Here is a 56,872-nt window from a genome sequence, read left to right on the forward strand (position 1 = left end):
GGCGTTCAGTGTTTTGCGCACGTCCAGCTTGCCGTTTTTGACGATGAGCCACGCCCAGCCGGAACCGAACTGACCCGCCCCGGCGTCCGAAAACGCTTTCTTGAAGTCGTCAAATGAGCCGAAATCGCGGTCGATCCGTTCGGCGATGTCGCCGGACGGCGTGCCGCCACCATCCGGCTTCATCGAATTCCAGTAGAAAGTGTGGTTCCATGTCTGGGCTGCATTGTTGAACAGACCCTGATCGCCGTCGCTGTCGGCCTTGCGGATCAATTCTTCAAGCGAGAGCCCCTCCTTGTCGGTCCCCTCAATCGCCTTGTTTGTTTTTTCGACATAGGACGCATGGTGTTTGCCGTGGTGGAAGCTGAGCGTTTCCGCAGAGATGTGCGGTGCCAGTGCGTCTTGGGCGTAGGGAAGTTCGGGGAGGGTGTGGGCCATTTTTGTGTGCTCCATCTGTCAGCGATTGAGGACACCGCCCGGCGGGCGGCCTATCTCTCGATCCTAATATGGTTGGCTTTTGCCCCTTTTCCACCGCAGGACTTTAGGACCGGAATGACAGGTACAGCTAAGTCCGACAGTGAATTCAGCGACCGGGAGCTCGCCGCGCGATTCGCCGCGCCCGATGCGCGCCGCCGGCTAACCGCTTTTTTGCGCTGGGTCGAAGAGATCGAGCAAATCCCGTTCAAAGCCACCGAGCCGGCGATCATTGCCATGCGCTTTGCATGGCATCGCGAAGCCGTCGCGGATCTCTTTGCGACGCCCATCAGAGTCCGTCGTCAGCTGGCTTATGAAGGCCTCGCGGAGATCATCGCTCTTCAGCAGGGCCCGGGCGAAAAAGAGCTAATCGCCATCATCGATGCCATCGAGGACGGCCTTGAGCCTGCGAGGATTTCCAGCATTCACGCGCTGGTGGATCAAGTAGATGCGCATCAGGGCAGCGTTATTCGAATTGGCGAACGGCTGGTTGGCGGACAAGCGAATGGGGCGCTGCGGACCGCCGCAGCCCGGGCAGCGGGCCTCGCCTTATGGACCCGGCAGTTTGCATTTCGCGCCGGCCGCAAATTCGCGATTGTTCCGACGGACCTGATGGAAGCCGCCAGCCTGAACTTGCACCGCCTGGCGACCGGAAGGGAATCGGATCTTGCGGCTAGGGCGTTCGCCGCCGTTCTGGAGGCGCTTGAAAACGAGTTGACGCGATTGCGGAAAACCACTCTGTGTCCACCGGAGAGTTTCCCGATGCTCGGTGTTGCCCGCCTGGCGGGCGCAACATTGAAGACTGCCCGACGTTCGCGTGATCTCTATCGCACGGACTTCCGCCGGCCGCTCCTCGCGCGCCAGTTCGATTTACTTAAGGGATCGCTGTCTGGCCGGCTCGCCTAAGCCGCTTTTGACGTTGCATAAAGCCAGGCATCGACATCGCTCAGGGCGCGGGCACTCATCGCGCGTTTACGGGCGGCGGACTTATCTCTGCCACGCAGGCGTTTGCCGTCTTCGTCTTTCGTCGGCGCCGATATATCCGGGAACAAGCCAAAATTGACGTTCATCGGCTGGAAGCTGGCCTTCGGTCCAGAGAGATGTCCGCCCGTAACATGGGTCACAAGCGCGCCGAAGGCGGTGGTAGCCGGAGGAATTTCAACGGGCCTGCCGAGCCGTTCGGCGGCCGCAAACCGGCCCGCCAGGAGGCCCATGGCGGCGCTCTCGACATAGCCTTCCACGCCGATCACCTGGCCGGCAAAACGCAGCGCCGGGCGTGCCTTTAGGCGCAGGGTTTCATCAAGCAGTCGCGGTGAATTCAAAAACGTATTTCGGTGAATGCCGCCGAGCCGCGCGAACTTCGCATTTTCCAGTCCCGGGATTGTCCGGAATATGTCGGCCTGGGCACCGTATTTCAGCTTGGTCTGGAAGGCGACCATGTTGAACAAGGTGCCAAGCTGGTTGTCCTGACGCAGTTGGACGACCGCCCAGGGCTTTTCGTCCGGCTTGTGCTTGTTGGTGAGGCCGCGCGGCTTCATCGGGCCGTGACGAAGGGTTTCCGGCCCGCGCTCGGCCATCACCTCGATCGGCAAACAGGCCTCGAAATAGGGCGTGTCCTTTTCCCACTCCTTGAATTCCGTGTGCGGGGCTGAAAGCAGAGCTTCGATAAAGGCGTCATATTGAGCCCTATCCATCGGGCAGTTGATGTAGGCGGCGCGGTCGGCTTCGGTTTCGCCCTTGTCATAACGCGACTGCATCCAGGCAATGTCCATGTCGATGCTATCGCGTTCGACTATGGGTGCGATGGCATCGAAAAAGGCCAGCGAATCCTCGCCTGTTAGATCGAGCACAGCCTCCGCCAAGGCTGGTGAGGTGAGAGGGCCGGTGGCGATGATGACGCTGTCCCAGTCTTCAGGCGGCAATCCCGCGACCTCGCCGCGTTCGATTGTGACGAGCGGATGTTCGTTCAGAGCCTTGGTAACCGCGTCGGAAAACGCGACGCGATCCACGGCCAGCGCGCCGCCAGCAGGCACTTGTGTCTTGTCGCCGGTGGCCATGATGATCGAATTGGCGCGCCGCATTTCCTCATGCAGCAAACCGACGGCATTGGTCTGCGCATCGTCGGAGCGGAATGAATTGGAACAAACGAGTTCCGCCAGCCCGTCCGTGAGGTGGGCTTCGGTCTGTCTGACCGGGCGCATTTCATGCAAAATGACGGGCACACCGGCTTGCGCCAACTGCCAGGAAGCCTCGGAGCCGGCCATACCGCCGCCGATCACGTGCACAGGTTTGATCATGGCGCGGGGGTATAGACTTTCGTGCGGTCCGACCCAAGCCCTCTTCGCAATTTCGCGTGGAGCGTGTAGTTGTGTCGCGGGATTCAAGCTTGGGAATTCAATGCGCCTTTTACTCGCAGGTTTATTGACGGTGTTTGCTGCCGTGTCCGCGATCGCGCAAGAGCTGCCGCAAAGTGTGGCTGATGCGTATCGGGGGTATGAGGCAGCTGTGGATGAAGAGAACTTCGACGCGGCGGCCGCGTTCGCCCGCGAAGCCTGGCGAGCAGCAGAGGCCAACGATGTCGCGACCGAGACAACGGTCATCCTAGCCGCGAACTACGGAGAAGTTGCCCTAATGACGGGCAGCGCGGTCGGAGCCGCAGAAGCCTACGGCCGAGCCATCGAGTTATCCTCGACAATGTCGCGGCGACCGAGCGAATACGCGTTTTACCTTTTGCAGTCTGCGATTGCTCAGCGGTCGCTGCAGGACCACCGGCAAGCCATAGAGTTCGCCGAGCAGGCCATTAATGCCTATGCTGCGATGCCCGATGAGGAGACACGCTACGCTGGATTGTACCAAGCGAATCTTGTCGGCGCTTATGCAGCGGATGCGCTTGAACGGTACCGGCAAAGCGGCCGGTTTGCCGAAGCCGGTATGGCGGCGCTGGGCTATTTCGGGCCAGTCTCAAATCCGAATGTGGCGCAATTATCGTTTCTCGCCGGCATGCAGGCTTATCGTCGCGGTGATCGGGTAAATGCGCTCTATTACTTGATCGTCGCGCGCCTGGCCGCGGGTCAGTTTCAAATGGATCAGGAATTCCGCGAAACGGCCCTGCATCTTCAGCAGGTCGTCATGGTACGAACCAACCCCATATATTTCGACGAGGTGTTCGATCGAATTCGTGCCAGCGGTTATGAGCCGCAGCGATGCTACTTCGTGAACTCCTGCCCGGACGAGCCTGGCCCGGAGTATGTCGATGGTCACGTGCCGCTTCTGCGAACACCGCCGGATTATCCTGATCGGGCCGCGCGCAGCTGCGTCGAAGGCTATGTCGATGTGGTGTTCAGAGTGAATGTCGAAGGCCGTACAGAAAATATTACGGTTGCTGAAGCCACGGACGACGACTTTGTCCCTCCAGCGATCAGGGCCGTTGAGCAGTGGCGGTTCTGGCCGCGCGAGATCGACAGGCAATTGAGGGCGCAGGACGGCGTGATGACCCGGCTTGAATTCGTCATGGCCGAAGGCGAGTGCGACTAGGCGGGTGCGACCCAACAACATTGCCGCATTGCCGAATCCGCATTCGGGCGTAGGTTCGCGCGCATGACACGTCTGTCCTCTTTCTCTGCCTTGCCCGGTGCCATAGTCCGAAGCATCGCTTTCCTTCGCCAGAATTGGATGGCCGCGGCGATAGCCGCCGTATTGCCGGGTCTGGCCGCGGTTTGGCTGACCTTTCAAACCGGCCAGGTAAGCGCAGACGCGATGGCAGCCCAATGGGCGCCTTATTTGGCCGCTTTGCTGATCTGGTGCCTGGCGACGGTCATGTCGCAAGCTGCCATGTTCCGATTGTGTCTGCGCGGCAAGCGGTCTGGTATTCTGGGATACGCACTCGGCGCGGATGAAGGCCGGCTCGCAGCTTCCTGGGCGTTGATCCTCTTCCTTATCTTTGTGGCCGGGGGAATCGGCCTGGTTGTCTATGCGTCACTGATGGGTGCCGTCTCTATGGTGTCACGCGACGCGGCGGGTCTCACCCCCGAAGATCCCGTGGCTACTGGCAATATTCCGGAACTCGCCGCGTATTATGGTCCGGTGGAGTGGTCCATTGCCCTGGTGCTGGGAAGCCTTGCTCTGCTTATGCTTGCCGGTTTTGCGGGCCGGCTTCTGCTGGCGCCGGCGGCCAGTATGGCGCGACGGCAAATCCAAGCCCTGTCCGTGATGGCGCTGACGAAGAAGCGGGGCTTCGCCGTTGTGCTGGGCTGTGTCCTCGTGTTTGTGCCCGCCGGCCTGTTGGTGCACGGTTTCGGCGTGGCCAGCGAACGGATTTTCGGCCTGCCCGTTCACCAACCGGCGCGGCTTTTCGGTGAGGATGGATTCTTGCCGGGCTGGCCGATGTTCGCTCTTGTGGCCTTCGTGCATGGCTGGATTGCGGCCTTTCTGACTTCGCCACTGTTCGCGAGCCTGACCAGCGCGCTTTACCGTGCCTGGGGCGGGGACGAGTAGCGCCATATTCCCCCTGCCGCCAGACCGATATTCTGGCAAAATGTGTTTGGGATATCAGGGGAGGTTCGCATGAGCGTCCAGACTTTCGATTTCGGCAAAGCCGTGTTCCATTTCTTCCAGGTCGCCGGGCGAAGACCGGCAGCCGTATTGTGGATCGCGCTTTGGCAAGCCCTTCTGACGGCCGGATTGGTCTATCTGACATTTGTCACTTTAGGGGATTTCTACTTCTGGGCCATTTCCGAAGCCATGGCCGGCACAGAACCGGCCGATGCGGAAGTGCTGGCCCGTCTGGCCGGGATCATGTCGGTCATGCCGCTCATCTCCATCGGCGGCATATTGATCGCCCTGATGGCGCAAGCAGCCTGGTTAAGGCTGCTAACGCGCGACGAAATGTCGGCGGTCATTCCGTTCCGGATTGGCGGTGATGAGTTGCGCCTCTTTGTGACCAATCTCGGACTGATCGCCCTGGCGGTCGCCTTCTATCTCGCCGCGATGGCGGTGACGCTGGTGTTTGTCGGTGGCTTGGCGGCGGCGGTTGGCAATGAGGGATCTGCCGGGGCCGGACTTGCGGGCGGCTTCATCGTCGCCTTGCTGTTTCTCGTTCTGGCCGTTGCGGCGATTTTCATCGGTGTCCGCGTGTCGGCCGCACCGGCCATGACGGTTTACGAGAAGCGGATCGCCTTTCCGGCCTGGCAAGCGACACGCGGCATTTTCTGGCCGGTATTGGGTGCCTATGTTCTAGTGGCCATCATCATCGCCGTGTTGTCGGCGATTGTCGGCGCCGTTTTGAACCTCACCATGCTCGGTGCATTCCTGCCAATTGCCGGCGAAATTGTGGAATTGGCGCAAAGCAACTCGCAGCCATCCGATGAAGAGGTCATGGCTGTGCTGCGTGATGCCTTCACGCATCCCGGCGTAATGACCTCCGTCGTGGCGCTCGGCCTGCTCTCTGTCATTCTTCGTTCGTTTTCCGATGCGATCTGGCACAGCGTGGGGGCTTCGGTAGCAATCCAGCGTGGCACCGCTCCAGACACCAACTGAAAGACCGCTTGAAACTGGATGCGGGCAGTTTGACACTCGGACCTCAGCGATAGTCGGGCCGCAACATGAAACCTGAATTTAACGTTGGCCGAGCGCTTGGCTTTGCGTTCGAAGTGATCTCCGCCCGGCCGTCGGATTTTATCCTGATGTCGGTGTGGACCGTGCTTTACGGCGCGGTTTTCACCGTGATCCAGGTCCAGGCGATTGGGCCCGAACTGTCGGCGATCATGAGCGGCGAGGCGTCCGCGACACCGTCGAGCGGAAGCGAAATGGTTGACATGTTGGGCCGCTATTTCGCGCAGCTTCTACCGTTCTTGGCTGTCGGTTTAATAATCAGCGTGGTCTTCGAGGCCGCATGGCTGCGCCTTTTTGTGCGAGGCGAATCGCTGGGCATCTTTCCGTTCCGCCTGGGGCGCGACGAATTAATGTACGCCCTTTCCGGATTACTGGTCATTCTGACCCTGGTGGTCGCCATGGTCACCGGCTGGATGGCGACCATGATCCTGGCGGTTTTGTTTGCACTGGGAGGAACGATCGGCGCCGGTATTGGGGTCTTTCTCGGCTTTATAATCATGGTGGCGCTGATTGCCGTGGCGGCGACCGTGATCCTGCCGGTTCCGGCCTTGAGCGTCCTGACCGGACGCGTTGCGCTGCTGGAAGGCGTACGCAGCGCGCGGACGATCTTCTGGCCGTTATTGGCGAGTGCTCTGGTGGCCGTCATCGTCACGTTCATCGCCAACGGCCTTTTCTCCGGGCTGATTGCTTTCACGCCCTTCGATCAGTTCGGCCAGATGCCGGATGGATCTACGGCCAGCGCGGTCAGCCTGTTCGGCTATTTCGCCATTGTGCATCTGATCAGCCTGTTGCCTGCGTCCATACTGCGTGGCGTTGCCAGCTATGCGGCGCTGCGGATCGATGAGGCCCAGACACCGCGTACCGGTGCGCCCAGCTGATCAAGCGGTCTTTTTTCGCTTTGCTTTCTTGCGAGCCACATCGCGTTCCAGCATCGGTTTGAGATAGCGTCCGGTCCAACTGGTTTCGATTTCGGCCACGTCTTCCGGTGTGCCGGCGGCCACAATGCTGCCTCCGCCATCGCCGCCTTCCGGACCGAGATCGATCAGCCAGTCGGCGGTTTTGATAACGTCGAGATTATGCTCGATGACGACGACAGAATTGCCGGTCTCGACCAACTCATGAAGGACTTCGAGCAGCTTGCGCACATCCTCGAAATGCAGGCCGGTCGTTGGCTCGTCGAGGATGTAAAGCGTCTTGCCGGTGGCCCGCTTGGACAATTCCTTCGAAAGTTTCACGCGCTGCGCCTCGCCGCCGGAGAGCTGGGTCGCCGGCTGGCCAATTTTCACGTAACCGAGCCCGACGCGTTTCAGCGTCTCCATCTTGTCGCGCACGGCTGGGACTGCCTTGAAGAAGTCGGCGCCCTCCTCGACCGTCATGTCGAGCACGTCGGCGATTGATTTACCCTTGAAGGTGACTTCCAACGTCTCGCGGTTAAAGCGCTTGCCATGGCACACATCGCACGGAACGAACACGTCCGGCAGGAAGTGCATTTCGATCTTCACCACGCCATCGCCCTGACAGGCTTCGCAGCGGCCGCCCTTCACATTGAAGGAGAAGCGGCCCGGCTTGTAGCCGCGCGCTTTGGATTCCGGCAGCCCGGCAAACCATTCGCGGATCGGCGTGAATGCGCCGGTATAGGTCGCTGGATTGGACCTTGGCGTACGGCCGATCGGCGACTGGTCGATGTCGATAATCTTATCGAGATGCTCCAATCCCTTGATGCGGTCGTAGGCGGCTGGGACGTTCTGTGCCTTGTTGAGTTTACGCGCTGCGGCCTTGTAGAGCGTCTCGATGGTTAACGTCGATTTTCCGCCGCCGGAGACCCCCGTCACGCACAGGAATATGCCGAGCGGAAACTCCGCCGTGACATTCTTGAGATTGTTGCCAGTCGCGCCCTCGATCACCAGCTTGCGGCCTTTCTTGGCCGCGCGGCGGGTGTCGGGAATACCGATCTCGCGCGCGCCGGACAAATATTGCCCGGTCAGGCTTTTCGGATTGGCCTTGACCTCTTCGGGCTTGCCGGCGGCGACAATCTCGCCGCCATGGACGCCGGCAGCCGGGCCGAGATCGACGACATGGTCGGCGGTCAGGATGGCCTCCTCATCATGTTCCACGACGATCACGGTGTTGCCGAGATCACGTAGCCCGCGGAGCGATTCGAGCAGACGTGAATTGTCACGCTGATGCAGACCGATAGACGGTTCATCGAGCACGTAGAGGACGCCGGTCAGGCCCGAACCGATTTGCGAAGCGAGGCGGATGCGCTGGCTTTCGCCGCCCGATAAAGTGCCCGAAGACCGATCCAGCGTCAGATAGTCGAGGCCGACATCGACAAGAAATTTCAATCGTTCGCGGATTTCCTTAAGAATGCGTTCGGCAATCGCCTTGTCCTTGGCCGATAGTTGACCCTCGACCTCGGCGAACCAGTCGGCCGCGTCGCGGATAGCGAGATGTGTCGACTCCGAGATGTCGCGTCCCGCGACCTTGACCGCCAGCGCTTCCGGTTTGAGCCGCTTGCCGCCGCAAGTCTCGCACGGCTGGGCTGACTGGAAGCGGGCGAGATCGTCACGCACCCAGCTGGAATCGGTTTCCCGCCAGCGGCGCTCAAGATTGGGAATGACGCCTTCGAACGTCTTGGTCGTCTCAAAAGTGCGCAGGCCGTCCTCATATTTGAATTTGATCTTCTCCTCGGTGCCGAAAAGCACGACCTTCTTGAAATCTTCAAGCAGGTCGCGCCAGGGCTCGAACATGGACGCGCCAAAATGGTCGGCGAGGGCGGTCAGCGTCTGCTGGTAGAGCTTGGACGTGGTCCGGCTCCAGGGCGCGATGGCCCCGTCATAGAGGCTCTTGCCGCGATCCGGGACGACGAGGCTCTCGTCGAATTTCAGCGATTGTCCCAATCCGTCGCAGGCCGGGCAGGCGCCGAACGGGTTGTTAAAGGAAAACAGGCGCGGCTCAATCTCCTCAATGGTGAAGCCGGAAACCGGGCAAGCAAATTTCTCGGAGAAGATGATACGCTGCGGCGTATCTTCGCCCTTGGCGATGTCGGCAAATTCGGCGACAGCAATCCCGTCGGCAATCTTGAGCGCGGTCTCCAGCGACTCTGCGAAGCGTTGTTCCATGCCCTCGCGGACGATAACGCGGTCCACAACGACATCGATATCGTGCTTGAACTTCTTGTCGAGGGTCGGCGGCTCTTCGAGCGAGTGAAATTCGCCATCGACCTTCACGCGCTGGAAACCGGCCTTCAGCCAGTTCGCGAACTCCTTGCGGTACTCGCCCTTGCGGCCGCGTACGGCAGGGGCCAGCAAATAGAGGCGTGTGCCCTCGTCGAGCTCCATCAGCCGGTCGACCATCTGGCTGACGGTCTGACTCTCGATCGGCAGGCCGGTGGCCGGCGAATAGGGCACGCCGACGCGCGCCCACAACAAACGCATGTAGTCGTAGATCTCGGTCACAGTGGCGACCGTGGATCGCGGGTTTTTCGACGTTGTTTTCTGTTCGATGGAAATCGCCGGAGACAGACCTTCGATCGAATCCACATCCGGCTTCGACATCAATTCGAGAAATTGCCGGGCATAGGCCGACAGGCTCTCGACATAGCGGCGCTGGCCTTCGGCATAGATGGTATCGAAGGCGAGCGATGATTTGCCGGATCCGGACAGACCCGTGAACACGATCAGCCGGTCGCGCGGTAACTCGAGCGAGACGTTCTTCAGATTGTGCTCGCGCGCGCCCTGTATGCGGATCGACTTCATGGGATCGGTCATGGACTTGTGCCTCTGGGTGCGTTCAACTGCGCAGAATCGCGCAATTGACCGCGAGAACATTATGTGAACATCATGGGCGGGTCCAGCGCAAGCCGGGCACGCATCAAAGAGAGGAAGATGGGGATATGGCGGGCAGCGTCAATAAGGTCATACTTGTCGGCAATCTTGGAGCCGATCCAGAGATCCGGCGTCTGAATTCCGGGGATCCGGTCTGTAATCTGCGGATCGCCACGTCGGAGAACTGGCGCGACAAGTCTTCCGGCGAGCGCCGCGAGAAGACCGAGTGGCACAATGTGGTGATTTTCAACGAGAACCTCACCAAGGTCGCCGAGAATTATCTGCGCAAGGGCTCGAAGGTTTACATCGAAGGCCAGTTGCAAACTCGGAAATGGCAGGATCGCGACGGCAATGACCGCTATACGACGGAGGTCGTGCTTCAGCGATTCCGCGGTGAATTGCAAATGCTGGACAGCCGGGGCGACAATACTGGCGGCGGTAGCTATGATCGTGCCAGCGATCGTTCCGGTGGCGGTGGACAGGTGTCCGACAACCGCGACAGTTTCCGGAATGACGATATGGACGACGAGATACCGTTTTGATCGAGTTTTCACGTTTTGTCGGCGGTCTTCTGGCCGCCCTTTTGCTTGCAGGGGCGGCCACCGCCCAGGAATATGGCGGCACGCGAAATCCCGAGCTGATGGAAATCACCCTGTCGGATGGATCACGGACGCATTTCGTGATCGGGCAATATGCATGGGGTGAATTGCTGGCCGAGATGGGCACGTTACGCGGCGAAGCCGAAATCCGCGACCGTGAAATTGCCGAACAATTATTCTCTGCACGCAACAGCATCCCGCCGGGCATGCTTTTCGAGTCGGCCCGCCGGTACGCCTCATTCGATGCCGAGCAAGCGGTCTATGTCTTCCTGCTGGCGCGGGCGCGCACGCTGTATGACGCGCTGCGCTGTGTCGACTCGACGGCCACGGAAGGCATTCCGGTGATCACCGATATGGCCGGCAGAGAAGTCGCGGAATTGATGAACATCAATGAAGAGGGCGGCGGCGCGGCGCGCACCGAGCGCATGCAGCGCGCCCTGCAGCGGCTCATGGATTCGAACGAGATCTTTGCCAGCAGCTTCTCGCCCTGGTGGATTTGTTCGGCGTCGGATTCGGCCTTCTTCGCGGCCGTCAATGGCGCGTCCATGCCGCAGGATGAGTGGCTGAAACGGGAGGCGGTCTGGCCGAATGTTCAGGAACAGGTCCGGCGGAATATTCGCGAGAACCAAGCCCTTTTGGCTATCACGATGGGCACACGCGACCTCGCCACATCCGACGAATAGGGTTTCTCCGGACAGGATTTTTCTTGTGGCCGCCCGACAGTAACGATTCCGGCAGATTCTGAGACCCGGTTCGAAGTCGCATAGTTGGCCCCATTCGTGCCGCATTGCCTCGCAAGGTTTTGCGCCGCGAGGTGAAGCATGAAGACTTTGCTCTTGGGTATCCTGTTCCTGACGGGCGCTGGGATGGCGCCGGCTGATGACCTGAATGTGTTGTTTGACGATGCAGGCTTAGCTGGCACGCTGGTGATCGAACGCTTGTCCGACGGCCGCGAATGGACGGCTTATCCGGATCGCGCCGACATACGGTTTGCGCCAGCCTCCACGTTCAAAATTCCTAATGCCTTGATCCAGCTGCAGCTCGGCACCGTCACCGATCCCGATGATGACCAGATTGACTGGGACGGGGTGCCGCGCGGCGGCAGATGGGACGAGGCGCAGAGCCTGAGAACGGCGTTCCAACGTTCGGCCGTATGGGCCTTCCAGGCCTGGACCGCGGAAGCCGGTCATGCGGCGATGCAGGCGCAAATCGCCGGGCTGGACTATGGCAATGGCGAAATCGGCAATCCGGAAAATGTCACGGCCTTTTGGCTCGACGGCACGCTGCGGATATCGGCGCGTGAACAGGTCGGTTTCCTGCGCCGCCTAGAGGCGCGGGAATTGCCCTTCCACACTGATGTCATGGACAGCGTCATCGACATCATGGAAGCGGATCGCGGGGGCGGATGGGTTTTGCGGGCCAAAACCGGCTGGGGCATTCGCGAGATGACGAATATTGGTTGGTATGTCGGCTGGCTGGAAGCGGGGAATGACGTCTATTTCTTCGCACTCAATGTCGATCTTGATTTCCACACGGGTGATGGACGTATTCGCGAGCGGCTTGTTCGCCAGGGATTGGAATCGGTGACCGGATTTGAGCTCACAGAAACGCGATAAGACGCTGCAATAGCGACCAATAAGACCGAATGCATGGCCCTGACCAATGCGGAAGCTATGAGGATCAGGGCGTCATCGTCATAAACGAATGAAATCATATATTTCCGACTGTTCCGAAGCAGCGCCACAAGTTTGCCCCGGCACCACTAAAAGGCTAGGCTGGATGCCAGTTTTTCCGGCGATTCTACAGCCGGTTTCCGGGCGCGCCATTGGCGACTTTTTCTGCGCCCCTGACAGACGCAAGAGGTATCCTTGAGCGACGACAACGAACCGCCGATCTCCGACGAGGGCGCTCCGCCGCTCGGCGACGGCATTGCGCCGATAACCATCGAAGACGAGATGCGCCGCTCCTATCTCGATTACGCCATGAGCGTGATCGTCAGCCGCGCCATCCCGGATGCGCGCGATGGGCTGAAGCCGGTTCACCGGCGCATTCTCTGGTCGATGCACGAGCAGGGCTATACGCACGACAAGCAATACCGGAAATCGGCGCGTGTGGTCGGTGACGTGATCGGTAAGTACCACCCGCACGGCGATCAGGCGGTCTATGACGCGCTGGCGCGGATGGCTCAGGACTTCTCGATGGGACTGCCGCTGCTCGATGGGCAGGGCAATTTCGGCTCGGTGGACGGCGACCCGCCGGCCGCTATGCGTTACACTGAAGTGCGCATGGACAAGCCGGCCGAGGCGCTGCTGGCCGATATCGACAAGTCGACCGTCGATTTTGCGGACAATTACGATGGATCCGAGAGCGAGCCGGTGGTGCTGCCGGCGCGCTATCCGAACCTGCTGGTGAATGGCGGCGGCGGTATCGCGGTCGGCATGGCGACCAATATCCCGCCGCACAATCTCGGCGAAATTATCGATGCCACGGTGGCGCTCCTGGAAAACCCTGAGATCACCGATCTCGACCTGCTCGACATCGTGCCGGGACCGGACTTCCCGACCGCCGGGCAAATTGTTGGCCGGGCCGGCGCGCGCTCCGGGCTCGCCACGGGCCGTGGCTCGGTCATCATGCGGGCGACGACCTCGATCGAGGAGGTTCGCAAGGATCGCCAGGCGATCATCGTCACGGCCATTCCCTATCAGGTGAACAAGGCGTCGATGATCGAAAAGATTGCCGATCTGGTGCGCGAGAAACGCATCGAGGGCATTGCCGATTTGCGGGATGAGAGCAATCGCACCGGCATGCGGGTGGTGATCGAGCTGAAGAAGGACGCTAATGCCGAGGTGATCCTCAATCAGCTCTATCGCTGGTCGCCCATGCAGCAGAATTTCGGCGTCAACATGCTATCGCTCGTGGGTGGCCGCCCGCAGCTGATGGGTATGCGCGGTTATTTGCAAACCTTCCTCGCCTTCCGCGAGGAGGTTGTGGCACGCCGGGCGCGCCACGATCTGCGCAAGGCGCGCGAGCGGGCGCATGTCATTGTCGGCCTGGCGCTGGCGGTGGCCAATATCGACGAGGTCATCAGCCTGATCCGCAAGGCGCCGAACCCGGCGACGGCACGCGAACAGCTGATGGAGCGAGATTGGCCAGCCACCGATGTGGCGTCGCTAGTGGCACTGGTTGCGGACCCGCGCTCCGTCATCAGCGAGGGGCACACATTGCGCCTGACGCAGGAACAGGCGCAGGCGATCATGGATCTGAGGCTCGCCCGCCTGACCGCGCTGGGCCGCGAGGAGCTCGGCGACGAGGCCAAGGGACTGGCCGACAAGATCCAGGACCTCTTGGATATTCTTAAATCGCGCGCCCGAATCCAGGACATCATCAGGACCGAGCTTCAGGAAGTGAAAGAGCAGTTCGCGGTGCCGCGGCGGACTGAGATCCTTGATGTCGAATTGGAAGTCGAGGACGAGGATCTCATTGCCCGCGAAGACATGGTCGTGACGGTGACGCATGGTGGCTACGTCAAGCGCACGCCGCTGTCGGACTACCGTGCGCAGCGGCGGGGCGGCAAAGGCCGCTCCGGCATGTCGATGAAGGATGAGGACTTCGTGGCGACACTGTTCGTCGCCAACACGCATGTGCCGCTCCTGTTCTTCTCGTCTGATGGGATGGTCTACAAGTCGAAGACGTGGCGGCTGCCGATCGGTGCGCCGAATACACGTGGCAAGGCCCTCGTAAATCTCTTCCCGCTGGACGAAGGCGTGACGATCACCTCGGTGATGGCGCTGCCGGAAGACGAGGACGAATGGGAAAAGCTGGACGTGATGTTCGCCACCACGGCGGGCACGGTGCGGCGCAACAAGCTCTCCGATTTCGTGCAGGTCAATCGCAATGGCAAGATCGCGATGAAGCTGGACGGCGAGGACCGGATCGTCGATGTACGCTTGTGCACCGAGCAGGACGATGTGCTGCTGCACACCCGCAAGGGCCGGGCAATCCGCTTCGCGACGACCGATGTGCGCGTGTTCCGCGGCCGCAACTCGGTCGGCGTGCGCGGCGTGAAGCTGGCCAAGGGCGATCACGTTATCTCGATGGCTGTGCTGCATCACGTGGATATCACCCCGGAGGAGGCGCGCGCCTATCTGAAACACGCAGCAGCCATGCGCCGGGCGATGTCCGATCTCGAAGAGGGAGAGGATATTGAGGACATTTCACTCGAGGCCGGCGAAGAAGCGGCGCTGTCACCAGAGCGGATCGCGGAGCTTGGCGGCGCGGAAGAATTTGTGCTGACCGTCGCGGCGGACGGAATTGGGAAGCGGAGTTCCGCATACGAATACCGGACCATGAATCGTGGCGGGCAGGGCGTGGCCGGCCATGATTTGTCACGCGGCATGCCGCTGGCGTCGAGTTTCCCGGTCGAGGATGCCGACCAGATCATGGCGGTCACAGACGGCGGTCAGCTGATCCGCTTCCCGGTCGACAGCGTCCGGATTGCCGGACGGGCGACGCGCGGGGTGACTCTGTTAAAGCCCCGCGAAGGTGAATCGGTTGTGTCGGTTGTGCGGATCGCGGAAAGCGGCGAGGATGACGCCGACGAAGAGACGGCGGGCGAAGGCGACAGCGAAGCATGACCCAGCGCATCGCGCTTTATCCGGGCACGTTCGACCCCATCACGAACGGCCATGTCGATATTATCGGCCGTGCGGTCAAGCTGGTCGACCGGCTGGTGATCGGCGTGGCGATTAATGAGGACAAAGGCCCGCTTTTCTCGCTCGATGAGCGGGTGGCGATGGCCCAGCAGGTCGCCGACGAACTCCATACCGAAACGGAGATCGAGGTGCGCCCGTTCGACGGTCTGTTGATGCATTTCGCGGAAGAAGTGAATGCCAACATCATCGTGCGCGGCCTGCGGGCGGTGTCAGACTTCGAGTATGAGTTCCAGATGGTGGGGATGAACCAGCGTCTGAACGCGGACATCGAAACGGTGTTCCTGATGGCCGATCCGCGTCACCAGGCCGTTGCGTCCCGTCTGGTCAAGGAGATCGCGCGTCTGGGCGGCGATGTAAATGCATTCGTTTCGCCCTCCGTAAAGGCAATGTTGATGGAGAAATTCGGATCATGAAACGCTTCTGGTTGTCTGGAGTTTTCGGACTGGCATTGGCCACCGCGGCTTGCGCCGACAATTCGGTCGATGAGTCTTCGGCAAGCGATGATGCCGCACAAGCGGATACCGCAATGACTTCGGCCGCAACTCAGGAAGCCGAGCTGGCAAGCCTTGTTCAGGACGAGCCGGTGGGCGTCGATGCGGCGGCTGAAGAATATGAGTTTCCTGACGATGCCTGGCGGGAAGTGCCGCAAGATCGCCTGCTCTATATCGAAACCGATCACGGCATGATCGTTATCGAGATGGCGCCGGAGTTTGCGCCGCAGCATGTCGAGCGGATGACCACGCTCGCCAATGAACGCTTCTACGATTTTTTGGTCTGGCACCGCGTTATTGACGGATTCGTTGCGCAAGGGGGCGGCAGCCGCAGCAATCCGGCGCACTCGACCGAGATGGATCGGGTTCCTGGTGAATTTACGGTGCGGCGTGATCCTTCGGAATTGAGGGTTTATGAGACTCAGGGCCGTGTCATCAATCCGCGCAGCAATCCGGCCATGGCCCGGGCGGGGTTTTGGAACGGTTTTCCTGTCGGAACCCAGGCCGAAGCGCTTTCCGGGATCACAGCCGACGGACGAGTTGAAAGTTGGCTCCTGCATTGCGAAGGGGCCGCTGCAATGGCGCGCACGAACGATCCGAATAGTGCTGGCAGCCAGTTCTATATCACGCGCGGCAATGCCGAGCATCTTAACGCGCAATATACCGTCTGGGGCCGCGTACGATCGGGTCAAGACGCTGTCAATGCGATTGCCGTCGGCACGATGGGGCAGGACGCCAACTTCTCGCCTGACACGATCCGCGCGATGCGGGTCGGCTCGGACGAGAGCTATGAGGCACAGGTCACGGTTGAAGTGATCGACACGAATTCGGAGGCCTTTGCCATTTGGCTGGGGCCGTATTGGGATCAGGGACTGGATATTTGCGACGTCGACGTGCCGTTCCGCATTACGGAGTAGAACATGGCCGATCAGAATCTGGTGTTTGAGCTCGAGGGTGGCGATGTTGTCATCAAGCTGCGTGACGACCTCGCGCCCAAACATGTCGAGCGGATATCCGAACTCGCGGCAGACGGCTTTTATGACGGGCTCACCTTCCACCGCGTAATTGACGGGTTTGTGGCCCAGGGCGGCTGCCCGGACGGAAATGGAATGGGTGGTACCGGCCAGAAGATTGACGCCGAGTTCAATGCCGCCGCGCATGTGCGCGGCGCGTGCTCGATGGCGCGGACATCCGATCCTAACTCCGCGGACTGCCAGTTTTTCATCTGCCTGGACGAGGTGCCGTATCTCGACAATCAGTACACCGTCTGGGGCGAAGTCATCTCCGGCATGGAGCATATCGACGCGCTGCCGAAAGGCGAACCGCCGGCAGACCCCGGCAAGATCGTTGCGGCGCGCCTGGAAGCCGCTTGACGATGTCTGACCCGGTTGTGCATTTCGAGATCTGACGCCGGAATCTCGAGGAAACCGTCTGTTTTATAAGACGGTTTTCGGGTAGGAAATTGCGCCGGGAAGCGACGCGTCGATAACTGCGGAACAGACTGGCGAGGAGGCTTATCGGGCCATTTCACCTCGCTTGGCCACGAGCCGCACAACTATGTGAACATCTGTGTCCGCGTTGACGATACCGCGGCGGCAATCGAGCTGGCGAACGCCGCGGGCGGTGAGGCATTGATCGGTCCTCTGCCGACGCCACAAGGCGAAACCTTCGCTTGCGTCGAAGATCCGGCCGGCAACGCGATCGGTCTTCTAGGGCCCTAGCAGTCCGGGTGCTTGCGCCGGACGCGGTCAGCGAATAGACCCCGCCGCCATGCGTTTGAGCGACTTTGACTTTGATTTGCCCGAAGAGCGGATCGCATTGCGGCCTGCGCGGCCACGCGATTCTGCGCGCCTGTTGCACATCCCGGCGAAGGGCCCGATCGGCGATCATGGCGTGCTTGACCTTCCCAACATCCTCCGGCCCGGCGACGTTTTGGTGGTCAATGATACGCGGGTCATGCATGCCGCGCTAACCGGCATCCGGCCGGCGCGCGATGCGGACGCCAGCGACGTGCATGTCACCTTCAATCTGCACAAGCGGGTCGATAACCGCCGCTGGCGCGCGTTTGCAAAGCCTGGCAAGCGGCTGCGGATCGGTGACGAAATTCTGTTCGGTGAACTTCGCGGACTTGTTGAAGCAAAGTCTGAAGGCGGCGATTTCCTGATTCAATTCAATCTGTCAGGCCGAGAGCTTGAGCGCGCGATTCAGGCGGTCGGCGCGCCGCCACTTCCGCCCTATATTGCGTCCAAGCGGGACATCGATGCCGCGGATAAAGACGATTATCAGACAACGTATGCCGCCGAAGACAAGGCAGAGTCTGTGGCCGCGCCGACTGCCGGGCTCCACTTTACAGACCGGCTCATGGCGGCGCTTGACGCGCGCGGCGTTGCGCGGGTTAGCGTGACGCTGCATGTGGGGGCTGGCACATTTCTGCCGGTCAAATCTGAGAATGTCGAGGAACATCAGATGCATGCGGAGTGGTGTGAAGTTGCTGAATCAGCAGCGGACCTCATCAATCGCGCGAAGAATGACGGTCACCGTATCATCCCGGTCGGCACGACTGCGCTACGTACCCTCGAGAGCATGGCCGATAGTGATGGCTTGCGGGCTGGTTCGATGGAGACCGACATTTTCATCACGCCGGGATACCGTTTTCGCATGAGCGATGCGCTGCTGACCAACTTCCATTTGCCCAAGTCGACCTTGTTCATGCTGGTGTCGGCCCTTGCCGGACTCGACCGGATGCAGTCGGCCTATGCGCACGCCATTTCTGAAAACTACCGGTTCTTTTCCTATGGTGATGCTTGCCTGATCGAGGCGGCGGCATGAGCGCGTTCGATTTCGATTTGCATGCCACCGATGGCGCCGCCCGGACCGGTGTTCTGAAAACGGCCCGCGGCGATATCCGGACTCCGGCTTTCATGCCGGTCGGAACGGCGGCGACCGTCAAGGCTCTGTATCCGGAACAGGTGAGGGCGGCCGGCGCCGATATCATCCTCGGCAACACCTATCACCTGATGTTGCGGCCGGGCGCGGAACGTATCAAGCGTCTCGGCGGGTTGCATGAATTCATGCGCTGGGACGGTCCGATCTTGACGGATTCCGGCGGGTTCCAAGTCTGGTCGCTGGCCAACCTACGGAAGCTGACAGAAGCCGGGGTCGAGTTCCAGTCCCACATTGATGGTTCGAAGCACCAACTCACACCCGAACGCGCCGTGGAGATTCAGGCTGACCTGTTAGGCGCCGACATTTCGATGCAGCTCGACGAATGCACCAACTTCCCGTGCACAGAAGACGAGGCGCGAACGTCGATGGAGCTTTCGCTGCGCTGGGGCGAGCGCTGCAAATCGGCATTCGGTGAGAGGAGGGGCCAGGCGCTGTTCGGGATCGTGCAGGGCGCGGTGTTTGAAGCGCTTCGGAAGGAATCAGCTCAACGCACGATCGAGACCGGATTCGATGGATATGCGATCGGCGGTCTGGCGGTTGGCGAGGGCCGCGAGATGATGTGCAACGTGCTCGATTTCACGGTTGCCGAATTGCCCGCCAGCCGCCCACGCTATCTGATGGGTGTCGGCAAGCCGATTGATCTCGTCGAAGCGGTGGCGCGCGGGATCGACATGTTCGATTGCGTCATGCCTACCCGGTCTGGCCGGCATGGGCAGGCGTGGTCGGATTATGGTCCGGTCAATCTCAAGCGTGCGGAATTCGCTGAAGATCCGGCGCCGCTTAATCCCGAGATCGATTGTCCGGCCAGCTGCGAATATTCAAAAGCCTATCTGCACCATCTCGTGCGCGCCGGAGAATATCTGGCCGCAATGCTAATCAGTTGGCACAATGTGGCTTACTATGAACACCTTATGGCGCGCATGCGTGCAGCCATTCGCGAGCAACGCTTTGGTGCTTTCGCTTCGGAATTTCGGACCCGATGGGCGGAGGGTGAGACGCGGCAGGCTTAGTCTGATGGAATCGACAAGTCGTATTCGTCGAACGCCCGTGTCAGATAGGATTCGCCGCAGCCGAAGCCGTCGAACAAGCCGCGCAGATAGGCACGTCGGTTAAGGGCTGTGGTTTGCTGTTCGCGAGCTTCGCGCTCGATTTCGCCGGCCCGGCCGACAAATCGCAGTACGGGACGCGCGGGGTTCAGTCCGACAATCGCCGAATGATAGAGGTCGCGTGCACCTTGGCTGACCGCGCTGCCGCTGCGGCCCGCCCACATCATGGAACGTTCGCGCCAACTCCGCTCTTCGCTGGTTTCGTCGCTGCGTTCATCCGGCACATAGATGACCTCAGGTCCGAGAACGGCGGTGAGCCGTGCGATGTCCCGTGCGGTTGTCGAGCAGACCCGGCGGGCGCCTTCGCCGCCATAGGGCGTCGGCACTGTGTTGTCGCCTTCATCGACCATGATCCGGCCTGGCCGGTCTTGCGGCCTGCCAAGCGCATCCGAAAAAGCGGTTTGCGTCGTTTCCACGCTCGCCGAACCCAGATCGCCGGCGCGGCCGGCCGTGCTGCAAGCAGTCAGGGCCACGACGCCGAAGACAGCGAGAAAGCAAGTGTTTTTCATGATTCGAATTTATCATTTGCGTTGGAAACTGCACCTGTGGAATTCAAATGCCGTGCAGTATTATTGACCTCGCCTCCTGCCTCCTATAGGTCGTGCCTTCCTTTCGGGAGCCCGTAGCTCAGCTGGTAGAGCAACTGACTTTTAATCAGTAGGTCCAGGGTTCGAATCCCTGCGGGCTCACCATTTCCCGGACACAACTTTTCACTGTCCGTCGCGCCCATATCCCGGCCGGCGCGGCGATCCAGAATCGGTCGCAGAGGTGCGTATTCGGCGTCCCGATTCTGCCGGCTAGACGGCTCCCCGGCGCCATTTTCTGGCGCAATGTCTGGATGATATTTGCTTAAATCGAAGGGAACCGGTGCGTTTATGCAACACCCTAAATAGACCTTGCGGGCGCTTGGAGCCATAATCCCGCTTCGGTAATGTCCAATAGATACTGGAAACAAGGCACAAAAATCGCGTTTCAGGCGAGCGGAATCGCAAAGGGCGCCGCGGCTAAATCGCGTCGCGGAAACACCGTAAAATCCGCGCTTTGGGCTGGCCTCTAAAAAAAAATTCCTGTAGTTATTCCAACAGCGCGTATCGTTATGGCGCTTCACCTGTGTCCGGATTTTGTCCGGGCTGATTAGTTAACGCGATGGAGGCATTTGCCTCCGGAGGGGGTAAAATGAAAAAGTGGCTTCTCACAGCGGCCGCGACCGGCGCCATCGCGATGGCGGCTGGCGCTGCGTCCGCTGACGAAGGCTGGTATGCCAGTGTCGGCGTCGGTAATGGCGGCTTCGGCGATGCTGAAGTTGAAGGTTACCAGCGCGGCGACGAAATCAACGGTGCTGGCGATTGGCGCCAGAATGCTGCCTTCGGTTATGACTGGGCCGACGGCTGGCGCGCCGAGCTTGAAGCGGCTCACCGCTACAACGACTTTGGCCTGATCGGTGCGCACGAGAACTCCTCGAGCTCTATGCACATCTGGTCGCTGATGCTCAACGTTTATCGCGATTTCGGCGGTGGCGGTTTCGCCACGCCGTACGTCGGTGCCGGTATTGGTGCAGCGCACACTGTTGCGAACCTGCAAGGCTTTACGAGCGGCGCCACGCCGATCGTCGATGGCAGCGGGAATATCGTCAGCCCGGCCGGAACGACCTTCACCGTTCTGGATGACACCGACATCACCTACATCGTGAACCTGATGGCGGGCGTTGGCTGGCATCTGTCAGATCAGCTGATCCTCGACACCCAGTATCGCTATGTCCTCGTTGGCGAGACCGACTACCAGGGTACGTCCTATCCGAACGTGAACTTCACGGGTGGAAGCCTGGCGCAAGGCAAGGTCGACCGCTTCGGTGGTCATGAAGGCTGGATCCAGCTGCGGTATCTGTTTGCGGCTCCGCCGCCACCGCCGCCGCCTCCGCCGCCGCCTCCGCCGCCGCCGCCGCCTCCGCCGCCTCCTCCGCCTCCGCCGCCGCCTCCGGTGGTGTGTGAAGACGTTGGCTTCGTGGTCTACTTCGAGTGGGATCGCTCGAACCTCACGGATCAGGCGCGTGCTGTGATCAATCAAGCGGTCAACCAAGCGCGTAATTGCGGCGTTTCCAGCGTCTCGATCGACGGCTTCACTGACCGTTCCGGTTCTGCAGCCTACAATGTGGGTCTGTCCGAGCGCCGTGCACGTGCGGTACGCGATGAACTGGTTCGCCTCGGCGTTCCGGCCAGCGCGATCTCGCTGCAAGCCTTCGGCGAGACCCGCCTGGCGGTGCAGACACCTGACGGTGTCCGCGAGCCGCTCAACCGTCGCGCAGAGGTCCTCATCGACCTTCGCTAACCTGACGGTTGGTATCTGAAAGAAGCGGTCCGGCCAGAAATGGCCGGGCCGTTTTCTTTTGCGCGATCAACAGTTTTCGACGCCACAGGCCTGTGCCTTGACCTGCTCAATAGGCCCAATACAACGGGGGGCTCCGCACAGGCCACCACGCCCAAGCTGCACAACACCAGGGTAGATATGACCGACGCGATAACGCTGTCACACGACGAGTCCGAAGCGCTGAACTGGATCGAAAACCAGTCGGATTCCATGGTCGAAACCCTGAAGCGCTGGGTGAATATCAATTCCGGCAGCCTCAATGCCGAAGGTCTGGAGATCATGCGCTCCGAGCTCGAAGGTGCTTTTGCGCCGCTCGGGGGCGAGATCCGGGCGCAGTCGCTGAAGCCGACAACGGTCGTTGAGAAAAATGGCGATGTGACAGAGCAGGCTTACACGCCGTCCTTCCGTTTGACGCAACGCCTCGAAGCGCCCATCCGCATTGTGCTGACGGGTCACCACGACACGGTGTTTCCGAAGGATAACAGCTTCCAATCTTGGACAATGCGTGACGCCGATGTGATGAACGGCCCTGGCGGGGCGGACATGAAGGGCGGACTATTGGTCATGCTGCACGGGCTGATGGCGCTAGAGCGTCATCCCGAACGGAGCCGGATCGGTTATGATATTCTTATCAGTCCGGACGAGGAGACCGGCTCGCTCGGTTCTGGGCCCGTCCTGCATGAGTTGGGATCGCGCGCGGATATTGGCATGACCTACGAACCAGCCTTGGCGGATGGCTCGCTCGCGGGAGCCCGCAAGGGCTCAGGAAACTGGTCGCTGAAAGTCTCCGGCCGTGCAGCCCATGCCGGCCGCGAACATCATCTGGGCCGGAATGCGATCGTCGCGGCGTCAGAATTTGCGCTGGCGCTCGATGCGCTCAATGGCGAGCGCGACGGTGTGACTTTCAATGTCGCGCGCATAGATGGCGGTGGTCCGCCGAATGTTGTGCCCGCTAACGCTGTGGTCCGTTTCAATGTCCGCATTAAGGACGAGGGTGATCAAGCTTGGGTCCTGGACCATCTAAACCGGCTGACCGCGGACACAGGCCGCCGTGATGGCATTGTGACCGAGTTGTTTGGCGGATTTACGCGCCCGGCCAAACCAATGAGTGCTGCGAACCGCCAAATGTTCGATTGGACACGCGCAGCAGGCAGTGCGCTGGGACTCGACATTCAGTGGAATGCGACCGGCGGGGTCTGCGAAGGGAACAATCTGTGGGCGGCCGGATGTCCGAATGTCGACACGCTCGGTGCCTGCGGAGCAGATATTCACTCGCATGATGAAATCGTGCTTCTGTCCAGTCTTCCCGAACGTGCAAAATTATCGGCCATCATGCTGATGAAATTCGCGAGCGGTGAGTTCGACGCAAAAGCAGCACGCGCATTGGCGGCGGAGGCTTAGTACATGCTGAGAGTTCGGGCGGCGCGCCGCGACGACATTGATGCGTTCGTGAAACTGGCGGATGCGGCGGGCACCGGCTTTACGAGTCTGGCGCTGAGCCGCGATGAGTTGGCGGCCAAGATTGAGGCGTCGCTGCAAGCCTTTGGCTCGACCACCGGCCGGCCGCAGGAATTGGCCTATCTCATGATGCTGGAGGATACTGAAACCGGTGAAGTGGCCGGGTGTTCGGCGGTCAAGGACGCGGTGGGGCTGTCGAAGCCCTATTATGATTTCAAGATCGTCACATTGGCGCAATCCTCCAAGGAAGCCGACCGGCGCTTCGATATGGATATCATGCTTCTGGTGAATGATTTCGCCGGCTGCGCAGAGGTTGGAACGCTGTTCGTCGGCGAGCAGGTTCGCGGACGCGGCGCCGGGCGGTTGGTAGCGCAAACACGGTATCTGCTCATAGCCGCGGATTACGACCGGTTCGGGCCTTTTGTGCTGGCAGAGTTGCGCGGTGTTGTGCGCGAAGACGGGTCTTCGCCATTCTTCGATAATGTGACACGGCCGTTTTTCCGGATGAGTTTCGACGAGGCCGACCGGATGAGTGCGGCTGCGATCGACAACCAGTTCATTCTCGATCTGATGCCGAAGCATCCGATTTATGTCGATGTGTTGCCAGAGGCGGCGCGCGACGTGATTGGCAAAATCCACGCGCAGGGCGGCGGCGCCAAGGCTTTGCTGGAATGGGAGGGCTTCACCTACAACCGCTATATCGACATTTTTGATGGCGGTCCTTTGATGTCGGTGCCCACGCGTCAGGCGCGCACCGGGCGTGAAAGCCGGGTCATGACGGTTGCCGGCGGCGATGGCGAGACTGACGCCATCGTGACGACCGACCGGTTCGACGATTTTCGGGCCATCAAGACGTCGGTTTCCATCGACGGCGAGAATGTCGGCCTGTCGGAATCCGCACAGCGGGCGCTCGGTCTCGCGACCGGCGATTCGGCCAGAGTTTGGAGCAGAACATGAAATTGACCGGACAGTGCTTCATCGACGGAGGCTGGCGCGACGGACAGGGCGAGGCGTTCGACTCGCACGATCCGGCGTCGTCGGAGACGGTTTGGGCGGGCCGGTCGGCCAATGTGAATGACGTTGATGCTGCGTTCCGGGCGGCACGCGAGGCGTTTCCGCGATGGGCGCGACAATCGCTGGCGTCGCGTCTTAAGATCGTTGAGCGATTCGGGAAGTTGCTGGCGGAGCACAAGGCCGAAATCGGTGAGCTGATTGCGCGCGAAACCGGAAAACCGCTCTGGGACAGCCTCGGAGAGGCCGGCGCGATGGCCGGCAAGATCGCGATATCGATCCGCGCTCACGCGGAGCGAACAGGCGAGCTCAAAAACGAAACCGACTTCGGATCCGCAGAATTACGGCACAAGCCGCTCGGCGTGATGTTTGTGTTGGGGCCGTATAATTTTCCCGGGCATTTGCCGAATGGTCATATCGTTCCGGCATTGATCGCGGGCAATACCTGCGTGTTCAAGCCGTCGGAGCTGACACCGGCTGTTGGCGAGATGATGATCCGCCTGTGGGAAGAGGCGGGCCTGCCGGCCGGTGTCGTCAATCTGATACCGGGTGCGCGCAACACCGGAGCTGCGGCGCTCGATCACGCCGAGCTGGACGGCGTTCTGTTCACCGGCTCCCACAACACCGGCCAGTTCATTCACAAGAAGTTCGCCGGGCGCACTGGCATTCAATTGGCGCTCGAGATGGGCGGCAATAATCCGCTGGTCATTTGGGACGCGACGGACACTGAGGCGGCTGCACGTATCGCAGCGTTTTCGGCTTTCGTCACATCCGGACAAAGATGTTCGTGCGCCCGCCGCATCATCGTCGAGAATGGCGTCGCAGGCGATGCCCTCGTAAAGTTGCTGGCAGACATCGCGCAGAAACTTCCCGTGGGCGCATGGAATGACAATCCGGAACCCTTCATGGGACCGCTGGTGTCGGCGCAAGCCGCCGAGCAAGTCATCAAGGCGCAAGTGGCGCTCGTGGAGGAGGGCGGTAAATCCATCCTGCCGGCCAAGCTCCTCGACCGGCGCGAGCCGTTTGTTTCGCCAGGGATTATCGATGTCACCGGAACGGATCATCCGGATGCCGAAGTTTTCGGGCCGCTGGTGAAAATCATCCGGGTGCCGGATTTCGACGCCGCCCTGCGCGAAGCAAATAACACAGCTTTTGGTCTGTCGGCCGGGCTGGTCAGCGACGACAGTGCACTGTGGGAACGGTTCCGCGTTGAAGCACGGGCCGGGATCGTGAATTGGAACAGGCCGACGCCGGGCGCCACATCGAACATGCCGTTTGGCGGTCCGGGCCAGTCCGGCAATTTGCGTCCTTCGGCCTATTATGCGGCGGATTATTGTGCCTATCCGGTGGCCAGCCAGATCGCGCCCAAGCCGGAGCGCATCTCGCTGATGGGGCTTTCATGAGCGCTGTCGAAGCCAATTTCGACGGGATTATCGGCCCTACGCACAATTATGGCGGGTTGAGCTTCGGCAATATTGCATCGGACAAAAACCGCGGCGCGGTTTCGTCGCCGAGGGATGCCGTTCTCGAAGGACTTGGAAAGGCGAAGGCATTGGCCGATGCCGGACTTGTGCAAGGCGTACTGCCGCCGCAGGAGCGTCCGGCGGTCGGCTATCTTCGACGGCTCGGATTTGTGGGAGACGATGCGGCCATTATCGAATCCTCATGGATGGCCAGCCCGGCTCTGGTCCGCAATGTCTATTCGGCGTCGCCAATGTGGGCGGCAAATGCCGCAACGGTATCGCCTTCCACCGACACATCCGACAAACGCCTGCACATGACACCGGCCAACCTCGTCACCACTCTGCACCGTTCTCTGGAAGGGGCGGCAACCGAGCGGGCCTTGCAGCGCGTCTTTCCCGGCAGGCAATTCGCGGTGCATAACCCGCTACCCATGCAATCGACTTTTGCGGATGAGGGCGCCGCCAACCATGTTCGCCTGTGTGCAGAACATGGTGCGGCGGGCGTCGAAATATTTGTCTATGGCCGGGAAGGTGGCGAGTTGCAGAGCGGGCATTTCCCGGCACGCCAGACACGCGAATCCTGCGAAGCGATCGCCCGTCGGCACGGCCTGGACCCAGCACGGTGCGTTTTCCTGAAGCAGTCGCGCAAGGCGATAGATGCCGGCGCGTTTCACAATGACGTTGTCTGTGTGGGAACGCTCAACACGCTTTTTTTCCACGAGATGGCTTTCGCGGATCCGGAAGGTGCTCGCCAGGCTATCCGCCGGGCAGCAGACGGATTGTTCGATCCGGTCTTCGTCGAGGTGCCGGAGGATGAGGTGCCGATCCGCGATGCCATTGCGAGCTATCTCTTCAATTCGCAACTGCTTTCCATGCCGGGCGAAGACCGTCTGATGCTGAATGCGCCGATCGAGTGCGAAGAAACGGATTCCACGCGTGAGTATTGTGCGCGAATGACAGCCGGCAACGGCCCCATCGGCAAGGTGGCTTTCGTCGATGTGCGCCAGTCCATGCGCAATGGCGGTGGTCCGGCCTGTCTGCGATTGCGGGTTGTTTTAACAGATGAAGAGTGTGCGGCCGTCAATCGTGACTGCCTGATGTCTGATGACCTGTATGCCAAGCTCACGGGCTGGGCGAAGCAGCATTACCGCGACCGGTTGCATCCGGACGATTTGCGTGATCCTTCGCTGATCGAGGACAGCCGGTCAGCACTGGATTCGCTGACCGGCCTGCTCGGTTTGGGAGCGGATTTCTATCCGTTCCAGCGCAATTAGCGCCAGACGCCGGATTTTGGCCCGTAATAGCCGCCGCCTTCGGGCCGGACAGACGAAATCCGATTGCCGAGCCCGTAGGCATTGAGGTTGCGAACGCGGCCGGAAATGGTGCGGCAGGGTGTACCGAAATTGGCGTCTTCGCAAACCGTCCACTCCCCATAGCCGTTGACGATGGCCGACATGGCCCGGTCGTTCCAGCCTTGGCGTGTCAGGTTGTAGGTTTCGCGATCGATGACGATCGATGGTCCGTTGAAATTCGGCCCCGCGAATAGCGTCAGCGTGCCATCCGGGCCGTATCCGCCGCCAGGCCCATAATAGCCGGGATCGTTGTATCCTTCGGGGCGCACCGAGGTCACACGGTTGCCAAGACCGAAGGCATCGAGATTGCGCACGCGGCCTGACACAGTGCGGCAGGGCGAACCGAATCCTTCGTCCTCGCAAATCGTCCAGCTGCCGCTGCCCTCGACGACCAATGACATGGCGCGGTCATTCCAGCCCTGACGGGTGAGATTGTAGGTTTCGCGGTCGATATTGATCGACTGACCGGTGAAATTGGGACCGGAGTATAGCGTCAGCGAGCCATCGCCATACCCGCCACCTGGATATCCGCCACCCGGGCGGCCGCTGTCGTAAACACGGCGCACGGAGGAGACGGTATCATTCATGTTGTAGGGGCCGAGATTGCGCGTGTCGTCGTCCAGCGTGATGCAGCGCCCGCGGTAGTTGGCGTGTTCGCAGAATTCCCAGGCTTCACCACGCGCAATCAGGACGGATCGGGCGAGATCATTGAAGTTCCGGCCCATGAGGTTGAGATTGTCGTGGCGGATATGAACAGAGGCGCCATTGTAGTGATGGCCCTCGAACAGAACAATTCCATTGCGTGGCCGATCGAGACTCCCTGGACCGCCGGGGCCTCCCGTACCTGCATCATATTCCATGCGCGCCGAACTGACATGACCAGCCAGTTGGAAGGGGTTCAGATTGCCGACATCATCGGAAAACTGGTGACAGACGCCGCGGAAATTGGCGTGATGGCAGAGTGTCCAGCTTCCAGCCCCTTCGACGCGAATGGACTGGGCGCGGTCATTGAAATTGATCGTCTGAAAGTTCACGACATCGCTCCGGATGGTGACGGACTCGCCCGTGAAATTCAGCCCGGAATAAAGCGTTAGCGACCGATTGCCTCCGCCGCGCTGGGCGTCGGCTGCTGCTGCCATCATCAATGTCGCGCAAAGCGCCAGGATCAAATTCGTCAGTTTCATTGCTTGCTCCCATGCGGGCGAGACTTATCCATTCGCGGACGATAAACAAAAGAAGGTGAACCTATGGCAACGGCATCAGCCTAGTTGCCGTTGCCGTTGCCCCCTTCGTCCTCTTCTTGTTGACCGCCGCGATTACCGAACAGGTCGCGCAGCAACCGTTCCGCCGGATCCTCAGGTTCATCGCTTTCGCCGTTAGCGTCGTCATTAGATGTATCATCGTCGTTTCCGCCGAGACCAAGCGCGCTGCCCAAAGCACTGCGCAAGGCATCTTCCGGATCCTGGCCGGTGATCACGTTCTGAACCGCGCCCTGCAGCAAGGCGCGACCGACAGCATCCCAGTCAATTCCAACATTTGGATTGTTGAACGATCCGCGGATCAGGATTGGCACGACTATGCCGCGCAGATCACGATCCCCACCTTGTCCTTCAATACTCGCTACAGCACGCGGGCGCAGCCGGTAGTCCAGTGTCTGCGCACCGAGGTTAACAGTTCCGGCGCCGTCAACCCGGATCAGCGGGCTAAGCATAACGAGATCGGAATTGCTGGCGATGCCATTGCTCACATTAAAACTACCGTCCAGCGACGAGAAATCTGTCTCCTCCTGCTCGCCGAACCCTTCTGGCAGGCGGCGATTTGTGAGTGCCGATTCGATGCCGCGAATCGCTTGAGCGAGGTTCACGCCGCGGATCGCGCCATCGGCAAATGCGAAGTCGCCACTGCCGTTTAGCGCGTTCATCACTTCAGCCTGGCTGGAGCCGGATGTCAGCAGATCAATGCGAATCCGCCCTGTTCCAGACAGCCGGTCAAATCCGGCGGCGGCTTCCAGAAGCGGCAGCGCCGCAACCGACCGGATGTCGGCGGAAACCCGGAATGACGGCGTGCCCGTCCGGCCGTTTGCGATGAAGCTGGCGGAGCCGCTTCCGTCGTAGAGCGATATCCGCGTCAGATTGGCTTCAAGGCGCGAATTGACGAGACTGACGTCGAGCGCGGCGTCGGAAATCTCGATCTCCTGAACCTGCAATCGGCCAACGGTCAAGGACAGGTCGGCATCGGCGGCTGCGAGTGCCGATAAATCGATCGGCTCGCTCGACCAAGGCGGAACACCTGATGCCACCTCGCCGGTGTCGGGCGCGACGGGTATATATCGGGTGACATCCAGCTCGGGTACATTGAGCGTGCCTGTTATCGCGGGGCGGAGCCCGGACAGATCGGCGGCGACACGACCCGTAGCAGCGATATCGTCCAATCGGATGCGTCCGCCCGAGCCCGAGGCATCCAGCGAAATATCCGAAAGGCCACCCCGCAGCTGGCCGGCAAAGGCGAAACTCTCAAGTCCGTCACCAGCCGGCAGCGGGCTGCCGGCAAAAGCTGCAAGGTTCCGGATGGACGGAATATTGGCGGTCAGCTGCCCAATATAGCGAAGGCTTTCACCGGCCGGAATCGTTCCGTCGAAGCCCAGATCGATCAGATTGCCGCCGAGCTCGAGCCGGGCGGTGACTTCGTCTCCGTCGAAGAAACCGCGCAGCGATCCGAGATGGGCCGACAGCGTCATTGCTTCTCCGTCGGCCGACAATTCACCTTCGATCTCAAAAGGCTGGTCGAGCCCCGGCATGCGGATTGTGAGATCGAGGCCTTCGATCTCCCGCGTCTGCCGACCGTCATCAAAGCTGATAAACCCGTCGACGATCCGGATATCGCCCAGAGAGGCCTCGAAGGGGAGAGCGCCGGGGCGGCGAACCCAGCCTTCAGCAGCGCTATCCGTGGCTGCCGGCGCGGCATTGCCGAGGGTCCAATTGTTGCGTCCACCGCGTTGCTCGAGCCGGATAGTGGGTTCGATCAGCACGAACTCCTCGATCACGACATTCCTGGATAACAATGGCCAGAGTTGTACCCTGACCCGCATTTCCGCCATTTCCGCGAAAGGCGTGGCACGGAAACCGTCCGCATTTGCGATCGTGACGTCGCGCGCCTCGATCTCCACGCGCGGCAGAATCCGCAGGCTGACATCGCCTGCCAGCGTGACCTCGCGCCCCAGATTGTCGCTGGCGGCCTGCTGAGCTTGTTCGCGGTAAACCGATTCCGGGATGATGAAGGGCAGGATGATGGCTGCCAAGACCGCAGCGACCAGTAAAATCAGGACAAATGAGAACAGGCGCCGCAGCATGAATTCCTCCGCAATTACGGACACGGCTGTTTTCCGCGCCGCGTTTCCGGCTAGTATAGCCCCAAGTGTGAGGGTCGTTCAGGGGGTAGCATGACAATCCGCAAGATTTCGATGAGCCGCCGCGACATCGTCCTTGGTCTTGCCGCTGGAACGATCATCCCGGTGTCGGGCTGTGCGCAGAACAGCGCGCTTGGCCGGTCGCAGCTTCAGCTGGTGTCGCAAGATCAGATCATGATGCTGTCACAGCAAGCCTGGCAGGAAGCGCTGCAGCGCGAACGGGTGCTTCGCGATCCGCGCTATAATCGCCGTCTGCAACGCGTCGGTGCCAACATGGTGGCGCGGACCGGCATGTCCGACCTCGATTGGGAATTCGTGGTTATCGATTCCGATCAGGTCAATGCGTGGGTCTTGCCGAATGGCAAGGTAGCCTTCTATCGCGGCATTCTCGACATTATGGAGGAGGACGGCCACATCGCGACCGTGATGGGTCACGAAATGGGCCATGTTGCGGGGCGCCATGCGGCTGAGCGTGCCAGTCAGCAACGGGCCAGCCAGCTTGGCTTGCAGCTCGCCGGTGCGGTCCTGCAGCAGCAGGGCGTCAATTTCAATGAAGACATGGCGGCTGCGCTCGGTGTCGGCGTAACTTACGGGGTCATTCTGCCTTATTCGCGTCAGCATGAGTTCGAGGCTGACCGGCTCGGCGTCGACTATATGGTGACAGCCGGATATGCGCCGCACGAAGCTCTGGATTTCTGGCTGGCCATGTCGACATTGCACCGCGATGCATCATTCGAATTCATGTCGACCCACCCTTCGGATGAAGCGCGGATCAGCGCCATGCGCGCTCACATTGCGGCGCGGGGTTATTCCTGACCGTTCAACGCTGAAAGGTATTCGAGCCGTTCGAGCAGGGTCGCTGCACGATCATTGTCCGGATCATCCTGGAGGATCACGTTGAGCCGGTGTTCAGCCGCTTCCCAATCTCCGGTTAGAAGATAGGTTTCGGCCATTAACGGCGGGAAGACGTCGCGATCCGGGTATCGCGATTGGGCAAATCGCGCGATGTCGAGCGCGTCGTCAAAGCGCGCCGTCTGATTGAAGTAGTTGATCAGGTTTACAAGCGAGCGCCAGCCGAACATGTCGTCGCTGGCCGGCGGATTTTCATCGCGAACGGTCTCAAACAACCGGATCGCAGCTTGCGCGGACTCAATGCGGGCAACCGTCGAAAACGCCCACGGCCCCGGGAAGGGAGATCCCGCAGGGCGATATTCGATCGAGCGGAGTTCGGAGTGTTCAAATGACGGCGGAACATTTGTCCCGGCGGATAAATAATGATCGAGGAAATGGCTGACATCCGACATGACAAGCTGGAAAGCGGTGCGTGCGTCTGAGGGGGACAGGGTTTCAGAGGCCGGATCGAACGGATCGAAATAGAGGCTCAGGAAAAGAGACGAGAACGCGGCGTGCTGAAGGGTTCTATAGGATGCCAGATAAGCGTCGGCGCGCCGGATATTCTCAAAGTAAGAAACCCGATCAATCGCCGTGGCGTTTTCCGGACGGCGCTCGCCGACGGCGAGGAAGATCGGATCGGCTAGGTTGCTCGCAGCGTCAAACTCGCCCAGCACGCGGTTTTCGTCCAGGGTCTGGGCATTGTAGGAGATGGTGCCGTCGAGGCTGACGATGGCGTCGACATTCGGATTGCGGGCCGCAAACAGAACGGCCGGAACACTCCCCCAGCTGCGTCCGATCACCGCCAGTCGCGAAATGTCGGCAAAGTCCAGACCTGCGGCATGGGCAGCCAGAAATTCGAGGTCACGGGCGCCGGTTTCTGCACCTTCCTGATCCCAGGACATCAGCGGGTCTGTGCGCGCTGCAGAGCGCGACGCCAGCACCACATAGCCGTCCGAGGCTAGCCTTTCGGCAAGACCGAAATTGTCGTGCCAGCCGGCACCCGATCCCGCAGCGATAACGATGACCGGGAATGTACCCGGGGCCGGATCGGCGTTCTCTATGGCGTCGGTTGCCTGCGACAGACGGTGCGCGAGCGATTCAGGCAGAATGTTCGGATCTAATGCGAGGACCATCTCCGCCACGTATTGCTGTGCATTTGCGGCCGCGCCGACGGCCAAAGTATCTGCAGTCGCGGCGGCACGGATGTAATTGCGCAGCGTCATGCGCGTGCCACTGCTTTCATTGCTCGGGTACCAGATGCCGATCTGCATAGGCCGGTAAACGATCTCGTCAGAGGATGCAGAACCGTATTCGCGTGTCAGATCGTAGGTGTCGATACGCTGAAATCCGACACCAAAACCCTGCGGGTAAGCGCTCACGCTAATCGCAACTGCCAGAAAAAATCCGCAGCCCATGCGCCGTCCGGCCATCGCCCCCTCCGTTGATATCCGGTGCCGGGACGATTGTGGCGATCGCAGCCAACCGGCGGATGGCCACGGTATTACCCATTCTTAACTAGTCAGAATTGTCAGCGGTTTCGCCTGCGGCAGCGGCCCGTGCCTCAATCAGCGCGCGTGCGCTCTCGACGTCTTCGACTTCTTCGATCGTATCGATTGCGCAACGGAAGCCGTCGTCGGGGATCAGATACTCCACGACCGGCGGGCAAACCGTTTCCGTTTCACCGAAAGTGGTGGCGATCCGGGCGCCGAAATTGAGCCCGGGGCAGCTGTGGCGAGTCGTCACCAGATAATGACGGCTGACGCCACCGCGCAGTACGACATGCTGGCGATCGATTACGGTGTAGCCGTTGATGTTCGTCAGACGCACGCATCGCGGTGCGTCATCAGATGCATCCTGGGCTAAGGACGGGCCGGCGAAAGCCGCCGCTGCGGCCAGCGCTGAGTATATCAGTGACTTCATCTCGCACTCCTCGAAAAGGACGCTAGTTTGCGCCTCCCGACATGAAGCCGAGCTGAATGACAGTCAAATCAACTTCCCGCGCGCGGATTGCCATCGTTGGCGGCGGAATCGCCGGGTTGGCCTGTGCCTACGAACTGTCTCGGCGCGGAATGCAACCGACCGTATTCGAATCTGCGCGGGCGGGTAGGGGTGCATTATGGGCATCCGGGGGGATGCTCGCGGGTGTCTTCGAGAGCGCTGAATCGGGTGCTGATAAAGCGGTTGTGGGCCTAGCCCGCCGCGGTCTCGCGTGCTGGCGGGATTGGTCGACGGATCTTGGCCGCGATGCCATTGGCTATCGGGCCGCAGGATCGCTCTCCCCGGCTTCGGGTAAGGCCGGACGGGACTGGCTGGAACGGTTGGAAGACGCTGCGCGTCGGCAGGGCTTTCGCGTTGAACATGTTCCGGTGCCAGACGGGCTGGTAGCGGATGCCGCGCTGCGTTTTCCCGATGACGGCGAACTCGACAACCGTTTGCTGGGCCCGCATTTGGTTGCGGCATTGCGCGAGCGTGGCGTCGACATACACGAAAACCGCACGGTCGATTCCATCGATATCCGGCCAAGCGGCGGGATTGATCTCAGATTTGCCGGAATGGCGCTGCCGTTCGATGCTGCAATTCTGGCGACCGGCCATGATGCCGGTCTGGCACCCATCGATCCGGCGATCTCTGCAATCGTGCCGGTGAAAGGCGAAATGCTGTCTCTTCGTGAGGCAGCGGTCGGGCTTGATGCCTGTGTGCGGGCTCGGTCGGTCTACATGTCGCAAAAGCCGGACCGACGCATCGTGATCGGCGCCAGCAGCTGGTTTGGAGCCAACGACCTGGCGATTGATGATAGCGCGATTAGCCGGCTACGACGGCACGCTGAGGCGTTGCTGCCGCAACTGGCGGGCGCGACAGAGCTCGAAAGATGGGCGGGTATCCGGCCAGGTACGAAGGACGGCCTGCCGATCCTCGGCGAAAGCCGCGCCCCAGGTGTTTTTCTCGCTCTCGGGCTTTATCGAAACGGCGTGCTGTACTCGCCGGCTGTGGCGGAGATGCTCGCGGACACCATTCTCAATGGGCGGCCATTCCCGTCTGGCTTTTCACCGCGCCGGTTCGACGAGCGTTAACGGCAAGTTAGCGGCTGGATTGAACACTCCAGAACAAACCACGCCGAGTCGTCGTCATGAGCACCATCTCTCCTGCATCCGATTCCACACATGCCTTAATCGCGCGGGCCTCTCAGGAAACCGGCGCCGATTTCGATTTCATGGTCAGGACGGCCGCACGCGAGAGCAATTTCGACCCGAACGCCCGCGCCTCGACCTCAAGCGCTGCGGGGATGTACCAGTTTCTTGACCAGACTTGGCTTGCCATGATGCACCGGCACGGAGCCAACCACGGATTGGCGCAGGAAGCCGGACAGATCGAGCAGGGCGAGAACGGGCGTTTTTCCGTGCGCGATCCGGCTGAACGACAACGCATTCTCGACTTGCGCTTCGATGCCGGCGTCGCAGCGCGGATGGCCGGAGAACTGGCTGCAGAGAATGCGGCGATCCTGGAGACGCGAATTGGGCGTCAACCGACCTCCGGCGAGCTTTATGCGGCGCACTTCCTGGGCGCTGGTGGTGCGTCCGAATTGATCAATGCGGCGCAAACGACGCCGGCCACCCGCGCCGACAGCCTGTTTCCGGCGGCGGCGGCGGCCAATCGCAATGTCTTCTTCGATGGCGGGCGAGCGCGCAATGTGCGTGAAGTGCTTGCGGGTCTCACGCGGGAGGAGGCGGTGTCGATCCCGTCTCGTCAGATTCCAACGAGCCGCGGATCCGATTTACCCTTGCGTTTCGAAGCGCCGAGTCAGGATCAGGCCGCGCCTTTCCTGTCGCGCCGCATCGGGCTGGCGGGGCATGGCGACACCTTGTCGCCCGCGGTGCTTGCCATTCTGGCTTCATTGGACGCACCAGCACGCGATGATGATCGCCGCGGTTAACTTTTTGGCCTGCTGCGCAAGGAATCGTTAACACGGGAGTCGGAGCCTTGGACTGAAAGCGAATCGCATCGTGGCGATTGCTCAGCTACAGGACAGGCAAATGAGCCTTACCGCCATGCGGTCTCGATTGACCGACGACGACATCCGGCGCCTCGTCAAAGGTGAGTCCGCCGAGGACCGCGCCCTTGCCGCGCGCAAGATCTGCCAGCGGATAGACGCGCCCGATCTGACGGCAGAAGAGCGCGAGGCGGCGGACGCCATTATCGAGATGATTGCGCGCGATGCCGCCACGCTGGTGCGCCGGTCATTGGCGGTCACATTGCGGCGTTCGCCTCATTTGCCGAAAAAGATCGCCCTTCAGTTGGCGAAGGACATCGAATCGATTGCTGTGCCGGTGATCGCAGGCAGCCCGGTGTTCACCGATGAGGAGCTGATTGAAATTGTGCGCACACAGCCGGCCGCCAAACAGGCTGCGGTGGCCGCGCGCGAGACAGTGTCGAAGCGTGTCATCGTCTCGCTGATCGAGCATGCCGACGAAACCGCTATGGGCATCGCGGCGGCCAATGATGGCGCCGAGTTCGACGATGAAACGTTCGAACGCACGATTAGCCGCTTTGCGCAATCTCAAAAAGTCATGGACTCGTTCGTTTCGCGCTCAGTGCTGCCGATCGAGTTCACGGAGAAAATCATTGCGCGCGTCAGCGATGATGCGTTGCAACGCCTTGTGCGTCGTCATGCGCTGCCGCCGCAGGTCGCCGTCGATATGGCTGAAGAGGCGCGTGAGCGTGCAACAGTGGATCTTGTCGATCAGGCAGGTGTGGCGCCGGACATGCCGCGCTTCGTGGCCCAACTCCAGTCGTCGGGTCGCTTGACGCCGTCCATCATTCTCCGCGCGCTCATGCGAGGACATATCGCATTTTTCGAACACGCGGTGGCCCGGCTTGCCGACATACCGCATTCGAAAGCCTGGTTACTGATCCACGATGCGGGACCGCTGGGATTGAAAGCCGTGTTCGAACGCACCGGCCTGCCGCCGCGGATACTGCCCGCGATCCGGGCCGCGATCGAAACCTATCATTCAATTGAGATGGGCGCTGGCGAAGAAGGCCGGATCGTGTTCCGCCGCCGACTGGTCGAGCGTTCGCTGACCCAGTTCCAGGGCGTTCCCGAGGAAGATCTCGAATATATCCTGGCGCGGCTCGACCAGGATGAGAGTGAAGATTATCCAGCCGCCCTCGCCGGCTGATCCTCAAACTCAGCAACCATTTCCAGAACCTGTGTTTCCAGCTCTTCCGCGAGAGCGCGGCCGACCGGATTGTGCTCGTCCCGGATGTCCTGACGCAGGGCAGCCCGGATGGCTTCGGTGTGCGCAATCGCCAGCTTTGCGCTTGCAATGCGGCGCTTCTCCTCGGTCTCGATCAGCTTTGAAAGCGATGCTGCCATGCGGGTGATGATCGGGAAGTTGTAGGTAGTGCCCATCCCGCGCAGATCGTGCGCACGGGCGAACAGACCGAGCCCTGCCTCGCCATTCAGCCCCTCGGATTGAACCCGCTTGGCCGCCGCTTCAAGCTTGTCGACTTCGGACTCAAGCCATTCGGCAAAAACCTCTTTCATGTCTTCGAGCGCCTTTTCAGCCCGCCCAATGGCTTGTTCGTCAATCGGTCCGATTCGGCCGCCGATTTTCACGCGCAACATGTTGGGAGGCGTGATCATCTCAATGGGTTGTTGCTTCTTGACCATTTCGGGGCTTCCTCGGTTCAGAGTAATGCAGCATGCGCGGCGCTCGGCAGGCGTTTTGAAGGCCCAGAGACGTTGTCCATCAGGGCTTTCGCAAGCTCGGCCGGGCGGAAAGGCTTTGCCAGCTCATCGGTTGCGCCACGGGATTTGGCGCCTGGCACGAGTCGAATCATGGGAAGGCCGACATCGTGGGCGTCAAATGCATCGTCAATAATGGCGATATCGAAGTGCTGGGCGCGCGATTGGGCTTCGGCTTCACCGGCGCCGGTTACGCTGGCAGACGCCACGCACCCCATCGCCCTAAGGACCGCTTCAAGCGACTGGCTGAAGCGTTGCGATGAGCTGCAGATGAGTACGGCCATGTCCAGCCTGCCGGTAAATGTGTGCATTCGATCCACCCTCCAGCCGCCTCTAACCGGCGAGCTTTGAAGCAGCGGTAGCAAATGATGCTTAACGGCGGCCTAAACGATCACGCTTGAAATTGTTCGATCAAGATGCGTTCGCCCAGCGCGCGGCCCTCGTCGAACAACATGTGCAGGCGAACATCATCAGCTTCCTCGATGTTCACCGACACGACATCGCGGAACTCCTGATTGTCCGCGACGGCCGAAACCGGCCGTTTTTCGGGCTCGAGCACATCAAAGCGGACTTTGCTGTCGTGGCTCAACAATGCGCCCCGCCAGCGACGCGGGCGGAAGGCGCTGATCGGCGTCAATGCGAGGGCGCGTGAGCCGAGCGGCAGGATCGGGCCGTGCGCTGAGGCATTGTAGGCCGTCGAACCCGCCGGTGTCGCTACCATGATCCCGTCAGCCGCCAGTTCCTCCAAGCGCACGCGGCCATCGACGGAGATGCGGATCTTGGCTGTCTGGCGTGTCTCGCGCAGGAGCGAAACCTCATTGATGGCAAGTGCGAAGAAGGTATCGCCCGCGATATCGGTACCCGTCGCCCGCAAGGGGTGGATCGACGTTTTTTCAGCCCGGCGCAGATGGTCCAGCAGGTCGTTTTCGGCGGGGTTATTCATCAGGAATCCGACCGACCCGTAATTGATTCCATAAACCGGGATGTCCCGTCCCAGTACAGCGTGAAGCGCTTCGAGCATCATGCCATCGCCGCCTAGAGCGACGACGACATCGGCATTCGCGACATCAGCATTGCCGTATTTCGCGGACAACCGCTTTTCGGCGTCAAGCGCCTCGGGCCGCTGACTCGCCATAAAGGCGATCGCCGGTTTCTCGGGCAGGTCGATGGGGCTCAAACACGCCTCCGGGAATGGACGACGTCATTCAATCGCTGGGAGCCAGGCGGCGCAAGGCGTCATAGGCGCTACCGGGCGTGTATTTCTGAAAAACCGTGGCCGCGCTGACCATAGCGTCCGGCGGCAGATCCGGCTGTACCCGCCCCGCGCGTTGCATACCGCGGAGGACAGCCGGAAACAAATTCTTGTCGATGCGCGCCGCTCGGCAGGCGAGGGCGGTTGCCCGCACGCTAGAGATGCCGACGGCCGTTCGCCATTGATCGGCTGAGACACCGCACAGATCGGCAATCGCATGGTCGAACAAAACGATTTTCCCCTCGGCGATGGCGCGGACCGCAACCGTACCGTTCAATTCGCCGGCGGTCGACATGCGGGATACGAGCTCGCGGGCATCCTTGTCCTCGTCATGGGAAGTTTCCCTGGCAGCCGTCCGCGTGCCGACATCATCCAACGCGCCGTGCGACAAGCCAAAATGGGCTTCGACCTGGGTCCTGACGGCTGCCGATATCTCGTCGGTGAGGCGCTCAACCAAAGCCGCCGGTAGATCGTCGCGATCAAGGAGGTTGGTCGAGATGCCTGGAGCCTGCTCTGCGGCATCCATGCACTTCTCCAATGTCCCGGTCGACATTCGCGCTGTCGCATTGGCGCTCAGCGCCTCCAGCACGTCGATCTCGGATCTATCAGCGACAGCATCTGTAACGGCGATCCCTATATGGTGTCGTTCTGCGATCATGACGCGGTGTGCGCGGCTGCCCTTTTCCGCGAGCTCTATAAGGTCGTCGGCATCGAGCACCTGGCTTCTAGCGATCACCGACGCCGCCACGCTCGGCGCATCGAATGCGAGATACCGGACTATGCCGCGCGGTGCCCAGTCACAGTCGGCGAGGCGCGAGGCCATCTGGATGCGGACACTTTCTTCGACCTTGTTGGCAAGCGACAGAAGGATGTCGTTCGCCAGCGGTTCGATCCGGTTGGTCAACGGCTTTGCGACGCAGATATCGGTGACGCCAATCGCGAGGGCGGCGCGGCTTCGCGGGTCGCGAACGCGTGCCAATTGCGTCAAGGCTATAGCGATACTGCTCATGGCTCCGCCGATTCGAAACGCGCGATGCTGCTATGCTACACCACTGCTGCCGCGTCATGGTTTACTGACCGTTAAATCGCCTTGTCAGAGCCAAGATTGACGCGGCGCGCAGGGCGGACGATCTTGAGACGCCAAAGGGAGGTTTTCATGGACGATCAGGCGCCACCGAGTGTGAAGGAACAAGTTTCCGAAGAAGAGTGGAAAGCGCGCTGCGATCTGGCGGCGCTTTACCGCTTGGTCCGGATGCATGGCTGGGACGATTTGTTCTTTACCCATATCTCGATGCGGGTTCCGGGTCCGGAGGAGCACTTCCTGCTCAACCCATTCGGATTGCTTTATGAGGATGTAACGGCCACCAATCTGGTAAAGGTCGATCTGGACGGAAACGTTCTGCCGCCATCGACCTACGGTATCAATCCGGCCGGATTCACCATCCACTCTGCGATCCACGCGGCGCGCCCGGACGTCACGGTTGCGATGCACCTTCATACCGATCAGGGCGTCGCCGTTGCGGCGCAGAAAGACGGTCTTCTTCCGATCTCGCAACTTGCCATGAATATCATGTCTGACGTGGCCTATCACGACTATGAGGGACTGGCGCTGGTCGAGGAGGAGAAAGCCCGCCTGGTGGGCGATCTCGGCGACAAGCACACGATGATTTTGCGAAACCACGGCACATTAGCGGTTGGCTCCCACCCGTTTCAGGCGTATTTACGAATTTATCTACTTGAACGTGCATGCCGGATTCAGACAATGGCGCAGGCCGGCGGGGAGTTGATCCACTGGGACAAGGAGATGCAGGACAAGGTCTTCAAGCAGGGCGAGGAGGGAATTCTCAACGAATTCTTCCTGGAGATCGCCTGGGCTGCTCTGCGCTCACGCGTCGACCGGGAATCGCCGGGCTACGATCGCTAGCGGTCTTATTTCTGTTTTTCAGTCTGGCGGCCGCGGCGAATGCCGGAGCGTGGGGTCAAGACAAGGGCCGGGGCATTATTATCTCCGGCCTTTTGCTGTCTGAAGCTGACGATCTGATTGATCGGGAGGGTCAGCGCCGCAGCGGTCTCTATTTCTCGAAATATGAAACCTCTCTGTACACCGAGTATGGCGTCACTGACCGCCTGACGCTCGTCCTGCAACTCGCCGGTCAGCGGGTCAGCCAGGACAATAATGGTGTTACGGATACGGCGTCTGGATTGGCCGCGAGCCGGCTTGGACTCCAATACCGGTTTTGGGATTCCGGACGCTGGGTGGCCGCCGCCCAGATTGCCGGCATTGTGCCGGGCGGCGGTGAAAATGTGGCGGATCGTCCGCTGGGCGATGGAGCCAATGGCATCGAACTCCGGGCCTTGCTAGGTCGAAGTGTTTCGCAAAACGGCTTCATCGATGCGCAGGTCGGACACGCATGGCGGAGCGAAAACTATCCGTCCGAATCCCGCTTCGATATCACCGTGGGATGGCGAATATCGGAACGCTACAGCGTAATGTTACAGTCCTTTCTGACGCGGGGCGATGCCGATCGGCTCCGCAATAACCGATCCTTCATCCAGCACAAGCTCCAGATCGGCGCTGGCCGGCAATTCGGCACCGGAGAGGTGATGCTAAGCGGCTTTACGACCGTTTACGGTCGGAACTCGATTGCAGAATCGGGAATTGCCGTGAGCTGGTGGCGGCGGTTCTAGCTGTTGCTAATCGGCCGCCGCGCCGGTCTCGTACATCAGATAAGCAATGACATTACGCCGGTCATCTGCCTCGCGAAGGCCGACGAAGGACATGCGGTTGCCGGGCAGGAATTCGCGCGGATTGGCAAGCCAGGCATCGAGCTGCTCCGGCGTCCAGGCAAAGTCGGCATCGCGCAGGACTTGCGAATAATTGAAATTCTCCGCGTTCCCGGCCTCGCTGCCGAACATTCCGTAGAGGTTGGGTCCGACGCGATGGCTGCCAGCCTCATTGACCGTATGGCAAGATCCACAACGGCGAAACAGCCGACGCCCGGCATCATAGTCGGCGGTGTCATAGGGGGCGGGCAGGGCGGATAGGTCGACCGTTGTCACGGCTGCCGGTTCGGGCGGCGTATCCGGACCGGACGCGCTCTCCTGTCCCGCCTGTTCGCCGCCATTACCGCAAGCGGCCACAGCGCCTGCGCCTATCAGGATTGCCAACCAACGCATGAAATCATCCCCTTCTGTCTCCAACGCGAATCCTAGCCGAAAACCGTCACCGATCCAGCCATCGGTCAGCGCTTGCGTTTCAGCGACGCTTTCGATTGCCCGCCGCTTTCCAGTTGGAAGCCTCTGCAATCACCTAAACTTGTCCCGCAGGATACCGGGCACTAGTTCCGCCAGACATGAGTGATCGATCTGACAAGGAATGGCTGCGGCCGGCCTTTGAGGCAGTGGCGATCGACGATGAGGGACGCGCCTGCCGGGATATACCTGACAGTGCCTGCCGCGAGGAAGCCGGGAATTTCTTCCGGCATGTCGGAGCCCTCTCGCTGTCCAAAAGTGCTGACGGGCTGATCGATCCCAAGCTCGTGCTGAGCTGGCTCTTGCTGCAACTCGGCGCTCCGTCAGCCTTGGTAGGGTTGCTCGTGCCGATCCGCGAAGCCGGTGCGCTCCTGCCGCAATTGTTCACGGCTGGCGCGCTGCGCCGCTTGCCGCAGCGCAAATGGGCATGGGCGGCGGGTGCCGCCGTGCAAGGCGTATCGGCGATTTCGATCGGATTGGCTGCGATTTTCCTAAGCGGGCGGGCTGCCGGCCTGGTGATCCTGTCTGCTCTTACTGTGTTGGCGCTGGCACGTAGCGTCTGTTCGGTCTGCTACAAGGATGTCCTCGGCAAGACCGTCGATAAGTCCCGCAGAGGCACTGCGACCGGCCTGGCCGGTACCATCGCCTCGGTCATCGTTATCGTGTTTGCCGGCCTGCTCGCGACCGGTTTCATCGAGCGGCTGACACTGGTTACTGTTGCGCTGTTTCTGGCCGGTCTTGCGTGGTTAGCCGGCGCTGGATTATTCGCCACATTGAGAGAGCACTCCGGGGCGACGGACGGCGGCAAGTCGGCGTTTGCGGCGGCGATAGAGAATCTCACGCTTCTGGCCAGCGAACCGCAATTACGCCGGTTTATTATTGTCCGGTCGCTTTTAACGGCGACTGCGCTGGCACCGCCCTTCATGGTCGCGGCGGCGCAAACCGATGACAGCCTGCCCCTGGGGGCCCTGGTGTTGGCTTCGGCGATGGCTGGCCTGATCAGCAGCTATGTCTGGGGCCGCCTGTCGGATCGCTCGAGCCGGAAAGTCCTCGTATTCGCTGCATGGGCTGGGGCGATCAGCCTGGCGGCCACAGTGGGTCTGTCATTGGCCGGCTGGTTGCACCCGCTTTTCGCCCTGCCGCCTGTGCTGTTTGTTCTGATGATCGCGTATCAGGGAGTCCGCCTCGGCCGGTCCACACATCTGACCGACATGGCCGATGCCGATAACCGCGCAGCGTTCACAGCGCTCTCGAACACGATTGTCGGAGTCGTCCTGCTTGCGGGCGGCGTGTTCAGCCTGATCGCAGCCCTGGCCGGGCCGGTCATGGTGTTGGGGCTAATGGCCGCCATGTCGGTGAGTGGCGGGCTCCTGGCGCTCGGCCTCACGGAAGTACAGGCTTGACCGCTATTCCACCTTCATTCCTCTTAGCGGAAGGATCGGGGGGGCGCATGACCGCTCGCACACTTTTCGTTCAGGGACTGACCAGCCGCCGTGTGCGGGACCTGGCGCGGATTGCGCGCGCTGCGGCCCGAATGGCGTCGGGCAAACGCAAGACTCTCAAATTGTTCTACGAAGAGGGCGAGCCTTATTCGGAGCTTCTGCTGGACGTGATGCCGGGACTGGCGCGCGCCTATAACGTTGGCTTCGAGCTCAGACCCGTCGGCCCGCCGGAAACGTCCGCGGCGCCCGAGCCGGAAATGCTCGCCGCGTGGTCGCGGCGCGACGCGGACGCATTGCGCCAAGCCTATCGAATTCCGCGAAGTCTCTATTCTGTCGAGAGTGTCGGCGAGCTGGACGAAAACGCTCGGTGGCGCCAAGCGCATGGCCATTATGGCAGCGGCATGGTCTGGTTCGAGGGCGAATGGTATTGGGGAATCGACAGGCTGCATCACCTCGAACGGCGTCTGGGGGCGCGTGAAGGCGAGTTGGTCTTTACACCGCTTGCCGAGCCGGAGGGGCCGACAGGCGGCTCATTCGACGTGTTTTTTTCGTTGCGCAGCCCTTACAGCTACATTGCGATGATGCGGGCGCCGGAACTGGCCAAACGCTGGCAAGCCGAACTGGTTCTCAAGCCGGTCTTGCCCATGGTCATGCGGTCATTGCCAGTGCCGCGGCAAAAGCAATTCTACATCGTCCGCGACGTGAAGCGCGAAGCCGAACGCTACGGCCTCCCCTTCGGCAAGATCTCTGATCCGGTCGGCGCTGGTGTTGAGCGCGGTCTGGCGATTCTTCACCAGGCTATTCCCGACGGCAAAGGCATCGCATTCACGCAGAGTTTTTACACGGCCGTCTGGTCAGAAGGCGTTGATGCGGCCAGAGATTCCGGTCTTCGCAAGATTGTCGAGCGTGCCGGTATCGACTGGTCCTTTGCCGAAGCCGCAATGGCCGATGAAAGCTGGCGTCAGGCGGTGGACGCGAACCGGCAGGAGATGTTTGCGCTCGGGCATTGGGGGGTACCGACTTTCCGCGTCGCAAAGCGAGCGGCGTTCGGGCAGGACCGGCTTTGGCAGGTCGGGCGCTGGCTAGAGGAAAGCGCGGCCTAGAAACCAGTAGCTGCCCAGTCCCGCGAGTCCGCCGATCAGAACAGCGTGGCCATAGGATAGTATTCGCGCGGGCATCATCCGTTGCGAAATGCCGACCGCAGCCAGGGCGATGGCGACGATGGCGAGTTGACCAAGCTCGACGCCGACATTGAAGGCGAGCAGCGCCGGGATCAGCGCCTCGCCCGCGATATCAATCTCCAGAAGTATGCCGGCAAAGCCGATGCCATGGACAAGCCCGAAGCCGGCACTCATCGCCGGAGCCGCCAAGACGGCTCTGCCGCCACCGCCAAGCCAATGGAAATAGGCAACGGTCAGCGTGATCAGCCCGAGCCAGACCGGCCAGGTCAGCGCGCTGCCGGCGACCATCGACACCATGGCGAGTGCCAGTAAGCCGGCACCACCCGCCCAGGCTGCAGAATGGAGTGCGCCCTGTCGCGACAACGCGGCCTCTGCGGAAATGAACAGGATCGAAAATCCGATAAGCGACTCGACCGCTGCGCCGGGCGGTGACACCCAGCCGATGACGGCAAGCGCGAGCGTGACCGAATGACCAACGGTAAAACCGAGCGTCACCATCGCGATGCGCCGCCAGCCTGAGACCAGCAGCAACAGTCCCAGCACGAAGGCAACGTGATCCAGGCCGCCAAGGATGTGTTCGAATCCCAGCAAGAGAAAGCCCGCCCAATGCCCAGCGGCGGCCGGGTCCGTGCCAAAAGAGGCCGTCGACCGGTCACGCGACAGCACCTGCTCGCGAAAACCGTCTGCGGTCTCCAGGCGTGTGAAGTGGACATGGTTGGCAGACAAGGGCGAGAAGACGCGAACGCCGATTTCGATGTCGCCCGTGACTTCGCAGCGCCAAATGCCGCGGCCTTCCAGTCGTCCATCAGGGCGCAGTTGAATAGTCGGCGGTGCATTGAGCAGACAGGCTTCGCCGCCGCGGGAAACCTCCAACCCGTCGATCAGTCTTTGACGGAATGCGTTCTCCAGACTTACGCTTCCCTGGTCGAGCGCCAACAACAAGGTGGCCTGACGCGCTTCGAGGTAGATTCGGCCTTCCAGACCCGTTTCGGACTCGCGCCACACTGAATTGGAACGGCTGCGCTCATGCGCATCGGCTGCGGCCAGCGTGAAGAGGGCCAACAGAATAGCGATGAGTGCTTTCATTGTTGTGGTAGCGGCTGGCGCGCGATATCGGCCTCCCGCCGCAATTCCGCGAGGTAAGACTCTAGCGCGGCTTCTTCGGCGCGCTCATGCCAGAGTGCTTCGACACGGCGGCGATTGGGCTCGAATTGCGGTTCGCCGGCCGGTGTAAACGCGACAATCGTCAGCCAATGATAGCGGCCAGCGCTTTCCAAGGGGCCGAGCCTTTCGCCGGCTGCGGCCGATTGTAACTCGGCGGTCAGCGCTTCGCCGAGATAGCGGCGCAGCTCCGTCAGAGTGAGCAGGCGGTCAGGTGGATGAGCTGCGGGCCGGCGGCGTGGCCCGTCGGGCGCTGCGGCGGATTGCCATTGCACCCGATAGCGATCCCCGGCGGCAAAAAACTCGACATTGGCTTGGAAAAAGTTGCGGAGCTCCGCTTCGGGCGGGAGCGGCTCGGCCTGACTTCGCGCAAAATCGATCATGGTCATGACGATGGCCCGACGCACATTGGGAGCATTGCGCGGCATGTCCAGCGCGATGCCGCGCTGGAATAGCAATTCCTCGTCTACCAGGCGCTCAATCGCGCGGTCCGTGTCGTCCTCTGTCAGCGGATTGCGGCTGTCGCGGGACATCGCTTCCAGGGCGAGTTCGACATCTTCTACCGGGATTGGGTGACCATTGACCGTCACCGCGACATGGCTGCCGCGCGCAATTGGGCTTTCGCCTGGCCACAATACGCTGGCGAGAACCAGCAGGCCGCCGGCTGCGGCGCCCAGGCCCCACCCCCAATGGGCAGAATTCATTCCGTGGCCTCGGGATCATCTGCTGCTTGCGGCAGATGGGTCAGGTAGATCGGAGAGGACCAGGCGCGGTGTTCAACCTCGGCAATACAGTCGTCGGACATGTCGGTGCGGTAGTCGCCGAAACACGGATTGGCCTCGATGCAGCGGCCATTCTCGTCATAGCGGCAACGCAAGGGATTGCCATTGACCTGGCCCGATGGCTCCTGGATCGCACGGACATAATAGATCGTATCGCGGCCTGCCGCGGCATAGTCCGGATCGGAAAAGGTCACCTCACATCCTTCGCCGAAATCGTCGCAAGGCAGGGTCTGCCAGACATCCTCGATGAGATCGTCCAGCGGCTCATTCGCCGTGATCTGCGGGCGTATCCGGATGACTTCGATGCGCGTTATGCGGAACCGTTCATTGCCCGGATTATAGCACTCGCCACGGCAGAGTTGCTGAAGGCGGTCCGGCGACAACCCGCGCACCGAATAGTCGGGGCATCCCGGGTTCTGCCGAAGCGATCCCGCGGCGCGGACGCGAAACAGCGGACTTTCCCCACGCTCGGCCGTATCCCCCATGCCCGCCAGAGCGCGGCCGTCTTCGTCGATCAGATCGAACCAGAGTAATTGCCGCAAACCCGAGGTGGCATAGACCTGCCGATTCTCCAGCGCAGACCAGAGGCCGTCACGCGAGCGTTCTGAAACGTGCGCGGCTACGAGCCCGCCGCCGGTAAAAAAGCTCGCCTGGCGCTCGAGCTCTGTGATCTGGAAGCCGGCAGCCTGGATCAGTTCGTCCCGCGTGATGCGCCGTGAATCCGCCGGCGCCTCGGAATCGGGCGGCAGGAAGCGCTCGGCGATGTTCTGACTAACCGCACCACCGGCATCGGTCATGTAATGGCGTTCGAAAGGCTTATAGCCGATTCCAGGACGCGCGGTGTGCGTGTCAGATGATCCGATGAACCCCCAGCGAAACCGGAATTCGCCGCCTTCATCGTCGAAATGCGTGGCCGCCAGCCCGGCCTGCACACTGGTGGTCGGAATATGGTTGAAAGCCGGGAGGAAGCAGTCGCGGCATTGACCCGAATCCTGCCAATCCTCAGGTGTTTCGCCGAGTACGGTGAGGTGTCCGGCCAGGCCGACATGGACCGCGTTCTCGCGGGCGATTAAGGCCCGCTCGTCGCATATTTCCTCGGGCAGACCTTCACTTTCGCACCGCTCCCGAATGATCTCGCCAGCGCGCCAACAAGACGGCAGGTAGTTGCCTGAGGGCTCCGGGCAAACGAGATCATCGATTCCGCCCAGCGCCGGCCGCCAAGGCCGGTATTCCTCTGAATTGCCGTGACCTGAAAAGATCTCGATAAGCCTGAACGCGTCGGGACGTTGTGCCGGATTGAGTTGCTTGTTCCATGTCGTGCCTGGCGGTGTGTAGAATCCCCAAGCCGAGCCATGCGGGATGATTAACGGATCCAGCCCCTGGCTTTCGAGGCGGGTCACGAGCTCGCCGGGTGTCGCCGCGATTTCATAACAATCGCGGGGCAGCGCGCCCGATTCCACAGATTCGTCGCAGAGCGGAACGTCGCGAACATCCTGCACGAAACGTCCGAAATCGTAGTAGTTCTGACGGTTGGACAAGTCGAGGAATGCGATCTCGGGCGGTAACATGGCTTGCGCATTGTCGCGCAGAGCGCGCACAGTCACACCGGCTGCAGCGATGGGCCGAGCGGCGATTGCGTCCCGGTCTAGCGAGCGGAAAACAACATTCTTATGGCCGTAATGATCGTCCGGCAGGGCGCCGACCTGTGTCCATTCAAAGCCGACAAACGGAATGACGTCGGGAATGCCATCGGCATCTGACCGCGCCGCGCATTGCTGGACGGTATCGATGATTTGGCTCCAGCGCGCGGGCGTTAAAGCCTCGGCATGATCGGTAGATGCCCAGAAGTCGAGCGCCGAGCAAAAGCGCGCGAAATCGCACGCATCGGCAACCGGATTCGCGCCTTCGCCGCGCAGCAGCGGCAAGGCCCAGACGAAAGCGTCGGTCGAGTAGGTGGAATGAACATGCAGATCGCCGAACAAAATCTCGGTATCGTCCGGCTGGCCGAGCGCGCCGGCGGCGGCATTGATGCGGGCGATCCGGTCCTCGATGGTCTCGGCGGGTACAGCGTTTGCCGTAATCTCACCCGGTCCTCTCGGCCGTCCGTGCCAGCCTTCGAAGACGCCATAAACGTATAGACCGACGAAAATTGCCGCGGCCGCGATCACCGCGCTGCCGATCGTCAAAAGTCGCATCTGATCCTCCCCGCCCGGTCTGAAGCCTATGCCCGCCGCGGGTTGGAGGAAAGAGGGATAAGAATGGTGCCGGCTGAGGGACTCGAACCCCCGACCCCCTGATTACAAATCAGGTGCTCTACCAGCTGAGCTAAGCCGGCGCCGCGAAGGCCGCCGGGCCCGCACCGCGCCATCCTGATAGTCGCCTCCTGCGCGGCGCACAAGCTTTCGCTGTGCAACCCGTTCTGCTATGCGCAGGCGATGATCCGGCTCAAGCGTGCTGTCGGCCTGACCGGCCTAACCCTATACGGTCTCGGCGTGACGCTGGGCGCGGGCATTTACGCGCTGATTGGCGAAATGTCGGGGGCGGCGGGGCTGTACGCGCCGCTGGCTTTTCTGTTCGCTGGCGGATTGGCGGCCTTCACCGGCCTGTCTTATGCCGAGCTGGCTTCGCGGTATCCGGAAGCGGCTGGAGAGGCCGCCTATGTCGATCATGCGTTTTCGCGGCGTGCAATCACCGCGCTTGCCGGTTATGGCGTCGTTCTTTCCGGGTCGATCTCCGCCGCGGTCGTTCTGCACGGATTCGCCGGATATTTTTCGGCCTTGTCGGCGCTGCCGTCCTGGATTGCGGTTTTTGCTGTCATCGCCGGATTGGTGGCAATTGTGGCGTGGGGCGTTGAACTGTCGATCTGGGTCGCCGGAGCCATCACTGTGACCGAAGCGGCTGGCCTGCTGATGATCATCGCCGTTGCCACGCCGGATGCCGTGACGATGCCGCCACCGGCACCTGATGCCGTTGGCATTCCTTGGGCGGGGATTTTTGCCGCCACGGTCATGGCTTTTTTTGCCTTCATCGGTTTCGAGGATATCGTCAACATGGCGGAGGAAACGCGGGCGGCGCGGCGTACCGTGCCGCTTGCCATCCTGTTGACGCTGTCGATATCAGCCGTGCTGTATGCGGCCGTTTCCTTCGTTGCCGTTCGCGCCGTCGACCCGGCCCAGCTCGCCGAAGAGTCGGGACCTCTGGCGGCGGTTTTCGAGAGCGCTACCGGTCTCTCCGGCACGCCCATCGCCCTGATCGCCGTGCTGGCAATGCTGAACGGTGCACTCGTGCAGTTGATGATGGCGTCGCGAGTGTTCTACGGGCTAGCCCGCCGGGGCTTGGCGCCTGCGCCGCTGGCCAGGGTACACAGGGTGCGCCGCACACCTGTGCGGGCGACCCTCCTCGCCGGCACTCTGGTTGCCGCTTTAACACTGGCCGGTGGTCTGGGCCCCCTCGCGATCGCGGCGTCGACCGTTACGCTACTCGTTTTCTCGCTCGTCAATGCGGCCTTGATCGCCGTGCGTTGGCGCGACCCAGAGTGCGGCAAAGCCGGATTCCAGGCGCCGGTCTGGGCTCCTTATCTCGGTGTGGCGACGAGCTTGGCCGCGGTCGCCGGGGTGGCCGTCCAAACGTTCAGTTAGCTGCCGTCAGGCCGCTTATCTGAAAAAGCTGAAAATCACGCCTGCGAGCGTGTAGGCCACCAGCTGATTGCCGAAATGGATCAAGGTCAGCTCAATCGATTGCCCTTCCCAGATGTGTTTCAGCATTTCCGTGGTGGCTGAAAAGAATAACCAGACCAGCGCAGCGGCGATCATACAGTCGACCAGCCCGTCCCGGCCGCTCCATGCGAGAATGACGCCGATACCAATGGCGGCGACAAGGGAGTTTGTAACGCCCTTTGCCATGGTGACCGCCATATTTCCGTCTTTCAGAGATTCCTCGGTGAAGTTGTTGAGCGCCATCCAGCGCTTTCCGAACAACGGGCCATACCAGACCATACCGACCAGCATGAAGCCGACGCTCGAGAGCAGAACTGCAATGATATTGATGCCGTATAGGTCCATGACTTTCCTCCCCAGCCATTCGCGCGTATGTCTCGCGCCAGACACGAAAACCCTAAATTCAAAAGGGATGAAGGCGAAGCGAAAATGGCCCGGTATCTGATCACGAGTGCGCTACCGTATATCAATGGGGTCAAGCATCTCGGCAATCTGGCGGGGTCTATGCTGCCAGCTGACGTCTATGCGCGTTTCCAACGCCTGCGCGGCCACGAGGTGCTCTATATCTGCGCCACCGACGAGCACGGCACGCCGGCCGAGCTGGCCGCCGCCGCTGCCGGCGTGGACGTTGAGTCGTATTGCGACGAAGAGCACGAAATCCAGCGCGTGGCCGGCGAGGGCTTTGCGCTCAGTTATGATCATTTCGGGCGAACTTCGGCTGCGCCCAATCATCGGTTGACCCAGCATTTCGCCGCGGTGCTGGAAGACAAGGGATTGATCGACGAACGCGCAGACGAACAGGTGTATTCGATCGACGATGAGCGGTTTTTGCCGGACCGTTATGTTGAGGGTATCTGCCCGCACTGCGATTTCGAGCGGGCCCGCGGCGACCAGTGCGACAATTGCGGGCGCCTGCTGGAGCCGACGGACCTGAAAGAACCGTATTCGAAAATCTCCGGCTCGAAGAATTTGGAAGTGCGCGAGACACGGCATCTCTATCTCTTGCAGACAAAGATGGAGCCAAAACTGCGCGAGTGGGTAAATGCCGCTGCCGACAGCTGGCCGTCCCTTGCCGTGTCGATCGCCAACAAATGGCTGGACGAAGGTCTGCGCGACCGGTCCATCACCCGCGATCTGTCCTGGGGCGTGCCGGTCGCGCGTGACGGCAAGGTGCGCGCCGGTTTCGAGAACAAGGTCTTCTATGTCTGGTTCGATGCGCCGATCGGCTATATCGGCGCGACCGAGGAATGGGCGTTGTCCAATGACGGTGACTGGGAACGCTGGTGGCGCACTGACAAGGGCGCGGATGACGTCACCTATGTCCAGTTCATGGGCAAGGACAATGTCGCCTTCCATACGGTGAGTTTCCCGGCGACGATCCTCGGATCCGAAGAGCCATGGAAGACCGTCGACCGGCTGAAAGCCTTTAACTGGCTCAATTGGTATGGCGGCAAGTTTTCGACCTCGGAACAACGGGGTGTGTTCATGGACACGGCGCTGGAATTGCTGCCCGCGGATTACTGGCGCTGGTATCTCACGGCGAATGCACCGGAAGGCTCGGACACGCAATTCACCTGGGAACATTTCCAGGGCGTGGTGAACAAGGATCTCGCCGACGTGCTCGGCAATTTCGTCAATCGCATCCTGCGCTTCAACAAGTCGCGCTTCGACAACGTGGTGCCGGAAGGCGGCGAGACGGGCGAGCACGAAGCCTGGCTGGCGCGCGAAGTCGACGAACGCCTGGCGGCAATCGTCGAGAATTACGAGGCAATGCGCTTCCGGCCGGCGGCGGCAGAAACCCGCGCGCTGTGGGCGGCGGGTAATGAATACCTCACCCGCGCCGAACCGTGGACGCATTTCAAGATCGACCGCGACAAGGCGGCCGTGGGCGTCCGCACGGCGCTCAATCTTGCCGTGCTGATGGGTATCGCCGCACAGCCGATCATCCCGAATACCGCCGCAGCCATTCTCGATTGTCTCGGCGTTCCGAAGGGCAACCGGCGCTGGCCGGAAGAACCGGCGGCCGACCTGCTGGACGTGTTACCGAAAGGCATGGCAGTGACGCCGCCCGATGTTCTCTTCGCCAAGATAGATGATGACCAAGTGGCGGAGTGGACGGCGCGTTTCGGAGGCGAGGGCAGCTAGGTCTGCTGGTGATTTGATTGAGTAACCAAAACGGGCTGCGATAATGGTCAATTCAGCACAGTAACGACGGTCTAGGTTAAAATAGCGAATGATACATAATTATACCGCCAATTAGGAAATAGGGCTTGTTGAGTGGATGTTTGTCTTTTCACCGAAACACCTTCAAAGTTACCCTTGATCCCAGCTATAAGCTTTAGTGGTTCTGTTCAGCTGTAAAAAGTGGCTGGCGGCCGATAGTCGGCGCGCGACTTAGAAAAATATTGAATGCACTCAATATGGGCTATTTTAATATGATAAAATCCAACAATTTTGCATTCTTATTCAGCAAATATTAAATAAAATTAGAAATATTAAATAATAAAATTTTCCGTATTTAAAATATCTTGGCACTATGCAATAAATCGAAGTGATGCATCACAGTCAGGGTCGAGCCACGCATCGAATGCATGAATGGAAGCGATTCGAAATTCCGCAGCACCGGGGCCGAACCAAGTACCTATATAAATATTTTGCTGTCTATCAATATTATACGAATTTTGTGTTCGACCATTTATGTCGATCAGTTTTGTTCTAAATTCAGATATTTCAACTATTCCGTACTGTACCCACGGCATAACACGCGTTTGAATGGCTTGTCTATAAGCAAAGTGAAAAACACATGGTTTATATAGTAGCTGCCGATTTTTTGTTCGAAGTGCAATGTTTGCATAATAATTCGCTTTGACGCTAGGGTTGTGAAAAATTTCAAATGTCTCCCATCGTCTTTTGTAATATTCGGCAACTTGGATAGGTGGCCATTCGAATTGCTGTCCGAAAAATTCGGAAATAAACTTAAGCGCGGGGTGAGGCCAAGCCGCTGCCCAGAAAGCAACGTTAAGACGCCTAATAGCTTTTTCTTCTTGGCCTGGCACGATTTCGATCATTGCAAAGGGATCAATATCGAGAAGCCCGCATAGCTGCAGATAGCTTTTCGCGTTTTGCGGCAGCTGCCCTTTTCGCCAACGGTAGATAGTCGCCAAATCCGGGGCCCCAATACCTCGATTGGTGGCTTCAGACATGGAAAGACCAGAAAGTTTTCTGTTTTTTGCTGTATCTGAGGTCTTGTCGTTCCGATCGCCGTACCGGTCCCGCCACAGCTGCTCCAATTCGAGCGGGGTGCTTAAGCGCTTAAGCAATGCACCGTTTAGATGAATCGAATGACCCAATGTTATTTAGCTTTCGCAAATGGCTTCGGCTCTTTGCGAGTCCGATAATTACTACCGATGCTAAATTTGATTTGGCGTCCGTCAAGAACGCCGAAACTCACACATAGGATGTATTGGAGGTTGCAATGGAAAAGAAAGGAAAATGCCGATGCGGTTGGACATGGTATGTCTGTAACAACTGCCGTGCTGCAGGTTGCGGGAACGATAAATGCCCAAATTACCAGTGGGTCGGTCTTCATGACATAATTGGAGGTAATTGGTGTAGAACCTGTCGAAAGTCATAGGCTTTTTTCTCGCGTGATTGAGGGTTCGTTTCGAACTCTTTCGCAGAGTATTGCTTTGCGGCAGACTCCGAGCGCGCAATAGATCGTATTCGTTTCCGGTCGGCGGCGGCAGAAACCCGCGCGCTGTGGGCGGCGGGCAATGAACACCTCGCCCGCGCCGAGCCGCGGACGCATTTCAGGACCGATCGCAGAAGGGCAGCGGTCGCGGTGCGCGCGCGGCATTCAACCTTGCCGCGCTGAGGCGCATTGCCGCGCCGGCGAGCGCCGTCCTCGGCGATTCACCGCTGGAATTGCCGGAAATGATGGCGCGCACGCCGAGCAGTAAGATCATCACAGGCCTGCTGGTCATGAATTCAGCAAGCGGCAGATATGAGCGGGCGGCAAGTTAATGGCGTGTAAGACGGCCGTTTACGAAGCCGCTATCAAATCCTGCCAGTGTTGCCGTCGTGGATCTTTGGCCGAGGAAAGATCATGACATTTTCGAACCGATCGTTGGAGCCGGCGGGCGAACGCATCGCGCAGCTCTTGAAACTCGTCGTCCACCATCGCGGTCCCGACGCGGAGCAAAAGCTGATGGAAGCCATTGGCGAAGAAAGGCTGTTTGAGATCTATTCTGGTCAGGAGCCCAGATTCAGCGAGCTGGAGGAGATTTCCGCCACGCTCTCAATTCCCATTTCAACATTTCAAAGCTTCAATTCTGGCGACTTTCCGCAGCTTGAAATCGTTTGGGCCGAGTTGCTCTATCACGCGCGCTCGCTGTCGCATCGGGAAATCGAGGAATTAGCATTACGAATCGCGGACCTCACGCCGACGGGGAGCCATGCGAAATCACTCATCAGAAAGATGGGTCATTTGCCTAAGTTGCCTGACTAGGCCACGATTGGCGAGATCCGTCCTCAATACGGCAACCATAAGGGCATCGAATTGAATCGACGACCGATAATCGTTCTTCATTCGCCCGAAGATGCGCAAAACGCTTTCCAGATTGCGCGCCAATTGATCGGCCCTGACCGGCTGTTCGACGACGGCGCTGTTCGCCTTCTCACAGCCGGGAAAAGTTGCCGTCTACCGCTCGGGTTTGAAACAGCGCGGATGGTTGTCGTGACATCCTTGTCATCCGTGAATTCGCTCGCCGTCAGCAGAGTTCTTGATGCCTTCTTGCAGTACCGTGACCGGCACGACGTTATGGTCGTGGTGGCCTCGACAACCCCGCCAGGATTTTCCGAGGATGCCCTGATCAGTCCGATCCTGATGTATCAGAGATCCAAGCTTACCGGGTTCCTGGAAGCTTGCGGGGCTCCACAATCTTTTGCGGCCGACCTTCGAATCGACACCGTGGACGAGGCGATATCAAAGCTGGAGGCCATCATCACCGCTGATGAAAACAACGACCGGCAAAGCGATCATTCAGCGGGCGGATGCGTTCGCAAGTCTAGCGCCATGCGTAAGCGCTTGTAGGGGGGTGCGATTGCCGCTTGCCTTCAAGCGTACCATGTCGTGACGCGAAGATAATCAGTCGTCTGGCTTAATGGCGGGCGTCTGCGGACCGTAAGGTTTGTGTGGACCGCCCGGAGCGTGATTGTCTAAGATGTGTTCTGTGCGAACACGCGACCAAGTTACTTTTCAAAGGGGGGCGCATGCCGAGCCATTCACCCAAGAGCGTCACCGAAGTTGATGTCCATGTCGGGTCACGCGTGCAATTACGACGCAAGTATTTGAACATGACTCAGGAACGGCTCGGCGACCTGCTCGGTGTGACGTTCCAGCAAGTGCAGAAATATGAGCGGGGCGCCAACAGAATTGGTGCCAGCCGGCTATATGATCTAGCGCGTGTGCTGGACGTTCCCATTACCTATTTCTTCGAAGGCATTGGTGAAGGCGAGTTGGACTGCGCGAACGCGCAAGACGATGAATCTTCGACATTGAAACTGATGCAGAGTCGGGACGAGGCTGAACTGGCTCAAGCGTTTTCAAGGATCAAGACGCCAAAGGTACGCCGCGGCGTGATCGAGCTGATGCGGGCCCTGTGCGAATCCTAAAGCGCGTTGCCTTCTAGGGATTTGAACCCAGGCGCCGCACTCTTTAATGAACAAAGGTAAGGGCGGTGTCGTGCGTTGCCCGCTTCAGGCACGATCGGGCGCTGGATAATAGCGGCCGGACAGGGTCATCGCCCGCTTGGCCATTTTGCTACACCTCTTGACCCTGTCCGTCGTGCACCGTCCTATGCAGGCGAGACAAATCAGGGGAATACATATATGCGCGCTTTTCTCGCTTCCGTCGCGGCGATCGCTCTGTCCGCCGGCGCCGCGGCCCAGGACGATCTGCGTCGTGACATCGAGATCGATTATTCGGACCATCTCGAAGCGCTCTACCAGCATTTCCATGCCAATCCCGAGCTCTCCTTGATGGAGGTCGAGACGGCCGCACGACTGGCCGAGGAAATCCGTTCGCTGGGCTTTGAGGTCACCGAGAATGTCGGCGGCACCGGTCTCGTTGCGGTTCTGGAGAACGGCGAGGGCCCGACGCTGATGTTGCGCGCCGACATGGATGGTCTGCCAATCGAGGAAAATACCGGCCTCGACTTTGCTTCAACCGCGATGGGCACTGATCGCCGCGGGCAGGAAAGCTTCGTGATGCACGCTTGCGCGCACGATACGCACATGACGGCGCTGGTCGGCGCGGCCCGTCAGCTGGCTGCGCGGCGCGATCAATGGTCCGGCACGCTGGTTCTAATCGGCCAGCCGGCCGAAGAGCTCGGCCTGGGTGCACAGATGATGTTGGACGATGGACTTTTCGAACGCTTTCCGCTGCCCGACGCCGTTGTGTCGTTCCATACTTTCGGGGCGATCCCGGCGGGCATGATCGGTTATGTGCCGGGCTATGCAATGGCCAATGTCGATTCTGTGGATATCACGGTGCGCGGGATCGGCGCGCATGGCTCGACGCCGCATGTCGGCCGCGATCCGGTTCTGCTTTCGGCGCAGATCATTACCGCG

At 60.4% G+C, this 56,872-nt stretch carries 53 protein-coding genes and 2 tRNA genes (2 of these 55 running past the window's edge); 36 read left to right on the forward strand and 19 right to left on the reverse strand.

Features of this window, described 5'->3' with window-relative positions:
• Window positions 1–435: the 5' portion of a superoxide dismutase gene (locus ACO08C_RS12900; protein WP_421786151.1), read on the reverse strand. Its footprint begins 171 nt before the window's first position; the window shows 435 of its 606 coding nt (coding positions 1–435); the start codon lies at window positions 433–435; its stop codon lies off the left edge, out of view.
• Between the two features lie 114 nt (window positions 436–549).
• On the opposite strand from ACO08C_RS12900, the gene ACO08C_RS12905 reads away from it, so the two are divergent.
• The gene (locus ACO08C_RS12905; protein WP_421786153.1) at window positions 550–1,377 is read left to right on the forward strand and encodes a squalene/phytoene synthase family protein; all 828 of its coding nucleotides are present in this window, start codon (window positions 550–552) and stop codon (window positions 1,375–1,377) included.
• Here the strand turns inward: ACO08C_RS12905 and trmFO are convergent.
• Entirely contained in the window at window positions 1,374–2,768 is a 1,395-nt protein-coding gene (gene trmFO, locus ACO08C_RS12910) for a methylenetetrahydrofolate--tRNA-(uracil(54)-C(5))-methyltransferase (FADH(2)-oxidizing) TrmFO (protein ID WP_421786154.1), read from the reverse strand. The two genes, ACO08C_RS12905 and trmFO, sit on opposite strands and share 4 nt — an antisense overlap.
• 100 nt (window positions 2,769–2,868) lie before the next feature.
• Here trmFO and ACO08C_RS12915 point away from each other — a divergent pair, with 100 nt between their 5' ends.
• From ACO08C_RS12915 to ACO08C_RS12930, 4 genes are all read left to right on the forward strand, one after another.
• On the forward strand, window positions 2,869–4,005 hold the full coding sequence (locus tag ACO08C_RS12915; RefSeq protein WP_421786155.1) for a TonB family protein: 1,137 nt from the start codon (window positions 2,869–2,871) through the stop codon (window positions 4,003–4,005).
• Between the two features lie 138 nt (window positions 4,006–4,143).
• Complete coding sequence (locus tag ACO08C_RS12920) at window positions 4,144–4,965, forward strand: hypothetical protein (protein ID WP_421786156.1); 822 nt, start codon at window positions 4,144–4,146, stop codon at window positions 4,963–4,965.
• Window positions 4,966–5,034: 69 nt separating this feature from the next.
• Complete coding sequence (locus tag ACO08C_RS12925; protein WP_421786157.1) at window positions 5,035–6,006, forward strand: hypothetical protein; 972 nt, start codon at window positions 5,035–5,037, stop codon at window positions 6,004–6,006.
• Window positions 6,007–6,071: 65 nt separating this feature from the next.
• A complete protein-coding gene (locus ACO08C_RS12930) occupies window positions 6,072–6,959 on the forward strand; it encodes a hypothetical protein (protein ID WP_421786158.1) in 888 nt (295 codons plus the stop codon).
• On the opposite strand, the gene uvrA is transcribed toward ACO08C_RS12930, so the two are convergent.
• A complete protein-coding gene (gene uvrA / locus ACO08C_RS12935) occupies window positions 6,960–9,851 on the reverse strand; it encodes an excinuclease ABC subunit UvrA (protein WP_421786160.1) in 2,892 nt (963 codons plus the stop codon).
• Window positions 9,852–9,976: 125 nt separating this feature from the next.
• On the opposite strand from uvrA, the gene ssb reads away from it, so the two are divergent.
• The 10 genes from ssb to tgt all read left to right on the forward strand — a co-directional run bounded on the left by ssb (window position 9,977) and on the right by tgt (window position 19,666).
• On the forward strand, window positions 9,977–10,450 hold the full coding sequence (ssb, locus tag ACO08C_RS12940) for a single-stranded DNA-binding protein (protein WP_421786161.1): 474 nt from the start codon (window positions 9,977–9,979) through the stop codon (window positions 10,448–10,450).
• Window positions 10,447–11,190, forward strand: a complete 744-nt coding sequence (locus ACO08C_RS12945; protein ID WP_421786162.1) for a hypothetical protein — start codon at window positions 10,447–10,449, stop codon at window positions 11,188–11,190. The genes ssb and ACO08C_RS12945 overlap by 4 nt, the downstream gene beginning before the upstream one ends.
• Window positions 11,191–11,328: 138 nt before the next feature.
• Window positions 11,329–12,123, forward strand: coding sequence for a penicillin-binding transpeptidase domain-containing protein (locus tag ACO08C_RS12950; RefSeq protein WP_421786164.1), 795 nt, complete (start codon window positions 11,329–11,331; stop codon window positions 12,121–12,123).
• Window positions 12,124–12,375: 252 nt separating this feature from the next.
• Window positions 12,376–15,141 (forward strand): DNA gyrase subunit A, encoded by a 2,766-nt coding sequence (gene gyrA, locus ACO08C_RS12955; protein ID WP_421786165.1) that lies wholly within the window; start codon window positions 12,376–12,378, stop codon window positions 15,139–15,141.
• Window positions 15,138–15,632, forward strand: a complete 495-nt coding sequence (gene coaD, locus ACO08C_RS12960) for a pantetheine-phosphate adenylyltransferase (protein ID WP_421786166.1) — start codon at window positions 15,138–15,140, stop codon at window positions 15,630–15,632. Before gyrA ends, coaD begins: the two co-directional genes overlap by 4 nt.
• Complete coding sequence (locus tag ACO08C_RS12965; protein ID WP_421786168.1) at window positions 15,629–16,627, forward strand: peptidylprolyl isomerase; 999 nt, start codon at window positions 15,629–15,631, stop codon at window positions 16,625–16,627. The genes coaD and ACO08C_RS12965 overlap by 4 nt, the downstream gene beginning before the upstream one ends.
• Before the next feature lie 3 nt (window positions 16,628–16,630).
• Window positions 16,631–17,083: a peptidylprolyl isomerase gene (locus tag ACO08C_RS12970; protein WP_421786170.1), complete on the forward strand. Its 453-nt coding sequence runs from the start codon at window positions 16,631–16,633 to the stop codon at window positions 17,081–17,083.
• 186 nt (window positions 17,084–17,269) lie between these two features.
• Window positions 17,270–17,431, forward strand: coding sequence for a VOC family protein (locus tag ACO08C_RS12975; protein WP_421786172.1), 162 nt, complete (start codon window positions 17,270–17,272; stop codon window positions 17,429–17,431).
• 49 nt (window positions 17,432–17,480) lie between these two features.
• Window positions 17,481–18,539 carry a tRNA preQ1(34) S-adenosylmethionine ribosyltransferase-isomerase QueA gene (queA, locus tag ACO08C_RS12980; protein ID WP_421786173.1) on the forward strand — a complete coding sequence of 353 codons (1,059 nt, stop codon included), beginning with the start codon at window positions 17,481–17,483 and terminating at the stop codon, window positions 18,537–18,539.
• Window positions 18,536–19,666: a tRNA guanosine(34) transglycosylase Tgt gene (tgt, locus tag ACO08C_RS12985; RefSeq protein ID WP_421786174.1), complete on the forward strand. Its 1,131-nt coding sequence runs from the start codon at window positions 18,536–18,538 to the stop codon at window positions 19,664–19,666. The genes queA and tgt overlap by 4 nt, the downstream gene beginning before the upstream one ends.
• On the opposite strand, the gene ACO08C_RS12990 is transcribed toward tgt, so the two are convergent.
• Window positions 19,663–20,271, reverse strand: a complete 609-nt coding sequence (locus tag ACO08C_RS12990; protein ID WP_421786176.1) for a hypothetical protein — start codon at window positions 20,269–20,271, stop codon at window positions 19,663–19,665. The genes tgt and ACO08C_RS12990 overlap by 4 nt on opposite strands.
• A gap of 107 nt (window positions 20,272–20,378) precedes the next feature.
• Here ACO08C_RS12990 and ACO08C_RS12995 point away from each other — a divergent pair.
• The 6 genes from ACO08C_RS12995 (at window position 20,379) to astB (ending at window position 27,332) form a co-directional block, all read left to right on the forward strand.
• Window positions 20,379–20,454: transfer RNA gene (locus tag ACO08C_RS12995), tRNA-Lys, on the forward strand.
• Window positions 20,455–20,938: 484 nt separating this feature from the next.
• On the forward strand, window positions 20,939–22,087 hold the full coding sequence (locus ACO08C_RS13000) for an OmpA family protein (protein ID WP_421786177.1): 1,149 nt from the start codon (window positions 20,939–20,941) through the stop codon (window positions 22,085–22,087).
• A 177-nt stretch (window positions 22,088–22,264) separates the two neighbouring features.
• Window positions 22,265–23,527, forward strand: coding sequence for a hydrolase (locus tag ACO08C_RS13005; protein WP_421786179.1), 1,263 nt, complete (start codon window positions 22,265–22,267; stop codon window positions 23,525–23,527).
• Window positions 23,528–23,530: 3 nt separating this feature from the next.
• Window positions 23,531–24,541 (forward strand): arginine N-succinyltransferase, encoded by a 1,011-nt coding sequence (locus ACO08C_RS13010; RefSeq protein WP_421786180.1) that lies wholly within the window; start codon window positions 23,531–23,533, stop codon window positions 24,539–24,541.
• Window positions 24,538–25,998 carry a succinylglutamate-semialdehyde dehydrogenase gene (gene astD / locus ACO08C_RS13015; RefSeq protein ID WP_421786182.1) on the forward strand — a complete coding sequence of 487 codons (1,461 nt, stop codon included), beginning with the start codon at window positions 24,538–24,540 and terminating at the stop codon, window positions 25,996–25,998. Before ACO08C_RS13010 ends, astD begins: the two co-directional genes overlap by 4 nt.
• Window positions 25,995–27,332: an N-succinylarginine dihydrolase gene (gene astB, locus ACO08C_RS13020; protein ID WP_421786183.1), complete on the forward strand. Its 1,338-nt coding sequence runs from the start codon at window positions 25,995–25,997 to the stop codon at window positions 27,330–27,332. The genes astD and astB overlap by 4 nt, the downstream gene beginning before the upstream one ends.
• Here astB and ACO08C_RS13025 read toward each other — a convergent pair.
• On the reverse strand, window positions 27,329–28,594 hold the full coding sequence (locus tag ACO08C_RS13025) for a beta/gamma crystallin-related protein (RefSeq protein ID WP_421786184.1): 1,266 nt from the start codon (window positions 28,592–28,594) through the stop codon (window positions 27,329–27,331). The genes astB and ACO08C_RS13025 overlap by 4 nt on opposite strands.
• 80 nt (window positions 28,595–28,674) lie before the next feature.
• Window positions 28,675–30,783 carry an AsmA family protein gene (locus ACO08C_RS13030; protein WP_421786186.1) on the reverse strand — a complete coding sequence of 703 codons (2,109 nt, stop codon included), beginning with the start codon at window positions 30,781–30,783 and terminating at the stop codon, window positions 28,675–28,677.
• A 66-nt stretch (window positions 30,784–30,849) separates the two neighbouring features.
• Here ACO08C_RS13030 and ACO08C_RS13035 point away from each other — a divergent pair, with 66 nt between their 5' ends.
• On the forward strand, window positions 30,850–31,632 hold the full coding sequence (locus ACO08C_RS13035; RefSeq protein ID WP_421786188.1) for a M48 family metallopeptidase: 783 nt from the start codon (window positions 30,850–30,852) through the stop codon (window positions 31,630–31,632).
• Here the strand turns inward: ACO08C_RS13035 and ACO08C_RS13040 are convergent.
• Window positions 31,623–33,140, reverse strand: a complete 1,518-nt coding sequence (locus tag ACO08C_RS13040; protein ID WP_421786190.1) for an alpha/beta fold hydrolase — start codon at window positions 33,138–33,140, stop codon at window positions 31,623–31,625. The two genes, ACO08C_RS13035 and ACO08C_RS13040, sit on opposite strands and share 10 nt — an antisense overlap.
• A gap of 85 nt (window positions 33,141–33,225) precedes the next feature.
• Window positions 33,226–33,630 (reverse strand): DUF6491 family protein, encoded by a 405-nt coding sequence (locus ACO08C_RS13045; protein WP_421786191.1) that lies wholly within the window; start codon window positions 33,628–33,630, stop codon window positions 33,226–33,228.
• 56 nt (window positions 33,631–33,686) lie between these two features.
• Between ACO08C_RS13045 and ACO08C_RS13050 the strand changes: the two genes are divergently transcribed.
• The 3 genes from ACO08C_RS13050 to ACO08C_RS13060 all read left to right on the forward strand — a co-directional run bounded on the left by ACO08C_RS13050 (window position 33,687) and on the right by ACO08C_RS13060 (window position 36,887).
• A complete protein-coding gene (locus ACO08C_RS13050; RefSeq protein ID WP_421786192.1) occupies window positions 33,687–34,781 on the forward strand; it encodes an NAD(P)/FAD-dependent oxidoreductase in 1,095 nt (364 codons plus the stop codon).
• Between the two features lie 56 nt (window positions 34,782–34,837).
• Entirely contained in the window at window positions 34,838–35,641 is an 804-nt protein-coding gene (locus tag ACO08C_RS13055; protein WP_421786193.1) for a hypothetical protein, read from the forward strand.
• A gap of 100 nt (window positions 35,642–35,741) precedes the next feature.
• Window positions 35,742–36,887 (forward strand): DUF2336 domain-containing protein, encoded by a 1,146-nt coding sequence (locus ACO08C_RS13060; protein ID WP_421786195.1) that lies wholly within the window; start codon window positions 35,742–35,744, stop codon window positions 36,885–36,887.
• Here ACO08C_RS13060 and ACO08C_RS13065 read toward each other — a convergent pair.
• The 4 genes from ACO08C_RS13065 to ACO08C_RS13080 all read right to left on the reverse strand — a co-directional run bounded on the left by ACO08C_RS13065 (window position 36,863) and on the right by ACO08C_RS13080 (window position 39,717).
• The gene (locus tag ACO08C_RS13065) at window positions 36,863–37,381 is read right to left on the reverse strand and encodes an Hpt domain-containing protein (protein ID WP_421786197.1); all 519 of its coding nucleotides are present in this window, start codon (window positions 37,379–37,381) and stop codon (window positions 36,863–36,865) included. The genes ACO08C_RS13060 and ACO08C_RS13065 overlap by 25 nt on opposite strands.
• A gap of 17 nt (window positions 37,382–37,398) precedes the next feature.
• Entirely contained in the window at window positions 37,399–37,767 is a 369-nt protein-coding gene (locus tag ACO08C_RS13070; RefSeq protein ID WP_421786199.1) for a hypothetical protein, read from the reverse strand.
• A gap of 80 nt (window positions 37,768–37,847) precedes the next feature.
• Window positions 37,848–38,591 (reverse strand): NAD kinase, encoded by a 744-nt coding sequence (locus ACO08C_RS13075; protein WP_421788724.1) that lies wholly within the window; start codon window positions 38,589–38,591, stop codon window positions 37,848–37,850.
• Between the two features lie 70 nt (window positions 38,592–38,661).
• A complete protein-coding gene (locus ACO08C_RS13080; protein ID WP_421786200.1) occupies window positions 38,662–39,717 on the reverse strand; it encodes a DUF2336 domain-containing protein in 1,056 nt (351 codons plus the stop codon).
• Window positions 39,718–39,864: 147 nt separating this feature from the next.
• On the opposite strand from ACO08C_RS13080, the gene ACO08C_RS13085 reads away from it, so the two are divergent.
• Both ACO08C_RS13085 and ACO08C_RS13090 read left to right on the forward strand, forming a co-directional pair.
• A complete protein-coding gene (locus tag ACO08C_RS13085) occupies window positions 39,865–40,632 on the forward strand; it encodes a class II aldolase/adducin family protein (protein ID WP_421786201.1) in 768 nt (255 codons plus the stop codon).
• Window positions 40,633–40,724: 92 nt separating this feature from the next.
• A complete protein-coding gene (locus ACO08C_RS13090; protein WP_421786202.1) occupies window positions 40,725–41,396 on the forward strand; it encodes a hypothetical protein in 672 nt (223 codons plus the stop codon).
• 6 nt (window positions 41,397–41,402) lie between these two features.
• On the opposite strand, the gene ACO08C_RS13095 is transcribed toward ACO08C_RS13090, so the two are convergent.
• Window positions 41,403–41,885 (reverse strand): c-type cytochrome, encoded by a 483-nt coding sequence (locus ACO08C_RS13095; RefSeq protein WP_421786204.1) that lies wholly within the window; start codon window positions 41,883–41,885, stop codon window positions 41,403–41,405.
• 176 nt (window positions 41,886–42,061) lie between these two features.
• Between ACO08C_RS13095 and ACO08C_RS13100 the strand changes: the two genes are divergently transcribed.
• Window positions 42,062–43,363 carry an MFS transporter gene (locus ACO08C_RS13100; RefSeq protein WP_421786205.1) on the forward strand — a complete coding sequence of 434 codons (1,302 nt, stop codon included), beginning with the start codon at window positions 42,062–42,064 and terminating at the stop codon, window positions 43,361–43,363.
• 47 nt (window positions 43,364–43,410) lie between these two features.
• Window positions 43,411–44,505, forward strand: a complete 1,095-nt coding sequence (locus ACO08C_RS13105; RefSeq protein WP_421786206.1) for a 2-hydroxychromene-2-carboxylate isomerase — start codon at window positions 43,411–43,413, stop codon at window positions 44,503–44,505.
• Here ACO08C_RS13105 and ACO08C_RS13110 read toward each other — a convergent pair.
• The 4 genes from ACO08C_RS13110 to ACO08C_RS13125 all read right to left on the reverse strand — a co-directional run bounded on the left by ACO08C_RS13110 (window position 44,485) and on the right by ACO08C_RS13125 (window position 48,861).
• On the reverse strand, window positions 44,485–45,669 hold the full coding sequence (locus ACO08C_RS13110; RefSeq protein WP_421786207.1) for a HupE/UreJ family protein: 1,185 nt from the start codon (window positions 45,667–45,669) through the stop codon (window positions 44,485–44,487). The two genes, ACO08C_RS13105 and ACO08C_RS13110, sit on opposite strands and share 21 nt — an antisense overlap.
• Window positions 45,666–46,448, reverse strand: a complete 783-nt coding sequence (locus ACO08C_RS13115) for a hypothetical protein (protein ID WP_421786209.1) — start codon at window positions 46,446–46,448, stop codon at window positions 45,666–45,668. The genes ACO08C_RS13110 and ACO08C_RS13115 overlap by 4 nt, the downstream gene beginning before the upstream one ends.
• Window positions 46,445–48,721 carry a DUF3604 domain-containing protein gene (locus tag ACO08C_RS13120; protein ID WP_421786211.1) on the reverse strand — a complete coding sequence of 759 codons (2,277 nt, stop codon included), beginning with the start codon at window positions 48,719–48,721 and terminating at the stop codon, window positions 46,445–46,447. The genes ACO08C_RS13115 and ACO08C_RS13120 overlap by 4 nt, the downstream gene beginning before the upstream one ends.
• A 64-nt stretch (window positions 48,722–48,785) precedes the next feature.
• Window positions 48,786–48,861: transfer RNA gene (locus ACO08C_RS13125), tRNA-Thr, on the reverse strand.
• A 100-nt stretch (window positions 48,862–48,961) separates the two neighbouring features.
• Between ACO08C_RS13125 and ACO08C_RS13130 the strand changes: the two genes are divergently transcribed.
• Entirely contained in the window at window positions 48,962–50,164 is a 1,203-nt protein-coding gene (locus ACO08C_RS13130; RefSeq protein WP_421786212.1) for an APC family permease, read from the forward strand.
• A 15-nt stretch (window positions 50,165–50,179) separates the two neighbouring features.
• Here ACO08C_RS13130 and ACO08C_RS13135 read toward each other — a convergent pair whose 3' ends face one another.
• Window positions 50,180–50,587 (reverse strand): DUF1761 domain-containing protein, encoded by a 408-nt coding sequence (locus ACO08C_RS13135; RefSeq protein ID WP_421786214.1) that lies wholly within the window; start codon window positions 50,585–50,587, stop codon window positions 50,180–50,182.
• 84 nt (window positions 50,588–50,671) lie between these two features.
• Between ACO08C_RS13135 and metG the strand changes: the two genes are divergently transcribed.
• The gene (metG, locus tag ACO08C_RS13140; RefSeq protein WP_421786216.1) at window positions 50,672–52,387 is read left to right on the forward strand and encodes a methionine--tRNA ligase; all 1,716 of its coding nucleotides are present in this window, start codon (window positions 50,672–50,674) and stop codon (window positions 52,385–52,387) included.
• 389 nt (window positions 52,388–52,776) lie between these two features.
• Here metG and ACO08C_RS13145 read toward each other — a convergent pair whose 3' ends face one another.
• Complete coding sequence (locus tag ACO08C_RS13145; RefSeq protein ID WP_421786218.1) at window positions 52,777–53,445, reverse strand: hypothetical protein; 669 nt, start codon at window positions 53,443–53,445, stop codon at window positions 52,777–52,779.
• 554 nt (window positions 53,446–53,999) lie between these two features.
• Here ACO08C_RS13145 and ACO08C_RS13150 point away from each other — a divergent pair.
• The 5 genes from ACO08C_RS13150 to ACO08C_RS13170 form a co-directional block, all read left to right on the forward strand.
• Window positions 54,000–54,116 (forward strand): hypothetical protein, encoded by a 117-nt coding sequence (locus tag ACO08C_RS13150; RefSeq protein WP_421788726.1) that lies wholly within the window; start codon window positions 54,000–54,002, stop codon window positions 54,114–54,116.
• Window positions 54,117–54,347: 231 nt separating this feature from the next.
• Window positions 54,348–54,749: a hypothetical protein gene (locus ACO08C_RS13155; protein ID WP_421786219.1), complete on the forward strand. Its 402-nt coding sequence runs from the start codon at window positions 54,348–54,350 to the stop codon at window positions 54,747–54,749.
• Window positions 54,750–54,800: 51 nt separating this feature from the next.
• On the forward strand, window positions 54,801–55,334 hold the full coding sequence (locus ACO08C_RS13160; protein ID WP_421786221.1) for a hypothetical protein: 534 nt from the start codon (window positions 54,801–54,803) through the stop codon (window positions 55,332–55,334).
• A 179-nt stretch (window positions 55,335–55,513) separates the two neighbouring features.
• The gene (locus ACO08C_RS13165) at window positions 55,514–55,915 is read left to right on the forward strand and encodes a helix-turn-helix domain-containing protein (protein WP_421786222.1); all 402 of its coding nucleotides are present in this window, start codon (window positions 55,514–55,516) and stop codon (window positions 55,913–55,915) included.
• Window positions 55,916–56,131: 216 nt separating this feature from the next.
• On the forward strand, window positions 56,132–56,872 hold the 5' portion of the coding sequence (locus tag ACO08C_RS13170; RefSeq protein WP_421786223.1) for an amidohydrolase. It continues 585 nt past the right edge of the window; only the first 741 of its 1,326 coding nucleotides appear in the window; its start codon is at window positions 56,132–56,134; its stop codon lies off the right edge, out of view.

This window comes from Hyphobacterium sp. (assembly GCF_965229905.1).
GTDB lineage: Bacteria > Pseudomonadota > Alphaproteobacteria > Caulobacterales > Maricaulaceae > Hyphobacterium.

Excerpts from the sequence above, each read along its gene's own strand:
- ACO08C_RS13095 (WP_421786204.1), bottom strand. The coding sequence starts at position 41,885 with ATGCGTTGGTTGGCAATCCTGATAGGCGCAGGCGCTGTGGCCGCTTGC.
- ACO08C_RS13000 (WP_421786177.1), top strand. The coding sequence starts at position 20,939 with ATGAAAAAGTGGCTTCTCACAGCGGCCGCGACCGGCGCCATCGCGATG.
- ACO08C_RS13065 (WP_421786197.1), bottom strand. The coding sequence starts at position 37,381 with ATGGTCAAGAAGCAACAACCCATTGAGATGATCACGCCTCCCAACATG.
- ACO08C_RS13035 (WP_421786188.1), top strand. The coding sequence starts at position 30,850 with ATGACAATCCGCAAGATTTCGATGAGCCGCCGCGACATCGTCCTTGGT.
- ACO08C_RS13100 (WP_421786205.1), top strand. The coding sequence starts at position 42,062 with ATGAGTGATCGATCTGACAAGGAATGGCTGCGGCCGGCCTTTGAGGCA.
- ACO08C_RS12970 (WP_421786170.1), top strand. The coding sequence starts at position 16,631 with ATGGCCGATCAGAATCTGGTGTTTGAGCTCGAGGGTGGCGATGTTGTC.
- ACO08C_RS12920 (WP_421786156.1), top strand. The coding sequence starts at position 4,144 with ATGGCCGCGGCGATAGCCGCCGTATTGCCGGGTCTGGCCGCGGTTTGG.
- ssb (WP_421786161.1), top strand. The coding sequence starts at position 9,977 with ATGGCGGGCAGCGTCAATAAGGTCATACTTGTCGGCAATCTTGGAGCC.
- ACO08C_RS13085 (WP_421786201.1), top strand. The coding sequence starts at position 39,865 with ATGGACGATCAGGCGCCACCGAGTGTGAAGGAACAAGTTTCCGAAGAA.
- ACO08C_RS13115 (WP_421786209.1), bottom strand. The coding sequence starts at position 46,448 with ATGAATTCTGCCCATTGGGGGTGGGGCCTGGGCGCCGCAGCCGGCGGC.
- astB (WP_421786183.1), top strand. The coding sequence starts at position 25,995 with ATGAGCGCTGTCGAAGCCAATTTCGACGGGATTATCGGCCCTACGCAC.
- ACO08C_RS13165 (WP_421786222.1), top strand. The coding sequence starts at position 55,514 with ATGCCGAGCCATTCACCCAAGAGCGTCACCGAAGTTGATGTCCATGTC.
- ACO08C_RS12915 (WP_421786155.1), top strand. The coding sequence starts at position 2,869 with ATGCGCCTTTTACTCGCAGGTTTATTGACGGTGTTTGCTGCCGTGTCC.
- ACO08C_RS13025 (WP_421786184.1), bottom strand. The coding sequence starts at position 28,594 with ATGAAACTGACGAATTTGATCCTGGCGCTTTGCGCGACATTGATGATG.
- ACO08C_RS13155 (WP_421786219.1), top strand. The coding sequence starts at position 54,348 with ATGACATTTTCGAACCGATCGTTGGAGCCGGCGGGCGAACGCATCGCG.
- ACO08C_RS12950 (WP_421786164.1), top strand. The coding sequence starts at position 11,329 with ATGAAGACTTTGCTCTTGGGTATCCTGTTCCTGACGGGCGCTGGGATG.
- ACO08C_RS13055 (WP_421786193.1), top strand. The coding sequence starts at position 34,838 with ATGAGCACCATCTCTCCTGCATCCGATTCCACACATGCCTTAATCGCG.
- ACO08C_RS12930 (WP_421786158.1), top strand. The coding sequence starts at position 6,072 with ATGAAACCTGAATTTAACGTTGGCCGAGCGCTTGGCTTTGCGTTCGAA.
- ACO08C_RS13005 (WP_421786179.1), top strand. The coding sequence starts at position 22,265 with ATGACCGACGCGATAACGCTGTCACACGACGAGTCCGAAGCGCTGAAC.
- ACO08C_RS13060 (WP_421786195.1), top strand. The coding sequence starts at position 35,742 with ATGAGCCTTACCGCCATGCGGTCTCGATTGACCGACGACGACATCCGG.
- ACO08C_RS13050 (WP_421786192.1), top strand. The coding sequence starts at position 33,687 with ATGACAGTCAAATCAACTTCCCGCGCGCGGATTGCCATCGTTGGCGGC.
- ACO08C_RS12965 (WP_421786168.1), top strand. The coding sequence starts at position 15,629 with ATGAAACGCTTCTGGTTGTCTGGAGTTTTCGGACTGGCATTGGCCACC.
- ACO08C_RS13135 (WP_421786214.1), bottom strand. The coding sequence starts at position 50,587 with ATGGACCTATACGGCATCAATATCATTGCAGTTCTGCTCTCGAGCGTC.
- ACO08C_RS13070 (WP_421786199.1), bottom strand. The coding sequence starts at position 37,767 with ATGCACACATTTACCGGCAGGCTGGACATGGCCGTACTCATCTGCAGC.
- ACO08C_RS13120 (WP_421786211.1), bottom strand. The coding sequence starts at position 48,721 with ATGCGACTTTTGACGATCGGCAGCGCGGTGATCGCGGCCGCGGCAATT.
- queA (WP_421786173.1), top strand. The coding sequence starts at position 17,481 with ATGCGTTTGAGCGACTTTGACTTTGATTTGCCCGAAGAGCGGATCGCA.
- ACO08C_RS13110 (WP_421786207.1), bottom strand. The coding sequence starts at position 45,669 with ATGAAAGCACTCATCGCTATTCTGTTGGCCCTCTTCACGCTGGCCGCA.
- coaD (WP_421786166.1), top strand. The coding sequence starts at position 15,138 with ATGACCCAGCGCATCGCGCTTTATCCGGGCACGTTCGACCCCATCACG.
- ACO08C_RS13040 (WP_421786190.1), bottom strand. The coding sequence starts at position 33,140 with ATGGCCGGACGGCGCATGGGCTGCGGATTTTTTCTGGCAGTTGCGATT.
- ACO08C_RS13130 (WP_421786212.1), top strand. The coding sequence starts at position 48,962 with ATGATCCGGCTCAAGCGTGCTGTCGGCCTGACCGGCCTAACCCTATAC.
- ACO08C_RS12990 (WP_421786176.1), bottom strand. The coding sequence starts at position 20,271 with ATGAAAAACACTTGCTTTCTCGCTGTCTTCGGCGTCGTGGCCCTGACT.
- tgt (WP_421786174.1), top strand. The coding sequence starts at position 18,536 with ATGAGCGCGTTCGATTTCGATTTGCATGCCACCGATGGCGCCGCCCGG.
- uvrA (WP_421786160.1), bottom strand. The coding sequence starts at position 9,851 with ATGACCGATCCCATGAAGTCGATCCGCATACAGGGCGCGCGCGAGCAC.
- astD (WP_421786182.1), top strand. The coding sequence starts at position 24,538 with ATGAAATTGACCGGACAGTGCTTCATCGACGGAGGCTGGCGCGACGGA.
- ACO08C_RS13145 (WP_421786218.1), bottom strand. The coding sequence starts at position 53,445 with ATGTCTGAAGCCACCAATCGAGGTATTGGGGCCCCGGATTTGGCGACT.
- ACO08C_RS12905 (WP_421786153.1), top strand. The coding sequence starts at position 550 with ATGACAGGTACAGCTAAGTCCGACAGTGAATTCAGCGACCGGGAGCTC.
- ACO08C_RS13105 (WP_421786206.1), top strand. The coding sequence starts at position 43,411 with ATGACCGCTCGCACACTTTTCGTTCAGGGACTGACCAGCCGCCGTGTG.
- metG (WP_421786216.1), top strand. The coding sequence starts at position 50,672 with ATGGCCCGGTATCTGATCACGAGTGCGCTACCGTATATCAATGGGGTC.
- ACO08C_RS13045 (WP_421786191.1), bottom strand. The coding sequence starts at position 33,630 with ATGAAGTCACTGATATACTCAGCGCTGGCCGCAGCGGCGGCTTTCGCC.
- ACO08C_RS13080 (WP_421786200.1), bottom strand. The coding sequence starts at position 39,717 with ATGAGCAGTATCGCTATAGCCTTGACGCAATTGGCACGCGTTCGCGAC.
- ACO08C_RS12925 (WP_421786157.1), top strand. The coding sequence starts at position 5,035 with ATGAGCGTCCAGACTTTCGATTTCGGCAAAGCCGTGTTCCATTTCTTC.
- trmFO (WP_421786154.1), bottom strand. The coding sequence starts at position 2,768 with ATGATCAAACCTGTGCACGTGATCGGCGGCGGTATGGCCGGCTCCGAG.
- ACO08C_RS13010 (WP_421786180.1), top strand. The coding sequence starts at position 23,531 with ATGCTGAGAGTTCGGGCGGCGCGCCGCGACGACATTGATGCGTTCGTG.
- ACO08C_RS13075 (WP_421788724.1), bottom strand. The coding sequence starts at position 38,591 with ATGGCGAGTCAGCGGCCCGAGGCGCTTGACGCCGAAAAGCGGTTGTCC.